The 47,862-nt window shown below is 63.2% G+C and carries 50 protein-coding genes (1 of these 50 running past the window's edge); 36 read left to right on the top strand and 14 right to left on the bottom strand.

Annotation, left to right across the window (positions count from 1 at the left end; genetic code table 11):
* Positions 1 to 87: 87 nt before the first annotated feature.
* The 5 genes from P1U55_RS03170 to P1U55_RS03150 form a co-directional block, all read right to left on the bottom strand.
* On the bottom strand, positions 88 to 918 hold the full coding sequence (locus P1U55_RS03170) for a CoA ester lyase (protein WP_301046044.1): 831 nt from the start codon (positions 916 to 918) through the stop codon (positions 88 to 90).
* A complete protein-coding gene (locus tag P1U55_RS03165; protein WP_301046043.1) occupies positions 912 to 1,751 on the bottom strand; it encodes a MaoC family dehydratase N-terminal domain-containing protein in 840 nt (279 codons plus the stop codon). The genes P1U55_RS03170 and P1U55_RS03165 overlap by 7 nt, the downstream gene beginning before the upstream one ends.
* Positions 1,748 to 2,848 (bottom strand): CaiB/BaiF CoA-transferase family protein, encoded by a 1,101-nt coding sequence (locus P1U55_RS03160; RefSeq protein WP_301046042.1) that lies wholly within the window; start codon positions 2,846 to 2,848, stop codon positions 1,748 to 1,750. The genes P1U55_RS03165 and P1U55_RS03160 overlap by 4 nt, the downstream gene beginning before the upstream one ends.
* On the bottom strand, positions 2,848 to 4,011 hold the full coding sequence (locus tag P1U55_RS03155) for an acyl-CoA dehydrogenase family protein (RefSeq protein ID WP_301046041.1): 1,164 nt from the start codon (positions 4,009 to 4,011) through the stop codon (positions 2,848 to 2,850). The genes P1U55_RS03160 and P1U55_RS03155 overlap by 1 nt, the downstream gene beginning before the upstream one ends.
* Positions 4,012 to 4,162: 151 nt before the next feature.
* Positions 4,163 to 4,939, bottom strand: coding sequence for a helix-turn-helix domain-containing protein (locus P1U55_RS03150; protein WP_301046040.1), 777 nt, complete (start codon positions 4,937 to 4,939; stop codon positions 4,163 to 4,165).
* A gap of 369 nt (positions 4,940 to 5,308) precedes the next feature.
* Between P1U55_RS03150 and P1U55_RS03145 the strand changes: the two genes are divergently transcribed.
* The 7 genes from P1U55_RS03145 to P1U55_RS03115 all read left to right on the top strand — a co-directional run bounded on the left by P1U55_RS03145 (position 5,309) and on the right by P1U55_RS03115 (position 12,493).
* Positions 5,309 to 5,749: a PaaI family thioesterase gene (locus P1U55_RS03145; protein WP_301046039.1), complete on the top strand. Its 441-nt coding sequence runs from the start codon at positions 5,309 to 5,311 to the stop codon at positions 5,747 to 5,749.
* 24 nt (positions 5,750 to 5,773) lie between these two features.
* Positions 5,774 to 6,154, top strand: a complete 381-nt coding sequence (locus P1U55_RS03140; RefSeq protein WP_301046038.1) for an OB-fold domain-containing protein — start codon at positions 5,774 to 5,776, stop codon at positions 6,152 to 6,154.
* Positions 6,151 to 7,305 (top strand): thiolase, encoded by a 1,155-nt coding sequence (locus tag P1U55_RS03135; RefSeq protein ID WP_301046037.1) that lies wholly within the window; start codon positions 6,151 to 6,153, stop codon positions 7,303 to 7,305. The genes P1U55_RS03140 and P1U55_RS03135 overlap by 4 nt, the downstream gene beginning before the upstream one ends.
* Positions 7,302 to 9,422 (top strand): acetate--CoA ligase family protein, encoded by a 2,121-nt coding sequence (locus P1U55_RS03130; protein ID WP_301046036.1) that lies wholly within the window; start codon positions 7,302 to 7,304, stop codon positions 9,420 to 9,422. Before P1U55_RS03135 ends, P1U55_RS03130 begins: the two co-directional genes overlap by 4 nt.
* Complete coding sequence (locus tag P1U55_RS03125) at positions 9,412 to 10,275, top strand: MaoC/PaaZ C-terminal domain-containing protein (protein WP_301046035.1); 864 nt, start codon at positions 9,412 to 9,414, stop codon at positions 10,273 to 10,275. The genes P1U55_RS03130 and P1U55_RS03125 overlap by 11 nt, the downstream gene beginning before the upstream one ends.
* On the top strand, positions 10,272 to 11,033 hold the full coding sequence (locus P1U55_RS03120) for an enoyl-CoA hydratase-related protein (RefSeq protein WP_301046034.1): 762 nt from the start codon (positions 10,272 to 10,274) through the stop codon (positions 11,031 to 11,033). Before P1U55_RS03125 ends, P1U55_RS03120 begins: the two co-directional genes overlap by 4 nt.
* A gap of 83 nt (positions 11,034 to 11,116) precedes the next feature.
* Positions 11,117 to 12,493: a hypothetical protein gene (locus P1U55_RS03115; protein WP_301046033.1), complete on the top strand. Its 1,377-nt coding sequence runs from the start codon at positions 11,117 to 11,119 to the stop codon at positions 12,491 to 12,493.
* Positions 12,494 to 12,683: 190 nt separating this feature from the next.
* Here P1U55_RS03115 and P1U55_RS03110 read toward each other — a convergent pair whose 3' ends face one another.
* Positions 12,684 to 13,610 (bottom strand): LysR family transcriptional regulator, encoded by a 927-nt coding sequence (locus P1U55_RS03110; protein WP_301046032.1) that lies wholly within the window; start codon positions 13,608 to 13,610, stop codon positions 12,684 to 12,686.
* Between the two features lie 185 nt (positions 13,611 to 13,795).
* Here P1U55_RS03110 and P1U55_RS03105 point away from each other — a divergent pair, with 185 nt between their 5' ends.
* From P1U55_RS03105 to P1U55_RS03080, 6 genes are all read left to right on the top strand, one after another.
* Positions 13,796 to 14,926: a TAXI family TRAP transporter solute-binding subunit gene (locus P1U55_RS03105; protein ID WP_301046031.1), complete on the top strand. Its 1,131-nt coding sequence runs from the start codon at positions 13,796 to 13,798 to the stop codon at positions 14,924 to 14,926.
* 71 nt (positions 14,927 to 14,997) lie between these two features.
* Complete coding sequence (locus tag P1U55_RS03100; RefSeq protein ID WP_301046030.1) at positions 14,998 to 16,953, top strand: TRAP transporter fused permease subunit; 1,956 nt, start codon at positions 14,998 to 15,000, stop codon at positions 16,951 to 16,953.
* Positions 16,954 to 16,964: 11 nt separating this feature from the next.
* Entirely contained in the window at positions 16,965 to 17,630 is a 666-nt protein-coding gene (locus tag P1U55_RS03095) for a 3-oxoacid CoA-transferase subunit A (RefSeq protein WP_301046029.1), read from the top strand.
* Positions 17,631 to 17,635: 5 nt separating this feature from the next.
* Positions 17,636 to 18,277 (top strand): 3-oxoacid CoA-transferase subunit B, encoded by a 642-nt coding sequence (locus P1U55_RS03090; protein ID WP_301046046.1) that lies wholly within the window; start codon positions 17,636 to 17,638, stop codon positions 18,275 to 18,277.
* Positions 18,278 to 18,482: 205 nt separating this feature from the next.
* Positions 18,483 to 19,448 (top strand): nitronate monooxygenase, encoded by a 966-nt coding sequence (locus P1U55_RS03085; RefSeq protein WP_301046028.1) that lies wholly within the window; start codon positions 18,483 to 18,485, stop codon positions 19,446 to 19,448.
* A 21-nt stretch (positions 19,449 to 19,469) separates the two neighbouring features.
* The gene (locus P1U55_RS03080) at positions 19,470 to 20,798 is read left to right on the top strand and encodes an MmgE/PrpD family protein (protein ID WP_301046027.1); all 1,329 of its coding nucleotides are present in this window, start codon (positions 19,470 to 19,472) and stop codon (positions 20,796 to 20,798) included.
* Positions 20,799 to 21,045: 247 nt separating this feature from the next.
* On the opposite strand, the gene P1U55_RS03075 is transcribed toward P1U55_RS03080, so the two are convergent.
* Together P1U55_RS03075 and P1U55_RS03070 are read right to left on the bottom strand one after the other, a co-directional pair.
* Positions 21,046 to 21,375 (bottom strand): chaperone modulator CbpM, encoded by a 330-nt coding sequence (locus P1U55_RS03075; RefSeq protein ID WP_301046026.1) that lies wholly within the window; start codon positions 21,373 to 21,375, stop codon positions 21,046 to 21,048.
* Positions 21,372 to 22,307: a DnaJ C-terminal domain-containing protein gene (locus P1U55_RS03070; protein ID WP_301046025.1), complete on the bottom strand. Its 936-nt coding sequence runs from the start codon at positions 22,305 to 22,307 to the stop codon at positions 21,372 to 21,374. Before P1U55_RS03070 ends, P1U55_RS03075 begins: the two co-directional genes overlap by 4 nt.
* Positions 22,308 to 22,516: 209 nt before the next feature.
* Between P1U55_RS03070 and atpD the strand changes: the two genes are divergently transcribed.
* The 13 genes from atpD to P1U55_RS03005 all read left to right on the top strand — a co-directional run bounded on the left by atpD (position 22,517) and on the right by P1U55_RS03005 (position 31,328).
* Positions 22,517 to 23,980, top strand: a complete 1,464-nt coding sequence (gene atpD, locus P1U55_RS03065; RefSeq protein WP_301046024.1) for a F0F1 ATP synthase subunit beta — start codon at positions 22,517 to 22,519, stop codon at positions 23,978 to 23,980.
* Positions 23,977 to 24,381 carry a F0F1 ATP synthase subunit epsilon gene (locus P1U55_RS03060; RefSeq protein ID WP_301046023.1) on the top strand — a complete coding sequence of 135 codons (405 nt, stop codon included), beginning with the start codon at positions 23,977 to 23,979 and terminating at the stop codon, positions 24,379 to 24,381. The genes atpD and P1U55_RS03060 overlap by 4 nt, the downstream gene beginning before the upstream one ends.
* Positions 24,381 to 24,665 (top strand): AtpZ/AtpI family protein, encoded by a 285-nt coding sequence (locus P1U55_RS03055; RefSeq protein ID WP_301046022.1) that lies wholly within the window; start codon positions 24,381 to 24,383, stop codon positions 24,663 to 24,665. Before P1U55_RS03060 ends, P1U55_RS03055 begins: the two co-directional genes overlap by 1 nt.
* Positions 24,662 to 24,952 (top strand): ATP synthase subunit I, encoded by a 291-nt coding sequence (locus P1U55_RS03050; protein ID WP_301046021.1) that lies wholly within the window; start codon positions 24,662 to 24,664, stop codon positions 24,950 to 24,952. Before P1U55_RS03055 ends, P1U55_RS03050 begins: the two co-directional genes overlap by 4 nt.
* On the top strand, positions 24,949 to 25,647 hold the full coding sequence (locus P1U55_RS03045) for a F0F1 ATP synthase subunit A (protein ID WP_301046020.1): 699 nt from the start codon (positions 24,949 to 24,951) through the stop codon (positions 25,645 to 25,647). The genes P1U55_RS03050 and P1U55_RS03045 overlap by 4 nt, the downstream gene beginning before the upstream one ends.
* Complete coding sequence (locus tag P1U55_RS03040; protein ID WP_301046019.1) at positions 25,647 to 25,892, top strand: F0F1 ATP synthase subunit C; 246 nt, start codon at positions 25,647 to 25,649, stop codon at positions 25,890 to 25,892. Before P1U55_RS03045 ends, P1U55_RS03040 begins: the two co-directional genes overlap by 1 nt.
* 4 nt (positions 25,893 to 25,896) lie before the next feature.
* Positions 25,897 to 26,634 (top strand): hypothetical protein, encoded by a 738-nt coding sequence (locus tag P1U55_RS03035; RefSeq protein WP_301046018.1) that lies wholly within the window; start codon positions 25,897 to 25,899, stop codon positions 26,632 to 26,634.
* A complete protein-coding gene (locus tag P1U55_RS03030; RefSeq protein WP_301046017.1) occupies positions 26,624 to 28,159 on the top strand; it encodes a F0F1 ATP synthase subunit alpha in 1,536 nt (511 codons plus the stop codon). Before P1U55_RS03035 ends, P1U55_RS03030 begins: the two co-directional genes overlap by 11 nt.
* Complete coding sequence (locus tag P1U55_RS03025) at positions 28,156 to 28,995, top strand: FoF1 ATP synthase subunit gamma (protein ID WP_301046016.1); 840 nt, start codon at positions 28,156 to 28,158, stop codon at positions 28,993 to 28,995. The genes P1U55_RS03030 and P1U55_RS03025 overlap by 4 nt, the downstream gene beginning before the upstream one ends.
* Before the next feature lie 157 nt (positions 28,996 to 29,152).
* Positions 29,153 to 29,443, top strand: a complete 291-nt coding sequence (locus P1U55_RS03020; RefSeq protein WP_301046015.1) for a metalloregulator ArsR/SmtB family transcription factor — start codon at positions 29,153 to 29,155, stop codon at positions 29,441 to 29,443.
* Positions 29,440 to 30,498 carry a permease gene (locus P1U55_RS03015; protein ID WP_301046014.1) on the top strand — a complete coding sequence of 353 codons (1,059 nt, stop codon included), beginning with the start codon at positions 29,440 to 29,442 and terminating at the stop codon, positions 30,496 to 30,498. The genes P1U55_RS03020 and P1U55_RS03015 overlap by 4 nt, the downstream gene beginning before the upstream one ends.
* Positions 30,499 to 30,509: 11 nt before the next feature.
* Complete coding sequence (locus P1U55_RS03010; protein ID WP_301046013.1) at positions 30,510 to 30,746, top strand: thioredoxin family protein; 237 nt, start codon at positions 30,510 to 30,512, stop codon at positions 30,744 to 30,746.
* Between the two features lie 177 nt (positions 30,747 to 30,923).
* A complete protein-coding gene (locus P1U55_RS03005; protein ID WP_301046012.1) occupies positions 30,924 to 31,328 on the top strand; it encodes an OsmC family protein in 405 nt (134 codons plus the stop codon).
* 491 nt (positions 31,329 to 31,819) lie between these two features.
* Here the strand turns inward: P1U55_RS03005 and betA are convergent, their stop codons facing one another.
* Genes betA through betI form a run of 4 tightly spaced genes read right to left on the bottom strand, consistent with a single transcriptional unit; the run spans position 31,820 to position 37,026 of the window.
* Complete coding sequence (gene betA / locus P1U55_RS03000; RefSeq protein ID WP_301046011.1) at positions 31,820 to 33,478, bottom strand: choline dehydrogenase; 1,659 nt, start codon at positions 33,476 to 33,478, stop codon at positions 31,820 to 31,822.
* A complete protein-coding gene (betB, locus tag P1U55_RS02995) occupies positions 33,478 to 34,935 on the bottom strand; it encodes a betaine-aldehyde dehydrogenase (RefSeq protein ID WP_301046010.1) in 1,458 nt (485 codons plus the stop codon). Before betB ends, betA begins: the two co-directional genes overlap by 1 nt.
* Before the next feature lie 16 nt (positions 34,936 to 34,951).
* A complete protein-coding gene (betC, locus tag P1U55_RS02990; RefSeq protein WP_301046009.1) occupies positions 34,952 to 36,457 on the bottom strand; it encodes a choline-sulfatase in 1,506 nt (501 codons plus the stop codon).
* On the bottom strand, positions 36,454 to 37,026 hold the full coding sequence (gene betI / locus P1U55_RS02985) for a transcriptional regulator BetI (RefSeq protein WP_301046008.1): 573 nt from the start codon (positions 37,024 to 37,026) through the stop codon (positions 36,454 to 36,456). The genes betC and betI overlap by 4 nt, the downstream gene beginning before the upstream one ends.
* A gap of 97 nt (positions 37,027 to 37,123) precedes the next feature.
* Here betI and choX point away from each other — a divergent pair, with 97 nt between their 5' ends.
* The 8 genes from choX (at position 37,124) to P1U55_RS02945 (ending at position 43,193) form a co-directional block, all read left to right on the top strand.
* Positions 37,124 to 38,044: a choline ABC transporter substrate-binding protein gene (gene choX, locus P1U55_RS02980; protein WP_301046007.1), complete on the top strand. Its 921-nt coding sequence runs from the start codon at positions 37,124 to 37,126 to the stop codon at positions 38,042 to 38,044.
* A 116-nt stretch (positions 38,045 to 38,160) separates the two neighbouring features.
* A complete protein-coding gene (gene choW / locus P1U55_RS02975) occupies positions 38,161 to 39,000 on the top strand; it encodes a choline ABC transporter permease subunit (protein ID WP_301046006.1) in 840 nt (279 codons plus the stop codon).
* Positions 38,997 to 40,019: a choline ABC transporter ATP-binding protein gene (choV, locus tag P1U55_RS02970; protein WP_301046005.1), complete on the top strand. Its 1,023-nt coding sequence runs from the start codon at positions 38,997 to 38,999 to the stop codon at positions 40,017 to 40,019. Before choW ends, choV begins: the two co-directional genes overlap by 4 nt.
* Positions 40,020 to 40,531: 512 nt before the next feature.
* Positions 40,532 to 40,735 (top strand): hypothetical protein, encoded by a 204-nt coding sequence (locus tag P1U55_RS02965; RefSeq protein WP_301046004.1) that lies wholly within the window; start codon positions 40,532 to 40,534, stop codon positions 40,733 to 40,735.
* 160 nt (positions 40,736 to 40,895) lie between these two features.
* Complete coding sequence (locus P1U55_RS02960; protein WP_301046003.1) at positions 40,896 to 41,624, top strand: MotA/TolQ/ExbB proton channel family protein; 729 nt, start codon at positions 40,896 to 40,898, stop codon at positions 41,622 to 41,624.
* The gene (locus tag P1U55_RS02955; RefSeq protein ID WP_301046002.1) at positions 41,621 to 41,998 is read left to right on the top strand and encodes a biopolymer transporter ExbD; all 378 of its coding nucleotides are present in this window, start codon (positions 41,621 to 41,623) and stop codon (positions 41,996 to 41,998) included. The genes P1U55_RS02960 and P1U55_RS02955 overlap by 4 nt, the downstream gene beginning before the upstream one ends.
* Positions 41,995 to 42,393, top strand: a complete 399-nt coding sequence (locus P1U55_RS02950; RefSeq protein WP_301046001.1) for a biopolymer transporter ExbD — start codon at positions 41,995 to 41,997, stop codon at positions 42,391 to 42,393. Before P1U55_RS02955 ends, P1U55_RS02950 begins: the two co-directional genes overlap by 4 nt.
* Positions 42,390 to 43,193 (top strand): energy transducer TonB, encoded by an 804-nt coding sequence (locus tag P1U55_RS02945; RefSeq protein WP_301046000.1) that lies wholly within the window; start codon positions 42,390 to 42,392, stop codon positions 43,191 to 43,193. The genes P1U55_RS02950 and P1U55_RS02945 overlap by 4 nt, the downstream gene beginning before the upstream one ends.
* Before the next feature lie 140 nt (positions 43,194 to 43,333).
* Here the strand turns inward: P1U55_RS02945 and P1U55_RS02940 are convergent, their stop codons facing one another.
* Together P1U55_RS02940 and P1U55_RS02935 are read right to left on the bottom strand one after the other, a co-directional pair.
* Positions 43,334 to 45,100: a PQQ-dependent methanol/ethanol family dehydrogenase gene (locus P1U55_RS02940; RefSeq protein ID WP_301045999.1), complete on the bottom strand. Its 1,767-nt coding sequence runs from the start codon at positions 45,098 to 45,100 to the stop codon at positions 43,334 to 43,336.
* A gap of 152 nt (positions 45,101 to 45,252) precedes the next feature.
* The gene (locus tag P1U55_RS02935; RefSeq protein ID WP_301045998.1) at positions 45,253 to 45,642 is read right to left on the bottom strand and encodes a c-type cytochrome; all 390 of its coding nucleotides are present in this window, start codon (positions 45,640 to 45,642) and stop codon (positions 45,253 to 45,255) included.
* A gap of 345 nt (positions 45,643 to 45,987) precedes the next feature.
* On the opposite strand from P1U55_RS02935, the gene P1U55_RS02930 reads away from it, so the two are divergent.
* Both P1U55_RS02930 and P1U55_RS02925 read left to right on the top strand, forming a co-directional pair.
* Positions 45,988 to 46,632: a hypothetical protein gene (locus P1U55_RS02930; protein ID WP_301045997.1), complete on the top strand. Its 645-nt coding sequence runs from the start codon at positions 45,988 to 45,990 to the stop codon at positions 46,630 to 46,632.
* A 55-nt stretch (positions 46,633 to 46,687) separates the two neighbouring features.
* Positions 46,688 to 47,862, top strand: the 5' portion of a protein-coding gene (locus P1U55_RS02925; protein ID WP_301045996.1) for a PQQ-binding-like beta-propeller repeat protein. Its footprint extends 151 nt past the window's final position; the window shows 1,175 of its 1,326 coding nt (coding positions 1–1,175); the start codon lies at positions 46,688 to 46,690; its stop codon lies off the right edge, out of view.

Genomic DNA, 47,862 nt, shown 5'->3' with positions numbered 1-47,862 from the left:
CCCCAGACCCATCCGCTTTCACACGCGCTTTCACGTTATAATCAATCACCCGTTTCACGGGCACGAGAACTTTCATGGATATCTCTCCTATTCGTTGGTCGGCCGAGGGGCCGTGTTTTGGGTTGGGTCGGCCTGCGCAAGAATGTGACGGGCGCGCTTGCGAACCGGCTCGTCGATCATTGCGCCATCAACCGAAACCGCGCCATCGCCAGAAGCGGCAACCCGGTGGGCCCAGTCGATCTCGGCCTGCGAGGGGTGGAACGCGCGGCGGACCTCCGCGATCTGGCGCGGATGAATGCAGAGCTTGCCGGTCATCCCCAGAGCCTTGGCGTGGGTCGCGTCTTCGAAGCTTTCGGTCGGGTCGTCGAGCCGCACGGTGACGCCGTCAATAGGTGGCGCGATAGCCGCGAGGCGAGAGGCAAGCACCAATTCGCAGCGCGCGGGAACAAGCCCTTCCCGCAGGTGTTCGCAGCCCAGATCGGCGCAGTAGTCGACTGAGCCGAAAACCAACCGGCAGACCCCCGGAATCGTGGCGATCTCGCGTGCATGGGCAAGCCCTAATCCGCTCTCGATAAGGGCCATAACTGGCGCGTGCCCCTCCAGAGTTTGGCAGACAGCGGCAACCGCGTCCGGGTGCTCGGACTTGGGCAGCATCACGGCTGCCAGGTTGAGGGTTCGCAGCGCCGCGAGATCCGCCTCATGCCACGGCGTGCCAGAGCCATTGATGCGCACCACGATCGGCAGATCGCAGAAATCGCTGCGCAGCATCGCGCGCGCCTTGTCCTTTTGGTCCAGCGCCACGGCGTCTTCGAGATCGAGGATCACCGCATCGGTGCCCGAGGCGGCGGCCTTTTCAAAACGATCGGGCCGGTTGGCGGGCACAAAAAGCGGGGTGCGGATTGTCTCGGCGCTCACCATGTTGCCTGGGCCTTCATGGCCACCGGACCGCCGGGTGCCGCGCTCCACAGGCTCATCCCGCCATCTTCTTCGGTGGCGTGCAAAACCAGCGACGGGCCGGAAAACGCAGGAGACAACCCGCGAAAGGTGAAGCGCGAGGGTGCCGCCCCAGCCAGATCGGCCGCGAATTGCCCCAGCAGCGCCGCCTGCATCGGACCATGCACCACCAGGCCCGGATAGCCCTCTTCGAGGGTGGCATAGGGCAGATCGTAGTGGATGCGGTGGCTGTTGAAGGTGATCGCAGAGTAGCGAAACAGAAGGTCGGGCGAAGGAGAAATCTGGCGCTGTTTAGCGCCCATGGGGGCCGCCGGGGGCAGCTTGGGGCTTGCGCCGGGGGTGGCCGCTTCGCGATAAACGATGTCTTGCTCTTCGCTCAGGATGGCGCGCCCTTCGGCGTCATAGTCATGCGTGACAGTCACAAAACACAGGGTGCCGCTGCGCCCTTGCTTCACGCTCACATCGGTTATCTTTGAGCGGCGGGTTACTGTTTCGCCCACGCGGGGCGGGCTGTGAAAATCAATAGCTCCACCGGCCCACATGCGGCGGGGCAGGGTAACGGGTGGGAGAAACTCACCGCGTTTTGGGTGTCCGTCAGGGCCAAGCTCGGCGGTCGCGGCGCAGGGATGACACAGGCAATGGTGCAAAAACAGCGGAGCCTGCGCCCCCATATCGCTCTCACCCTCGCGGTCAAAAGTTGCCAGGAACCGCTGTGCAAGCACAGGTGGCAAAAGCTCCGATACGGTCTCTTCACGTCCAACCCAGGTTCTCAGGTGATCCAGGTCAATTTCCATCATTCAGGTTCCTCAAGTTCGGCAAGCCCCGGCACGGGGCCGTATTCACGGCTTTCATCATCCCAGACGGCACCCGGCGCCGGATATGAAACCGGCCCGTTGGGGGTGTCAACGGTGATGCGCCGCAGGTGCGGGTGCGCGGCAAGCCCGGCCATGTCGTTGACACGGGCAACCGCCACATCAGCGCTGAGCAGGGCCTCCACCGCTTCGTCGCCGGTGAAGTCCTTGAAGCGAGCGCCAACCACGGCATCGGTCGCGGCCCGGTTGCTGACCCGCGCGACATTGCTGGTAAACCGGGGATCGGTGCCAAGGCCGGGGTCGCCGAGGAACACCTTGCAGAGCTTTATCCACTCGCGGTCGCTTTGAATCGAGATCAGGATTTGGGCGCCGTCTTTGGCGGTGAACACGCCGTAAGGCGCAATCGAGGGGTGAGACAGGCCCACGCGCTTTGGGCTTTTGCCGCCCTCATGGTTCAGCAGCGGCACGGTGAGCCAATCGGCCATGACATCAAACATCGAGACCGAGATATTGGCGCCGCGCCCCGTTACCCCGCGCCGGATCAGGGCCTCAAGGATCGCGGTTTGTGCGGTGGCTCCAGTGGCGATATCGACGATGGAAATGCCAACGCGGGCGGGTTCGGAGGGGCCGCCTGTAATCGAGCAAAGCCCGGATTCTGCCTGGATCAAAAGGTCATAGGCTTTGCGGTCGGCCATTGGGCCGTTCTCGCCATAGCCCGAGATCGAGCAGGTAATGAGGCGGGGAAACTCGCGCGCCAGCCGCTCGAAGGGAAACCCAAGCCGGGCCAGAGCGCCGCGTTTGAGGTTTTGCACCAGCACGTCGCTCTCGGCGAGAAGGTCCGAGAGCGCCTCACGCCCCTCGTCGGATGTGAGATCCAGCGTGCGCGATTGCTTGCCACGGTTGAGCCAGACAAAATAGCTGGATTGGCCCTTTGCCACATCATCGTAGCCTCGCGCGAAATCGCCTTCGGGGCGCTCGATCTTGATCACCTCTGCACCGGCATCCGCCAACCGGGACGTGCAGAAGGGGGCGGCCACCGCCTGCTCGATGGAGACGACGCGCAGGCCGTCAAGCGGGCCCATCAGAACGACCTCGGAAGACCAAGGACATGTTCGGCAACGTAAGAGAGGATCAGGTTGGTCGAGATCGGAGCAACCTGGTACAGCCGGGTTTCGCGGAACTTGCGCTCAACGGCGTATTCGCAGGCAAAGCCAAAGCCGCCGTGAAATTGCAGGCAGGAGTTTGCGGCTTCCCAGCTTGCCTTGGCGGCAAGGTATTTCGCCATATTGGCCTCGGCCCCGCAGGGCTTTCCGGCATCATACAAACGGCTGGCTTTCCGGCACATGAGATTGGCCGCCTCGACCTCGATATAGGCCTCGGCAATAGGAAACTGCACGCCTTGGTTCTTTCCGATAGGGCGGCCGAACACCTGGCGCTCGTTGACATAGTTCACCACTCGATCGGTAAACCAGTAGCCATCGCCGATGCACTCTGCGGCGATCAGCGTGCGCTCGGCGTTGAGCCCGGTGAGGATGTATTTGAAGCCCATGCCCTCTTCGCCAATCAGGTTTTCCTCGGGGATTTCCAGATTGTCAAAAAACAGCTCGTTGGTTTCATGGTTGACCATGTTGGGGATCGGGCGAACCGTCAAACCGGTTTTCATGGCTTCCTTGATGTCGACCAGAAAGATCGAAAGCCCTTCGGACTTTTTCTTGACCTCTGCAAGCGGTGTGGTCCGCGCCAGCAGGATCATCAGGTCTGAGTGCTGTACACGGCTGATCCAGACCTTCTGGCCATTGATAACGTATTTGTCGCCGTTCTTGACGGCGGTGGTTTTAAGCTGGGTGGTGTCGGTGCCGGTGGTTGGCTCGGTCACGCCCATGGCCTGCAATCGCAGCTCTCCGCTGGCCAGCCGGGGCAGGATGCGCTGGCGCTGTTCCTCCGAGCCATGCCGCATGAGGGTGTTCATGTTGTACATCTGTCCGTGGCAGGCCCCGGAGTTGCCGCCCGAACGGTTGACCTCTTCCATGATCACCGCCGCCGCCGTCAGACTAAGCCCTGATCCTCCGTATTCCTCGGGGATCAGCGCTGCCATCCAGCCAGCACGGGTGAGCGCGTCCACAAATTCTTCGGGATAGGCGCGCTGCTCGTCGACCTTGCGGTGGTATTCGTCCGGGAACTCGGCGCAAAGGGCGCGCACCGCATCTCGAATGTCCTGAAAGTCATCGCTGTCTTGATTGTGCACCTAGGTGTCCTCCGGGTCGTTTTTTGCGGCAGTGTGATGCCAGTTCCCGGTACCATCCGATGTTGCCTTCCATAATGCAAATAACATAACGGCCTTTCAGACATGCTTTTGCGGCATGGTGAGGGCGAGGGATGCGTTTTTCTTGTGTGAGTCAGGTCTCGGCTGAATGCCCGAGGACTCCGCGCTCGATCTGTTTTGCGGCTTTGGCCAAATCCTCGCCCACGCGATCAAGGGTCTCCGGCGTTTGCTGGCCGGTGATGGTAATGCTGCTCATCCCCAGGCGCGGGGTTCCGGCGGCATCGCATGATATGGATGCAACGATATCAAGGCCGCGAAACAGCTTGCCCCGGTCCTGCGCCGTTCCGGTCTCACGCGCCTTTTGAACATCGGCCCAAAACGCTTCAAACCCCGGCGCGTCTTGCCAGCGCACGCTGTTGTATCCCTTGCGGGTTTGCGCCTCGGTAAGGCCAAGGCGCGCCGCATAAACCCGCCCGATCGCCCCGGCAAAAACCGGCAGCCGGCTGTTTGGCGCGATCACCGCCTGAACGATATAGGGGGCGGTGAACCTGTCGATCAGCACGATCCGCCGGCTTTCGGTGATCTGCCAAAGGGCGATAGCGACCTGCCGGTTTTGTGCGATGGCGCTCAGGACCGGGCGGATCAAATCCGCCGGGTTGGCGCCCAGCAGAGGGGCGGCAAACTCCATCAGCCCCATGCCGATCACATAGGTCTTGGCCTCGGGATCAAAGCTCAACAACCCTTCGTGGGTGAGCGTTCGAAGGATGTTGAACGCCGACGACACGTTCAAATTTGCCTCACGGGCGATCAGGGTCGCGCCCATTGGCTGCCCGCTCGCCGCCAACAGCCGCAGGATGATGATTGCGTTCTGAACCGCGGGTACAGATTTTTGTCCGGTATCGCCCGTCATGGCATTCCCTTGAAAGAATGATATTTACCGTACAGAATATTCTTGTTAGAGCAAGCGCAGGCTGAGGATGCAAGACGGAAGGATCGGGATGGCGTTGGGTGTTGATAGCGGTGTTTTCGAACAGCTTGTGGGGATGGAGAGCAGAGGTGCCCTTGAGCGCCTGCGCCCCCTTCGAACACAGGGTAATATCCGCGAAAGGATCGTCGCCGAAATGACGCAGATCGACCCTTTTAGCCTGTCGGCTCCGCAAACCTTACGCGCCCTTACCAGACGCCCGGAAAGCCTCAACCCTGCGGCTCGCCCCGCACTGAAAGTGCGCAACCGCATCGGCGCTGGCCCCCATCCCACCCGGCAGCTTGTTCTCGCAGGTTGCCCCCTGGCACAGCGGGTGGCCTGAGCATGGTGCCCCGTAACCCCGAGGATATGCCCCCGCAGTCGCCGTTTTCGCTGATGTTGGGGATCAAGGTTGAAAGCTGCACGCCAGAAGAGGCGGTTTGCTCGATGCTCATCACCGAGGTGATGGGCAACCGCAACGGCGTGCTGCACGGCGGCGCGCTGATGGCCCTGGCCGACGCCGCCGCAGGCACCAGCGCGTTCATCAACAGCCCAGCGGAAATTACCAACACCACCGTTGAGGCCAAAACCAATTTCATCCGGCCAGTGCACGTGGGCGATACGATCACGGCCCGTAGCGTGCCGATCCACATCGGCCAAACCACGGCCGTGCTGCAAGTCACCCTGACGCGCGGTGACGGGAAGGTCGTTGGCAGCACATCACAGACACATCTTTTCATGACCTGGAAAGACTAAACAGACGAAGAGGAGGAACGGAAAATGACAACCACAGATATTTCCGCGCTCGGACCGCAGGCCGCCTACGAGGCGCATCTTGCCGCAGGGCGCTTCATGATCCAACGCGCCGCGAGCACCGGCGAATATGTATTCTGGCCAAAGGTCACGTCTCCCACCGGCGCGACAGACCTTGAGTGGGTGGAAGCAAAAGGCACGGGCACGATCTATGCGATCACCGTCAACCGGGCGCGCGCTGGCTCATGGAACGTGGCGCTCGTGGAACTGGACGAAGGCGTGCGCATGATGTCCACTCTGCCAGAGGTGGAAACCGCCGAAATCGGCGCACGGGTTCGGGCCCGCATTGAAGCGACAGAAGAAGGCCCGCGCGTGGTCTTCGATCTTACCGGGGAGGACGCAGCATGAGCATGGATAGCATGCGGGGAAAATCCGCCATCGTAGGCATGGCAACCGCAGGCGTTGGTGAGGCTCCGGGCTTCTCGGCGATGGAACTGTTGGGGCAGGCGGCGGTCAAGGCGGTGCAAGATGCCGGTGTGAAGCTGCAGGATATTGACGGCGTTTTCGCGGCCACCTCCAGCCACGCCTTTCCAACGATGAGCGTGGTGGAATACCTCGGCCTCAAACCAAGCTTCTTTGATGGCACAAATGTCGGCGGGTCCAGCTTCGAGATGCACCTGCTACAGGCCACATTGGCGCTGGAGGCCGGTCTGTGTGACGTGGCTTTGGTTTGTTACGGGTCCAATCAGCGCACCGCTGGTGGGCGGCTCGTTTCGATGAGTGAGCCGCAGTGGCACGAAACTCCCTACAAACCGCGCCACCCGATCACCGCCTACGCGCTGGCCACCAGCCGCCACATGGCCAAGTTCGGCACGCAGCGCGAGGATCTGGCCGATGTGGCGCTCGCCGCGCGCGGTTGGGCCAACCTCAACCCCGAGGCCTTCGCCCGTGGCCCGCTCACCAAGGATGAGGTGATGTCGGCGCGGATGATCTCGGACCCGCTGAGCAAATCCGATTGCTGCCTTGTCACCGATGGTGCCGCTGCCTGCATTCTGGTGCGGGCCGATCGGGCGAAAGACCTGCCAGGAAAGCCGGTTTACTTCATGGGGGCTGGCGGAGCGAACTATCACCGCTCGATCGTGGCGATGCCCGATCTGACCACAACCGCCGCCGCAGAAAGCGGCCCGCGCGCCATGGAAATGGCCGGTATCAGCCAGAAAGACGTTGATGTGGCGATGGTCTACGACGCCTTCACGATCAACACGATCCTCTTTCTGGAAGATCTCGGCTTTTGCCCCAAGGGCGAGGGCGGGCGCTTCGTGCAGGATGGCCGCATTGCGCCGGGCGGCGAACTTGCCGTCAACACCAATGGCGGCGGCCTCTCTTGCGTGCATCCGGGGATGTATGGCCTCTTCCTCATCGCCGAAGCGGTGGCGCAGATCCGGGGCGAGGCGGGCGAACGCCAGATCGCGGATTGCAACATCGCGCTCTGTCACGGCAATGGCGGCACGCTGTCGAGCCAGTGCACGGCGATCCTCGGTTCTGAGGAGGCGCTTTGAGTGAACCGTCCCTGATTGACCGGCTCATTGCGCCACAGTCCGTTGCGGTGATCGGGGCCTCTGAGGACCCGACCCGCATCGGCGGCCGCCCGATCGCGGCCATGCTCAAAGCCGGCTACAAGGGACGTATCCTGCCGGTGAACCCCAAGCGGGACACCGTGCAGGGGTTGCCATGCTACGGCACCGTCGAGGATCTGCCAGAAGCCCCGGATGCAGCCCTCATCGCGGTGCCCGCCAAGCTGGTGGCACAAACCATCGAAGCGCTGGGCCGCAGGGGCTGCAAGGCCGCCACGCTGTTCTCGGCGGGCTTTGCCGAAACCGGCGCGGATGGCGAGGCGGCGCAGCGTGATCTGGTTGCGCTGGCGGGCAAACACGGAATGCGCCTGCTCGGGCCAAACACGCTTGGCGTTTACAACGTTGATATCGGCTATTACGGCACCTTCTCGTCGTCGCTCGATACCGGCTTCCCGCTGCCGGGCAATATCGGGATCGCCAGCCAGTCCGGCGCTTTTGGCGCGCATCTCGGCGCGCTGGCACGGGATCAGGGGCTAGGGTGCTCGGTTTTGATCACAACCGGCAACGAAGCTGACATAACCGTCGCCGACGCCATCCGCTGGATGGCCGGGAGTGACAGCGTTGATGTGATCTGCACCTATATGGAGGCCGTGAATGACGCGCCGGCGCTGCTAAAGGCGCTCGACGAAGCTCGCGCTGCCGGTAAGCCGGTGCTGGCGTTGAAATCGGGCCGCTCAGCGGTGGGCGCGCGGGCCGCGGCCTCGCACACGGCCTCGCTCACCGGCGATGCGGTGGTGGCCGATGCGGTGCTCAGCGATCACGGGGCCATCATTTTGCGCGACCCGGAATCGATGATGGATATCGCCTATGCCGCCTCGAAGAAGGTTTTTCCCAGGCGGCACACGCTGGGCGTGGTCACTGTCAGCGGCGGCGCCGGGATTGTGGCCAGCGACGAAGCCGAACGTATCGGGCTGCCGATGCCCGCTATGCCTGAGGCCGCGCAGGCCAGGCTGCTGGAGGTGCTGCCCTACGCATCGGCGCTCAACCCGCTTGATTGCACGGCGCAAGCGCTGAACGAGCCTGCGCTCCTTGAGCAGTTCACCCGTGCGGGCCTCGAAGAGGGCGGCTACGGCGCGGTGCTGTGTTTCCTGACCTATGTGGCGGGCAGCGAAAAGCTCTCAAAGGTGATCCTGGAGGCCATTGAGCCGCTGCGCGCGACCTATCCCGATCGTATCATTGCGTTCTGCGCACTGGGCGATCCGCAAGTCCTGCGGCGCTACGATGAGGCGGGCATTCTGGTTTTCAGCGATCCCTGTCGCGCGGTGCGCGCGCTTGATGCGGTGCTGCGGCTCGGATCGGCACACGCCAGCGCCCCGAAAAACCGCACGCCAGCGCCGATTGCGGTGCAGCTTCCGGCCACCAGCCCGGATGAGACCGAGGCAAAGGCGCTGCTGGCAAAAGCCGGGATTGTCGCGGCCCCCGAACGCGCCGTGCAAAGCGCACACGAGGCGGTCAACGCCGCAGTCGAAATCGGATTTCCGGTTGTCATGAAAATCCTGTCGCCCGACATTTTGCACAAATCGGATATCGGCGCGGTCAAGCTCGACATAAAGGATGAAAACGGCGTTCGCGCGGCCCATGCCGCGATCCTCGCCGCCGCCCAAACCCATGCCCCCGACGCCCGCATCACCGGCGTGTTGGTGGCCAGGCAACTCTCGGGCGGGGTTGAATGCCTGATGGGCATCAACCGCGATGCGACCTTCGGGCCTGTGGCGGTGTTTGGCCTTGGCGGCATCTTCGTGGAGCTGCTGAATGATGTTGCCCTGCGGGCCTGCCCGTTTGGCCCTGAAACCGCGCGGGAGATGATCCTGTCTATCCGGTCCGCCGCTATCCTTCAGGGCGCGCGCGGGGCCGCCCCGGCGGATATCGACGCGCTCGCAAACATGCTCTCCCGTCTTTCTGTTTTTGCTGCGGGGGCGGGCGATCGGCTCGCGTCGATTGATCTCAACCCGGTGCTCGCAATGCCCGAAGGGCAGGGGGCCTACGCCCTTGATGCGGTGATCGAACTTGATGCAAAGAAGGAGGCTTCCGATGCCCATTAACCATGACCACTTGATGAATTTCGACATCCCTGAAGTGCGCCAGAGCTACGGCGCCGAAGAGGTAGCGCGCTTCGGGCTGACAGTCGGCATTGGGCAGGACCCGCTGGATATGCGCCAGCTGCCCTATGTTGGCGCATTGGCCGATGATTCCCGCGCCATGCCCGCCATCGTGAGCGTTCTGGGCCATCCGGGGTTTTGGCTCAAAGATCCTGAAACAGGTGTCGATGCGCTCAAGCTGGTGCATGGCGAACAGGGCATCACGATCCATCAAACAATCCCGCCCGAAGCCACCATCGTTGGCAAAACCCGTGTGACCGGCCTTGTTGACAAGGGCGAGGGGCGGGGCGCTCTGCTCTACTCCGAGAAGACGATCCGCGACGCAGACAGCGGCGAGCTTCTGGCAACCTGCCATGGTACAACCTTTTTGCGCGGCGATGGGGGTTTTGGCGGGCCTGATGGCCCGGTAAAACCGGCGCATAAGCTGCCCGAAACCGACCCGGACCATGTGTTTGATTCGCCAACCCGGCCAGAGCAGGCGCTTTACTACCGCTGGAACGCCGACCCAAACCCATTGCATATTGATCCCCGTGTGGCTGCGAAAGCAGGCTATGAGCGGCCCATCCTGCACGGTCTTTGTTCCTTTGGCTTTGCAGCCCACGCATTGCTCGCCGTGATGTGCGAGTATGATGCCGATCGATTCGGTTCGATGGAGGCGCGTTTCACCGCAGTTGTCTTCCCCGGCGAAACCCTGCGCACCGAAATCTGGAACGACGGGAGCTTCCGCACGCGGGTGCTGGAACGCGACAAGATCGCGATTGGAAACGGGCGTTTCACGGTGAGAGATGGGTCATGAGCGTTGATGTAAATACCAACAGCGACGGGCTATGCACGTTCACCCTTAACGAACCGGCCCGCCGCAACCCGGTTGGTCACCCGGAGCGCCAGGCGCTCTGCGAGGCGCTGGCGACCGCGGCAGAGGATGACGCGGTGCGCGCCGTGGTGATGACCGGCGCGGGCGGGCACTTTTCGGCCGGTGGCGACATCCGTGATCAAAAACAGCGCAGCCCTGGGGCGCATCGCACCCGGCTTGCCGTGGTCGCCGATATGGTCACGCGGATGGCGCACTTCCCCAAACCGCTGGTCGCGGCGGTCGAGGGCTGGGCGGCAGGGGGCGGCTTTGCTCTTGCGCTGGCGTGCCCGATGGTCGTTGCCTCGCGCGAGGCACGCTTTACCGCCGCTTTCACCAAGATCGGCCTGATACCAGACATGGGCCTGTTGGCCACGCTTCCGGCACGGGTCGGCCCGGCGCGGGCCCGGCGCATTCTGCTGGACAACCGTGTCATCGAAGCGAAGGAAGCCTTTGATCTCGGCCTTGCCGATGAACTGGCCGATGCCGGGGAGGCCGCGCAACTGGCCGGGGAGCTGGCTTTGAAAGAAGCAGAGGTCGCGCCGCTGCCGCGGCAGTTCATCCTTGATTGGTTCGCGCGCGATCTTGCTGCGGCGCTCGACCATGAGGCAACCTTGCAGCCGGTGTTGATGAACAGTGCTGACGCCGCAGAAGGGCGCGCTGCCTTTGCCGAGAAAAGGCGGCCTCATTTCAGCGGATGCTGACCGGCGAAAGCCCTCCTCCCCCTATCTCCTCTGTTGACGCAGAAGAGGGACCAGTCTGGGCGATCACGCTGCGCCGCTGGTTGATGACAGTCATCATACTGTCGGCGCTCGCCTCGGTTTTCAGCGATGCACGGGTCATCACAGCTTGCGGGGCGGCCGCAATGGCCACCTATCTCTGGCTGGCGCGCAAGCAATTTGGCTTTGGCACCTGGGTTCCGGTCTCAATGGTTATCGTCGGGCTTGCTGCCGCGCTCTGGCAAGGTGTTGCGCCCGAGGTGCTCTGGCTCGGAGCGGAACGTATGCTGTTTCTGGGGGCCTTGGTCGCCATGCTGGGAACCCTGCGCTCCGCCGCCGCCATCGCGCCCGAGGTCCACCGGGCGGGGCTTTATATAACCGGCCAGCCCGCCTCACGGCGCTATCTAGCAATGACCTTTGGCGGGCACCTCTTTGGTATCCTTATCAATTTCGGCGGACTGGCGCTGCTTCTGGATCTTGCGAAGCGGTCCATGTCCACTCCGGCTGCGGCAGAGCTGCCTGCGGAAGTTCAGGAGGTGCGCTTGCGGCGGATGACGGTTGCGGTCATCCGGGGCTTTTCGATGATCTCACTCTGGTCCCCCTTCGGCTTTGCCACCAATGCCATCCTGATCTCTGTGCCGGGGTTGAGTTACATGAGCTTTGGCCCCATCGGCTTTGCCATGTCTTTCGTCTTCGTCGCGATCGGCTTGTTCCTTGATTACCTTGACGGGCGACGTTTCCGCCGCCTCGGCTTGCCGCGCCCCAAACCGCCGTTGCGCAGTTGGACAGGGGCAGCGGCGCTGGTTGGCCATGTGATCGCCCTCGGACTCGCCGTTTTTGCCGTGCATGAGGTAACGCCCCTGAGTTTTCAGGAAGGGCTGATCTGCGTGGTGCCCTGCTACGCCCTGCTCTGGGCGGCGGCAGCGGGGCGGGCGGCACCGGGCGGCCCACTCTCGGGGGTGGCAAGTGCTGCCGGGGCAACGTGGCAACGGCTCTCGGTGCTGGGCCCGGAGGTGGGGGTATTTGCTTCGGCGGGCTTCCTTCCGGTGGTGCTTTTGGCGCTGATCCCGGTGGATCAGTTGCAAGGCACGGTCTCGGGATGGGCGCTTGGCCCGGTGCCACTCGCCTTGGGAATTTCCTCCCTGATCGCCGCATCGGCCATGATCGGAATCAACCCGATCGTCATGGCTTCGGTTCTGGGCGCAACGGCGGCACAACTGGCGGTGCCGGGGTTGAGCGATACCGCGATTGCGCTGGCAATCACCGGTGGCTGGACTGCGGTAATCGGGTTCTCTCCCTTCATCACGACGTTGGGCATCAGCTCGGCCATCGTCAAACGCAGCACCGTCACCATCGGCATCAAGTGGAATGGCGTCTTTTGCCTCACACTCCTTGCCGTCTGGTCGCTGATGCTCGCCGGTCTGATAACGTTTGGCGTGATCTAAAGCGCTTCGCCTTTAACCTGAGACATCAGGTAAAGGCGAGGCGCGCGCAACAGTCCTGCCTCGCACTGCGCTCCGCCAAAAGCTGTGAGTCAGGTTTTTGGCGGAACGCTTTAGGGGGGCGCCCTCAGAGGGGGCATACCGGCAGGGCATCCGTTCAGGTTGAGTATGACCGATCGTTACAGGCTTGCACTCAGAGCTTTGTCCCTGGCCACTGGCCCGAGGTGACCATGCCATGAACCTCGTCGGTCACGAACTTGCCAAAGCTGGTGATCAGCCTCGAACCGGGGCGGTTCAGCGGTGTCATCAAAATGAGCGTCCGGTCGATGGTCCGCCTCACGATGGGCCGCGCGATCAGGCGGCCGTCGCGAATGTGGTTGAGCACGCTGACCAGCGGCAAAATGGTTGCGCCAAGCCCGCGCTCGACGAAAGCGAGCATGGTGGGCAAAATGTCGATCTCCAGCACAACATTCAGCTCGCTATGCGCTTCCTGTGCGATGGCCTCAATGCGCCCGCGCAACCCATGCTCGGGATTGGGCAGGATCAACGGCCGCTCCAGCGCGTCGCGCGCGTCGATCGGCAGGCCGTCCTGCGCCCCATTTTCCTTCGCCGCTTCGACAAGGAAAAGCTGTTCTATGAGAATGGGTTGCGCCTTGATAGAGGCAGATTTCTGGCCTTCGTAAGCCACCCCCAGATCGATCTTGCCGCGCAATAGCCAATCCTGCACATGGCCACTGAAGCCCGAGATGATCCTCAGCTTCACATCCGGGTATTCCACCATCGACCGCTCGATCAGATGGGTGGCCAGAATCTCTGAAACCGTGGGGGGCAACCCCAGGGTGACAATGCCGGAAAGCGGGGTTTTGTGCCCCGAAATATCGGCGGCAAGATCCTGCACGTCCTCCAGAATAATCTTGGCCCTCATCGCCAAGCGGATACCCTCTTCGGTGGGCATGACCCCGCGCCCGTGGCGGCGCAACAGATCTGCGCTCAGCTCCTCTTCAAGGGATTTTATCTGCCGGCTCAAGGCAGGTTGCGCGATGTTCAGGCGCTCGGCGGCGGCGGTGATGCTGCCAAGTTCGACCACTTGAACGAAGTTGCGAAGTTGGCGGAAGTTCATTCATGCCTCTATGGTATCTCTGATATATTAATAATGTACTTGAAACATGGCAGCCAGTCGAACAGTCTGATCCTGAGAAAGGGATCACCTGGCCGGTGAGCGCCTGTAGCGCCAAGGCTCCGGGGCATGGCCACAGGCCCAGAGGCAATTGCCCGGGGCAACTTTCGACATTCAGGGAGGAATACATGAAGACCAGATTCAGGCTTGGTGCCGCCGCAGGCGCCCTCATGACACTCGGCGCGGCAACCGCCTCCGCACAGGAGCTTCCGGGCACGATGGTGTGGACATCCTATGATGTTGGTTCTGCCGGATATGCCGAGGCCTCGGCAATCGCCGATGCGTTCGGCAAGGAGTTCGGCACCCGTGTGCGTATCCAGCCCTCGGGCAGCAGCATTGGCCGCTTGCAGCCCTTGCTCCAGGGGCGCGCTGATTATGCCTTCCTCGCAACCGAGGCGTTCTTTCTGTCAGAAGGGGCGTTTGATTTCGCAGCGCCGGCGTGGGGCCCTCAACCCCTGCTTGCCATTGCTGGCCGCCCCGCAGGCGTTACCCTTATTGCAGCCGGTGATGCCGGTATCGAAACCGTGGCCGATGCCCGCGGCAAGCGGATCGCCTTCGTCGCCGGGAACCCTTCGGTCAACGTCAAATGCGAGGCTATTCTTGCCTTCGGCGGCCTCACCCTTGACGATGTCGAAGTGATCACCTTTCCAACCTATTCATCCGCGATGTCCTCGATGACACGCAATGAATCCGATGCAACCTGCACAACACCCACCACCAGCCAGCTCTACGAACTGGCAGAAAGCCCGCGTGGCATTCACTACGCGCCGCTGGACCCGGATAATGCCGCTGGTTGGGAGGCGCTGCTCAAGGTTCTTCCGATCATGGGCGCCTCTGAAGAGGACGTTGCCGCTGGCCTGCCGGAGGGTGAGGTCGCGCAGATGGCCGCTTACCGTTACCCGATCATCGCCACAACCGTGGATAAATCCGCCGACGATGTCTATGCCTTCATCAAGGCGCTGGATGAAACCTATGACCTTTACAAGAACGGGACAGCCGCCATGGCGCGCTGGACGCTCGAAAAATCGGGTCGCCCGGCGGTTGACGTTCCTTTCCATGAAGGGGCCATCCGCTACCTGAAGGAAAAGGGTATCTGGACCGCCGAAGACGATGCCTGGAACGAGGAGCGCACACAGCGCATGAATGCCCTCATCGAGGCGTGGAAGGTCTTCAAACCCGAGAATGAAAGCCTGCCGGAGGACGAGTTCGCCGCAGCCTGGATGGAGCGCCGGGCCGAAGTCGTTTCCTCGCTGGACTAAGCCGCCCCCGCACGAGTTGCCCCCCGTAGGTTTGGCCTCCGGGGGGTCCACCTTCGAGTGAAGGCGAATTTATGGTTTCTGACAACAGTTCATCCTCCGGGTCTGGGCAACAGGCTGCCGAGACACCCACCCATGCCGTCCCGGTGATGCGAACCATCATCCGCCGGGTGATCATGGTGTTGGGCGCATTGGGGGTGTTGCTTGCGATCAACCAGCAGTTTCTCCTTAATTTCCTGGGCTTCCAGCCGCTGGGAAACGCCTATCTCTACTACCTGATCGGGATTTTCCTGGCGCTGGCTTTCCTGACCATTCCAACCTCCACCATGACCCCCCTGCGGTATTGGTGGTTTGACGGTGCCCTTGCCATTTGCGCCCTCGTCAGCACCGGGTGGCTGGGGTTTCACGGCTTGGACATTCTCCAGAAAGGGTGGGAATACGACGCCCCGCCAATGGCGGATTTCATGGCCTCCGTGCTGCTGTTGCTGGTGCTTGAGGGCGTGCGCCGTGCGGGCGGGCCGATCTTGCTGTTTACGGCGCTGTTGTTCGGAGCCTACCCGCTTTACGCCGATTTCATGCCCGGCTTCCTTTGGGGCACCGAGTTTTCGTTGCTCGGCACCGTGCGCGCCCATGTGCTTGGCGTGGAGTCGATCATCGGCATCCCCATGCAGGTGGTTGCCGAACTGGTCGTCGGGTTCGTGATTTTCGGCTCGGTGCTGGTGGCCACCAAGGGCAGCGACTTTTTCATGGAGCTGGCCTCTGCCTTGCTTGGGCACAGCCGGGGCGGCCCCGCGAAGGTGGCCGTTGTTGGCTCCGGTATCCTCGGCTCGCTCTCGGGCAGCGTGATATCGAACATCCTCACCTCGGGGCCGTTCTCGATCCCGACGATGCGGCGTGTGGGGTATCCCGCGCATTATGCCGCCGCAGTCGAGGCCTGCGCCTCGACCGGGGCAACCCTGATGCCGCCGGTCATGGGAACGGTGGCCTTCGTCATGGCGTCCTTCATCGGCGTGCAATATTCGGCCATCGTGATCGCTGCGGTGATCCCGGCAATCCTGTTTTACGTCGCCCTGCTGTTTCAGGTTGATATGTATGCCGCGCGCCGTGGCCTCAAGGGCATGCCGCGCAGCGAGATTCCCGCGATCTGGCCGGTCCTGAAATCCGGTTGGCCCTACCTGCTCAGCCTCGCGGTTTTGATCTTTGTGCTTATGGGGCTGCGGATGGAAGCGCGCTCCCCCTATTACGCATCGCTTGTGATGTTGCTCGCCACCGCCTTTCGCAAGGAAACCCGCGTGAACCTTGGCCGCGCCAAGGAGCTGTTGATCGACGTTTCGCGCAATATTGCCGGGCTGGTGGCGATTTTGGCGGGCATCGGGCTGGTGGTTGGCGGGCTGTCCTATACCGGCGTTGCCGGGGCATTCTCGCGCGAACTGCTGCTCTATGCGGGCGGCAACACCGCCTTGATGCTGATCGCCGGCGCGATCACCAGCTTCGTGCTCGGCATGGGGATGACGGTCACGGCGTGTTACATCTTCCTGTCGATCCTGCTGGCACCGGCGCTGGTGCAGGCGGGGCTCAACCCGATCGCCAGCCACCTGTTCATCCTCTATTGGGGGATGCTCTCCTACATTACCCCTCCGGTGGCGCTGGCGGCGATCACCGCGGCCAATGTTGCCGGGTCCAAACCAATGAAAACCGGCTTTCACGCGATGCGCCTCGGGATGCCGCTGTTCTTGCTGCCGTTCATCTTTGTCTACGATCCGGCGCTGATCATGGAGGGCGAGGCGTTTCAGATCATCAAGCGCATCACGCTGACCCTGGTGGCGATCTGGGCGATCACCTCTGCCTTCGAAAGCTGGATTTACAAGGTTGGCCGTATCGGAGTGGTGAGCCGGATCGCCACGGCGGCCGGTGGCTTGCTGGTCCTGTTGCCAGAACTCGCAACCAGCCTCCTCGGTGGCGCAATTCTTGTGGGCGTGATTGCAATCAACCTCGCCCTTCAAAGGCGGCGTGATGCCACAAGGGTGTAAGGAGCTGAACGATGGATAAAAGCGTAGAAAACCTCGCCACAGCGGTCGCGCCAATCACCGATGGCGCAACTGTGATGATCGGCGGCTTTGGCTCCTCGGGGGTTCCTCTTGGCTTGATCGACGCGCTGTTTGAGCAGGGCGCCAACGGGCTGACCGTGATTTCCAACAACGCCGGTGCCGCAGAAGTTGGCATCGCCAGGCTGATCAAGGCGGGCCGGGTGGCAAAGGTGATCTGTTCATACCCGCGCACGCCCGGCTCGATCTGGTTTGAAAAGCGTTTCGAGGCAGGCGAGATCGCGCTTGAGATCGTGCCACAAGGCACGCTGGCCGAGCGCATCCGTGCCGCCGGGGCCGGGCTGGGAGGGTTTTTGACCCCCACCGCCTACGGCACCAAACTCGCCGAAGGCAAGGAAACCCGCGTGATTGATGGGCGCGGTTACGTTCTCGAAGCACCGCTGCCCGCCGATTTCGCAATCATTCGCGCCGAATGCGGCGACCGCTGGGGCAACCTGCGCTTTCACGCCACGGCGCGCAATTTCAACCCGGTGATGGCAATGGCCGCAAAAAACACAATCGCCGAAGTGCGGGTGCTGTCAGAGGCGGCGCTCCCCCCCGAAACGGTGGTGACACCGGGGATATTTGTGCAAAGCGTCGTGGAATATGGAGAAAGACCATGAAGGCGATGGGTTTAAACGCACTTGATGATGCGCAGCTTGCCGCCCGGGTCGCGCAAGACATCCCCGATGGCGCTTATGTCAACCTCGGCATCGGAAAGCCGACCCATGTGTCGGGCTATGTGCCCGAGGGCCGCGAGGTGATCTACCATTCCGAAAACGGCATTCTCGGCCTTGGTCCCACGCCCCCGCTTGGCGAGGAAGACCCTGAGCTTATTGATGCCAGCAAGCGCTTCGTTACCGCCGCGCCCGGCGCAGCCTATTTCGAGCATTCCGACAGTTTCGCGATGATGCGCGGCGGGCATATCGACATTGCCGTGCTCGGGGCCTACCAGGTTGCGGAAAACGGCGATCTGGCCAATTGGGCCACATTGGACGAAACCTTTCCTCCGGCGGTCGGCGGTGCCATGGATCTCGTCGTCGGGGTGCCGTCGATATTTGTGATGATGCGCCACGTGAACCGCGATGGCAGCCCCAAGATCCTGAAAGAATGCACCTATCCGCTCACCGGGCTTGGCGTCGTCAACCGTGTCTATACCGATCTTGCCGTGCTTGACGTAACCGGCGACGGCTTCCGCCTCGTTGAACTCACAGATGGCAATAGCCTGGAAGCGGTTCAGGCCGTGACCGAGGCGCGCATCTTGACGTGATGGATGGGGTTGAGACCGTGGCGAAAGGGCAGCAAACCCGCGTGGCGCTATCCGCTGTGGCCTCTGCGCGGCCCGTGGTCGCCCGGTCCTTTGCGCCCCTCGTTTCTGCCAACATACCCGGTCTTTTTGCCAAACCCTTTCGTTCAAATGCCGATGCGGCTCAGATCATTCCTGCCGCCCGCCTGTCCTGCAACCGGAGAACCCCATGACAAAACATTCCCCTGTGACCACCCTCGCATCAGGCCTGACCCTGCCGTTGATCGGAGCGCCGATGTTTCTTGCATCCGGAGTCGATCTCGTGGTGGCGCAGTGCTGCGCAGGAATTATTGGCACCTTTCCCGCGCTGAATGCCCGCACCTCGGCGCAACTCGATGATTGGTTGACCGATATTGAAACCCGCCTTGATGCCCATCGCCTTGAAACCGGCGCGGCGGCTGCACCCTATGGCATCAACCTGATCGTTAACGATAACAACGCTCGGCTGGAGGAAGACCTTGCCGTCGTCGTTCGCCACAAGGTGCCCCTTGTCATCACCTCGCTCTCGGCACCCGACAAGGTTGTCGAAGCCGTGCATGGCTATGGCGGGTTGGTCTTTCACGATGTGATCAATGCCCGCCACGCGCGCCGCGCCGCAAAAGCGGGCGTTGATGGGTTGATCCTGGTGTGCGCCGGTGCGGGCGGCCATGGCGGCACCCTCAGCCCCTTTGCGCTTGTTGAGGAGGTGCGGCAGTTTTGGGAAGGCACGCTGGTGCTTTCGGGCGCCATCGCCAACGGGCGCTCAATTCTCGCAGCGCAGGTGCTGGGGTTCGATTTTGCCTATGCAGGCACCGTTTTCATCCCCACCGAAGAAGCGATCGCCCCGGAAGCTCACAAGAAAATGGTGGTCGAGGCCAGTTCTGATCAAATCATATACACCCCGCTTTTCTCGGGCACCCACGGAAACTATCTCGTGCCCAGTATCGAGGCGGCCGGCCTTGATCTTGAAGACGCCCGGCTGGCGCAGCCGCGCCGCATGGAAGCCAAGACAGACCCGAGCAGGCCAAAGGCATGGTCACAGGTCTGGGGGGCAGGCCAGGGCGCGGGCCAATCGCGGGCGCTGGAGCCGACCGCCGCAATCGTGGAGCGGCTGCGCCGGGAATACAGCGCCGCACGCGCCGCAGTTTGCACCTAAACCCCAGTTGAGGAACATCCGATGACTTTGGCAAAAGCCCTTGGCCACTTCGCCGCAACCAACCCCGCAGAAGACCCTGAAACCCGCCGCTTCCTGGGCTTCTCGCTGTTTGATTGGGCAACTGTCGGCCTCGCCGGTGTTGACGAACCGGTCGCACAGGCGGCGCGCGCCGTGGCCCTCGGGAGCGCATCGCCACAGGGCAGTGCCAGCCTCTTTGGCGGTGGTCAAGCGGCCCCGGCGGCGGCGGCGCTGGCCAATGGGGCCACCAGCCACGCGCTGGATTACGATGACACCCATTTTGGCTATGTCGGCCACCCAAGCGTTGCGGTCATTCCGGCGGCGCTGGCGCTGGCTGAGGCGCGCGGTGCCAGCGGGGCTACGTTGATACAGGCGCTGACCGTTGGCCTTGAAACGGCGTGCCGCGTGGGCGCGTGGCTCGGTCGGCCGCATTACGAAGCAGGCTTTCATCAAACCGGCACCTCCGGCGCGTTCGGTGCAACGGCGGCGGCGGGGCGGGTTCTGGGCCTTGATGGCGAACAGATGATGCAGGCGCTCAGCCTGGTGGCAACCCGTGCCGCTGGCCTCAAAAGCCAGTTCGGGACAATGGGCAAGCCCCTGAACGCGGGCTTTGCCGCTGAGGTCGGCGTCACCTGCGCCTTGCTTGCCGAGGCTGGCGCAACCTCCACGCCAGAGGCGCTTGAAGGCCCGCAGAGCTTTGGCCCCACCCATGGCGGCAGTGCCGACTCTAAGGCGCTCGCCGGGCTGGGCGAAACCTGGCTGTTTCCGAATGTTTCCTATAAATTCCACGCCTGTTGCCACGGGCTGCACGCCATGCTCGAAGCGCTGCGCGGGGTAAAGGCCCAGGGTGCCAATGCCTCAAACACAGACACCGTCGAGATCCGCACCCATCCGCGCTGGCTTGCGGTGTGCAACCAGCCCGCGCCCACCACCGGCCTTCAGGCCAAGTTCAGCTACCGGCTCACGGCTGCGATGAGCCTCTCCGGCCTCGATACCGCCGCCCTTGCCGTCTATTCTGAAGAAACCTGTACACGCCCCGATCTGGTATCGCTGCGCGACCGGGTGACTGTGATTGCTGATGAGGCTGTGCCGGATACGGCATCGAAAGTGGCGGTAAAAACACCTGACGGGGTGCTTCAATCCACCCATGATGTGCTGGCAGACAGTGACCCGGAGCAGATCGAAGCACGGCTGAAGGAAAAATCAAGCACGCTTCTCGGTGCCAACGCCAGCACTGGGCTTTGGGAGGATGTCAGCGCGATAGAACGCCAAAACGGGATCACCGCCCTGATTTCGCGGATCGCTGCCACCCCGGCCCCAGATCGGGCTTAGGCACAGGCCGAGAGGCGGCGGAAAGCAACTTTTGAGGCGGTGGTGAGATCAATGGGGCTTCCCCGCTTCCCTGCCGCCCCAAGGGCTCGTTCAACCACCCCGCGCCCAAAGCGACGGGGTGTTTTTTTGGCCCAGTGCCGGGTGGCGGCCTCTTTGAGTATAGGCATCGTGTATAAGAGCCCGAGTGCCCCGGCGGCCACGCGCCCAGACTGGCACACATGCTGCGCCTCTGGCCATGCACCCCGGCTCACCCGTTCTTCATTTCCTCGCCAATCCGGCTGCGAAGTTCTGCCGGGAGCTTGTCCAAAGCGCGGGCCATCCTTGCCAGATCCTGCCGCACGGTGTGCAATTGGTCGAGCAGCGGGATGACAACCTGCAAGGCGTTTTCATCAAGCTCCAGATCCTGGGACAGATCGCAAAGCAGCTCCAGCCGCGCAATATCCACCGCGCTGAAAACATAGCCTTCTTCCGCCGGTTGCGGGCGCACAAACTCCACCTCGACATAGCGAACAAGCTCACGGCGGGTCAGCCGCGTGACCATGGTGATGACATCGCTCTCACTATAACGCTCGGTCATTGTCCGGCTCCCTTCATCAGGTCTGCGCGCGGGTCAAACGATTGGGTCTTGCGCCATTCGGTCAGGAAGTCGCTCAGGGCCTTGTCCTCTTTCGGGGCCACAACGATCTTCAACTCCACAAGCTGGTCGCCCTTGGGCTTGCCCGGCCTTGCCACCCCACGCCCGCGCAGCCGCAGCACCCGGCCAGAGCTGGCATTCTTCGGGATCGTCAGGCCAACCGGACCGTCAATCGTGGGGGTGCTGACCTTTCCGCCCAGCACCGCCTCGTCAATGGTGATGGGCAGGGTGATCAAAACGTCATCGCCCTCGCGGCGAAACACCGGATGCGGGGCCACACGCACCGTGATCAGCGCATCCCCCGGCTTTCCTTTGCCAAATCCGGGCTGCCCCTTGCCGCGCAACCGCAGCGTCTGGCCATCTTCGGTGCCCTTAGGGATTTTCACCGAAAGGCCCTGGCCGTCGGGCAGGGTGATCTTGGTTTCTGCCCCTTGCACCCCATCCATGAACCGCACTTCAAGGCTGTAATGGGCGTCAGGGCCGGGCGCGTTGAAGCTGGTGCCCTCAAAGCCGCTCGCCCCGCCTCGGTTGCGCAGGATTTCGGCAAAAATATCCGCCGGATCAACCTCTGGCCCATGGCTGCGCCGCTGCTGATACATGGTGTCGCCCGCATCCGCGAAATCTCGGTAGTATTGGCGCTGCGGGCGCTCGGCGCCGGTGCTGTCAATCTCGCCTGCGTCAAAGCGGGCGCGGGTTTCCGGGTCTTTCAGCAAATCATAGGCCGCACCAATCGCCTTGAAACGCGCCGCCGCGCCCTCGTCATCCGGGTGCAAATCGGGGTGGCTGGTGCGCACAAGTTTGCGATAGGCCTTCTTGATCTCATCGGCCGTCGCGGACTTGGTCAGTCCTAGTGCTTTATAGGGATCGTCGGGCATTCATGGTCCTTTCAGGGATCAACCATCATTCGCAGGCAACGGTTCCCACTGGCCTAAAAGGCTGCACGCGTGCCTGTCACTGATCCATATCAACATGGCGCGCCTCAAAGCATTTCTGGCTGACATATGTCAATGTGGTGCCCCCATTCGGCCCTATGCTGCAAGTGAAAAATAACCGCTCACCTTGCGCCTCAAAATTGCAGACCACCATGCATGAGCCTCTGGATCAAAGCCCCCAATCCTACACGTTGAACGGCACCGTCCATGCCGTTCGCGGCGCTGTGGTTGATGTTGTCTTCCCGTCTGAAGACCTGCCCCCCGTCACCTCCGCGCTGATCATAGAGTGGGATGGGCCAACCCCGCTTTTGCTTGAAATCCACAGCCACCTTGATCTGAGAACCGTGCGCGCCGTGGCCTTTCAATCCACCGCGGGCCTGTCGCGCGGTGTGCCCGTGCGCGCCACCGGAGAGGCCGTGACTGTCCCGGTTGGCGAGGCCGTGCTGGGCCGCCTGCTTGATGCCATCGGCACCCCGCAAGACAACGGCCCCGCCTTGCCGCCAAGCACCCCGCGCCGCCCGATCCACGCCAACCCGCCCCGCCTCAAGGATCAGGCCCGCACCACCGATGTGTTTGAAACCGGGATCAAGGTGATCGACCTGCTGACACCCATGGCACAGGGCGGCAAAGCGGCCATGTTCGGCGGGGCAGGGGTGGGCAAAACGGTGCTGGTGATGGAGTTGATCCGCGCCATGGTCGAAAAATACGAGGGCATCTCGGTGTTTGCCGGGGTGGGCGAGCGCTCCCGCGAGGGCCATGAACTGCTGACAGAAATGCAAGGCTCCGGCGTGCTGGAGCGCACCAGCCTCGTTTATGGCCAGATGAACGAGCCGCCCGGTGCCCGCTGGCGAGCGCCGCATACCGCGCTCACGATCTCTGAATACTTCCGCGACCAAAAGCACAAGAACGTGCTGTTGTTGATGGATAATATCTTCCGCTTCGTGCAGGCCGGGGCCGAGGTCTCCAGCCTTCTGGGGCGGTTGCCGTCGCGGGTGGGCTACCAGCCCACGCTGGCCAGCGAGGTGGCAGAGCTGCAAGAGCGGATCGCCTCTGTGGCAGGCTCTGCGGTAACGGCCATTCAGGCGGTTTACGTGCCCGCCGATGATTTCACCGATCCCGCCGTCACCACGATTTCCAGCCATATGGACTGTGTGATCATGCTGTCGCGCGCGCAGGCCGCCGAGGGGTTTTACCCGGCGATTGATCCGCTCGCCTCCTCCTCCATGCTGCTCGATCCGCTGGTGGTGGGGGAGGAGCATTACCAGATCGCCGAGGCGGTGCGCCAATCGCTGGCACGGTTCCGCGAATTGGCCGATATCATCTCGCTGCTCGGCGTCGAGGAACTGGGCGCGGCAGATCGCCTTATCGTCAAGCGGGCCCGCCGCTTGCAGCGTTTCCTGACCCAACCCTTCATGGTGACAGAAGCCTTCACCGGCACCCCCGGCGCCACCGTTCCTCTCACCGAAACCCTCGCCGGATGCCGGGCCATTCTGGACGGCGAGGCCGATGATTGGGCCGAAGGCTCGCTCTATATGGTTGGCCCCCTGGCCGACGCTCGCGCCAACGAAACCCGCGCCAATGAAGCCCCCGCCACACAGGCTGAGGCCAGCGCATGAGGCTCACCATCATCACCCCGCTTTCTGTCGTCATCGACGAGGAAATCGAAAGCCTGCGCGCCGAGGATGACAGCGGCAGCTTTGGTATCCTGCCCGGCCACGCGCCTTTCCTCACGGCGCTTGCTATCTCTATCGTGAGTTGGCGGCAGGGCGCGCGGGAGCGGTATTGCGCGCTGCGCGGCGGCGCGTTGACGGTGAGCGCTGATGCGGTTGCCATCACCACCCGCGAGGCGGTTGTGGGCGATGACCTGTCGCATCTCGATCGGGATGTGCTGGCCCGTTTCGTGGCTGACGCCGATGCCGAGCGGGTCGAGCATGTGGAAACGCTCCAGCTGCAACTCAACGCCATCCGCCGCATGGTCAGCCGCCTGCACCATGGCGGAAGTCCCGGAGCGCTGTGATGAGCAAGGACGCCCCTGATGACGATCCGCTGATCCGCGAAACCCGCCTGCGCCAGAAACGGCACAGGCGCTGGCTGCGCGAAGGCGACCTGTCTGTCGGTCGCCGCCTGGCGCAGATCGGCGTGCTCGGCTGGATCCTCGTTTTGCCCACGCTGGCGGGCCTGTTCTTTGGGCGCTGGCTGGATGCACAGCTTGAGACCGGCATCTTCTGGAGCGCGCCCTTCCTGCTGATCGGCCTTTGCATCGGCGGCTGGACCGCCTGGAAATGGATGAACGCACGATGACTGACCTCACCAACTTGCCCCTCTTCCTCACCCTGCCGCTCTGCTTTGGCGGTGGCCTCCTGCTTGGCTTTATCTACTTTCGCGCCCTGCGGATGACGGCGGATCTGGTGGTGGGGCAGGGCAATGCCCTGCTGGCGCTTGGCCCCACCTTCGGGCGGCTGGCGCTCCTTGGCGGGGGCTTCTACCTCGCCGTGCTGGCAGGGGCGTTGCCGCTGCTTTTTGCGCTGGCGGGCGTGCTCTTAGCCAAGACGATCATGATGCGCCTCTTTCGCGGAGCGCAGCCATGAACTCCCCGCTCGAATCCTCGGCCCTGTTCTACCTCGGGCCGGTGCCGATCACCCAGGCGGTGCTCACAACCTGGGTCATCATGGCGGTGCTGGTGATCGGGGGCTACCTGCTCACCCGCCGCCTCACCCTGATCCCTGACACGCGCCAGGCCGCGCTGGAGCTGATCGTCGAGACCATCGACATCCAGATCAGCGAAACCACCGGCGCCTCGCCCACGCCCTACCGCAGCTTCATCGGCACGCTCTTCGTGTTCATCCTCGTGGCCAACTGGTCGTCCCTCATTCCCGGAGTCGAGCCGCCCACCGCCCAGCTTGAAACCGATGCCGCCCTCGCGTCACTGGTGTTCTTTTCGGTGATCTGGTTCGGGCTGCGCGGGGCCGGGGTGGGCGGCTACCTCAAATCCTTCGCCGCGCCCAACCCGGTGATGATCCCGCTCAACATGCTGGCCAGCATCACCCGCGTCTTCTCGATGTTCGTACGCCTCTTCGGCAACATGATGAGCGGCGTGTTCGTCATCGGCATCGTCGCCTCGCTCGCCGGGCTGTTCGTGCCCATCCCGCTGATGGCGCTCGATATGCTGACCGGGCTGGTGCAGGCCTATATCTTCGCGGTTCTGGCCATGGTCTTCATCTCGGCCACGGTGAATGACGCCCGATCCGCCAAACCCCCTTCTGAACCTGAAAAGGATACCTGATGGACTATCTCTCCCTTGCCAGCATCGTCTGCGCGGCCTTCGCTGTTTCCTTCGGGGCGATTGGCCCGGCGCTCGCCGAGGGCCGGGCCGTGGCCTCTGCAATGGACGCCATGGCGCGCCAGCCCGAAGCCGCCAACACCATCTCCCGAACCCTCTTCGTGGGCCTCGCGATGATCGAAACAACGGCGATCTACTGCCTCGTCGTGGCCCTGCTGCTGCTCTTCGCCAACCCGCTGCTGGGATGATCCGATGACCATCGACTTCTGGGGCCTTGGATTGCAGGCGATCAACGTCCTGATCCTGGTCTGGTTGCTGTCTCGGGTGTTCTGGCGGCCTGTCGCTGCGGCCATCGTGGCGCGGCGCGATGCGGCGCAGGCGATCCTGACAGATGCGAAAGCCACCCGCGCCAAGGCCGATGCGGCTCTGGCCGAGCTTACCTCCGCGCGCGACGGCATCGCCGAGGAGCGCGAAGCCCTGCTCGCCAAGGCCGCCAAAGAGGCCCGCGCCGCCAGTGCCGCCACACTGGCCGAGGCCCGCGCCAAGGCCGAAAGCCTCCTCACCCGCGCCGCCGAAACCCGTGACCGTGAAGCCGCCGCCGCCCGCGCGAAGGCGGAAAAAGAGGCAACAGAGCTGGCGGTCGATATCGCGCGTAAACTGCTCACACGGGTCACCACCGCCGAGATTCAGGAAACCTTCCTCACCCTGCTGCTCGCTGAGGTTGATAGGCTCTCCACCCAGGACAAGGCCACCCTTGCCGCCACGCCGGGCGGCATTACGCTGGTCAGCCCCACCGCGCTGGATGGCGCGGCGCAGGCCACCGTCACCCAAGCGCTCCGCCAGAAGCTCGCCACCCTGCCAAAGCTGCACTTTGTCACCGATCCCGCCCTCATCGCGGGCTTTGAAATCCGCACCCCGCATTTCGTGCTGCACAACAGCTGGCAGGCCGATCTTGACGGCATTCTGAAGGCGCTGAACCATGCCGCCTGACAGGAATAGCTGGCTCGGCACCGCCCGCCACGCTCTTGCAACCGTGCCCCTTGGCCCCCGCGCCGAAAGCCGTGGCAGGGTTGAGGAAGTGGCCGATGGTGTTGCCATGATCTCGGGCCTGCACGATGTGCGCCTTGATGAGGTGCTGCGCTTTTCCGGCGGGCAGGTGGGCTTTGCCCGCGTGCTGGACCCTGATCTTGTTGGCTGTGTCCTACTCGATGCGGCCAGCGATGTTGAGGCCAATGATGCGGTTTTTGGCACCGGCGAGGTGATCAACGTGCCCGTGGGCGAGGCGCTGCTGGGCCGCGTGGTTGATCCGCTTGGCCGCCCGCTTGATGGCAAAGACCCGATCAGCGCCGAGGCAAACCTGCCCATCGAGCGCCCCGCGCCTTCGATCATCGAGCGCGATCTCGTCACCGAGCCGGTGCAAACCGGGGTTGTTGTGCTCGATACGCTTTTCGCCCTTGGCCGGGGCCAGCGCGAGCTGATCGTGGGAGATCATTCCACCGGCAAAACCACGCTCGCCATCGACGCGCTGATCGCTCAGGCCGAAACCGATGTGATCTGCATTTACGTTGCCATCGGGCAAAAGTCATCCAGCGTGCGCCGCGCCATCGACACGCTGCAAACCCATGGCAACTTCTCGCGCTGCATCGCCGTTGTTGCCGGGGCGTCCTCGGCCTCGGGTCTGCAATGGATCGCGCCCTACGCCGGGATGACCATGGCGGAGTATTTTCGCGACAAGGGCCAGCACGCGCTGATCGTGATTGATGACCTCTCCAAACACGCCGCCACCCACCGTGAAATCGCCCTGCTGACCCGCCAGTCACCGGGCCGCGAGGCCTATCCGGGCGATGTGTTCTATATCCACGCCCGCCTGCTGGAACGCGCGGCCAAGCTTTCGCCCGCGCGCGGCGGCGGCTCGCTTACAGCCCTCCCCATTGCCGAAACCGACTCCGGCAACCTTTCCGCCTATATCCCGACCAACCTGATCTCTATCACCGATGGCCAGATCGTGCTGGATGCCGCGCTGTTCCATCAGGGCCAGAAACCGGCCGTTGATGTGGGCCTCAGCGTCAGCCGGGTCGGGGGCAAAACTCAGGCCCCGATCCTGCGCGATGCGGCTGGCGCCTTGCGGCTCGATTATGCGCAGTTTCTTGAGTTGGAGGTTTTCACCCGCTTTGGCGGCGTGCCGGATGACAGGGTGCGCCAGCAGCTCACCCGCGGCGCGCGCATCCGCGAGGCGTTGCGCCAGCCCCAGCACATGCCGTTCCGGCTGCAAGATGAGGCCGCGCTGATGCTGGCCGTGCAATCGGGTGTGCTCGATAGCCTGCCTCCCGAGGCCGTCACCGCCTTCCGCGCCGCCCTTCCCGCCACCCTTGATGCCAATGCGGGCGGGGCGCTCGCAGCCTTGGCCGAACCCAAACCGCTCCCCCCAAAGGCGCGCGACGCCCTGCTCGCGGTGCTGCGCCGCCTCGCCGCCTCCCTCGCCCCCGAAACACCGCCTGAAGCGCGCGCCACATGACAGAGCGTCTCGCCGATATCAGCGCCCGCATCGACGGAATCGAGCAGCTTGGTGCCGTGGTGAACGCGATGAAAGGCATCGCCGCCGCCCGCTCCAGCATGGCCCGCACGCAGGTCCACGCGGTGGATAGCTACGCCGCCACCATTGCCGAAGCGATGGCGCGCGCAATTGGCAATGAGCACACTCCCGAAGGCCCGGATGCGCCATCCGGCCCCCAGGCGATGCTGGTGTTTTGCGCCGAACAGGGCTTTGCCGGGGCCTTCAGTGAGCGCGTGCTCGACAGCTTGGCGATCAAGGCGAGTGACAGGATTTTCCTGATCGGCACGCGCGGGCTTTCCATCGCCGCCACACGCGATATTTCACCGCTCTGGCACGCCGCCATGCCCTCCTACAGCCTCGGCATCCCCAAATTGGCGGATAGGATCACCCAAGCCATTTTCCACGACGTGGGCGAGGGGCATATCACCCGGCTTGATGTGGTGTTCACCCGGTGGAAACAGGGCCGCGCCCACGTCACCCGCCAAACCCTGTTCCCGCTGGATCTCTCGGGTTTTGCGCAGGCCAGCGGCGAGCCGCCGCTCACCCAACTCCCCCGTGCCACCCTGCTCGAGTCCCTCGGGCAGGACTATTTTCATGCGCTCGTCAGCCGCGCCGCGCTCCATGCCTTCGCCGCTGAAAACGAAGCCCGCCTGCAAGCGATGACCTCCGCCGGAAGCCAGATCGCCCACGAGCTTGAAACCTTCCGCGCCACCCTGCGCCGGGTGCGCCAAGAGGCGATCACCGCCGAGATCATCGAGCTTGGCACCGGCGCAGCCTCTGCCCAGCCGACCCGCTAAACCGCCGCCATCACCACCCTCAACCCGGCAAAGCGGCGGGCCGATGCGTTTTCCGGCCCTGATGTCACCCGCAACCTGCGCTAACCCACCCCCGATTGACCCAAATCAAGGCCCAAAGCCCCGCTTATGCGCATAAGCGCATCAAGGAGGCTGCCCTATGATTCTCACCATCCTATCCGCTCTGGCCGAACCCTCCCGCCTTGCCGCCATTCGCCTGCTGGCAGATGGGGATGAGCATTGCGTTTGCGAGCTGATGCGCGCGCTCAATGTCACCCAAAGCCGCATGTCGCGCCACATGGGCGTGCTCAAACAGGCCGGACTGGTGGTGGACCGGCGCGATGCGCAATGGGTCCGCTACCGCATCAACCCCGAGCTTCCGCCCAAAACCGCCGCCGTTGTCACCGCGATCCTCGCCGCTGACACCCTTTCCGAAAGGGCCGCCGCATGACCGCTCAAACCAATGATATCCCTCCCCATGGCACCCATCCAAACTGGCAGTGGTACGCAGGCACCGCCGTGGCTGCGGTGCTCTGGCTGCTGCTCTACCGCCAGCTGATCCCGTTCTCCGAATGGGCCACCGCGCTCTTCCCCGTCGCGCGCAACAGCCACACTGGCGAGGCGATTGCCTTCTTCCTTTATGATGTGCCCAAGGTGCTGCTCCTCCTCACCCTCATCGTGTTTGTCACCGGGGTGCTGCGCAGTTGGTTCAGCCCCGAGAAAACCCGCGCCATCCTCTCGGGCAAGCGCGAAATTCTCGGCTACCCGCTGGCCGCCGCACTGGGCGTACTCACCCCGTTCTGCTCCTGCTCCTCGGTGCCGCTGTTCATCGGCTTTGTCTCGGCGGGCATCCCGCTTGGCGTCACCTTTTCCTTCCTCATTGCCGGGCCAATGGTGGGGCCGGTGGGCCTTGGCCTGCTCTTTGGCCTCGTTGGCTGGAAGATCGCCACGGTCTACCTCGTCTTCGGCTTTTCCATCGCCACCCTCGCAGGCTGGGTGATGGGCCGCATGGGGCTGGAGCGCTACCTGCAAGACTGGGTGCGCGAGTTGAACGCCAACGTTGGCAATGATCTGCCCGAAGAACGCCTCACCATGGTTGACCGGATCAAGATCGGCCTCGACCAACTGCTGGAGATCCTTGGCAAAGTCTGGATCTGGGTGGTGATCGGCATCGCCATCGGCGCGTTGATCCACGGCTATGTGCCCGAGGCGATGATGCTGCGGATCATGGGCGGTGAGGCCTGGTGGTCGGTGCCCGCTGCCGTCGCGGTTGGGGTGCCAATGTATACCAACGCCGCCGGGGTCATCCCCATCGTCGAGGCGCTGCTTGGCAAGGGCGCCGCTCTTGGCACCACGCTGGCGTTCATGATGTCGGTGATCGCCCTCAGCCTGCCAGAGATGATCATCCTCAAACAGGTGCTCACCCTGCGTCTCATCGCCATCTTCATCGCCGTTGTGGCCAGCGGCATCCTCGCCACCGGCTTCCTGTTCAACGCCTTGCTCTAAAGGAGAAATCCATGAAAACCGTCAAAATCTACGGCCCCGGCTGCAAACGCTGTGAAACCACCGAAGCCATGGTGAAAGACGCCGCCGCCCGCCTTGGTATCGAGACCACCGTCGAAAAGGTGACAGTCCAGCGCGAGATCGCCATGGCCGGCGTCATGTCCACCCCCGGCATCACGGTGGATGGCAAGCTCGTCCACGCAGGCGGCGTGCCCGATGCCACCAAGCTCGATAGCTGGCTTACCGCATGAGGCGCGGTTCGGCGAGGGGGGGCTTTGCTTTGCCACCCTCTCGCCGCTGATCGAGGAGGGCTGCGATATCCTGCAAGCCCCAAAGGGTGATCAATCGGCCTATCGCGACCTTGAGCAACCTCAAAGCCTCGCCGGGCGCAACGCGCAAACCGCCTTTCAACAAATGGAATGGGACCAATGCTTGAATATCACGTCGCCGCCCGCCGCCTCGACAGCCACGCCAGTGAAGCCACCACCAAAGATGCCCGCCTGCTGATTGATACCGACATGGCCGGCCGCCCGGATGCCTTCAACCCGGCTGAATTGCTGCTCGCCAGCCTCGCGGCCTGCATCCTCAAGGGCACAGAACGCGTCATCCCGCTACTGGACTTCGATCTGCGGGGCATTTCCGTGGCCCTCACCGGCCAGCGCCAGGATAGCCCGCCAAAGATGCTGGCAATCACCTATGAAATCACCGTCGACACCACGGAAATGGACGCCCGCCTCGACCTGCTGCACCGCAACCTGCAAAAATACGGCACCATCTACAACACGCTCGCAGGCGCAGTTGATCTTTCCGGCACAATCACCCGGCAGAGGTAAGCGGGCAGGGCGATGCGCACAAATCCGCCATCCAGCCCCCCCAAGACGGTCGTGCTCCTGCCCGTGGGGTGGCGCGCCAACGGTCATGCGGAAGCCCTTTATGGTTGCAAGGTCATCCTCCGCTCCTTCGGCGTGCTATCGCCAAGGAAGCGCCAGCCCGCCGGAACGGGCAGGTGCTCGACTGGCGCCTGCGCCTTGCCTCCGGTCGGGCTTCCCAAACCAAACCTTGCAACCTGCCACACGACGCCCGGGCAGCGAGGCGCACACTATATATGAGGATACGAGGAACACCGCAAAGAGTGCCTCCAATGGGGCAAAACTGCGTAGATCGTGGGGATAGCGCAAGCCTGTTCTGCGGTCGCAAGTGCTGTGCCTTTGGGCTCCACCCCGCTCGTCCTCCGGGCCACCATTGAACGCCACACCACCACACGGCAAATCCCCCGACAAAACCGCGCCATCCATATCATCGGTCAACGCAAACCGCCGCCTCCCTACCGCTGAACCCTCTGCCAATCCGGATGCACCCACGGCGCGTCATTCCTAGGCAGCAGCGCAGGGCGGCCAAGGATATGATCGGCGGCCTTCTCGCCCACCATGATCGACGGCGCGTTGAGGTTGCCGTTGGTGATGCGCGGGAAAATCGAGCTATCGGCCAGCCGCAGCCCCTCCACCCCGATCACCCGGCACTCCGGGTCCACCACCGCGCCCGGATCGTCCACCCGCCCCATCCTTGCGGTGCCGCAGGGGTGATAGGCGCTCTCGGCGTGCTCGCGGATGAAGCCATCAATCTCCTCATCGCTTTCCAGCGCCGCACCCGGTTGAATTTCCTGCCGCCGCAGCCCGTCAAACGCTTCCTGCCCAATGATCTCGCGGGTCAGCCTTATGCAGCGGCGGAAATCGACCCAATCCTGCGCCTCGCTCATGTAGTTGAAAAAGATGCGCGGCGCCTCTGCCGGATCGGCTGATTTCAGCGTCACCTCCCCGCGCGAGGGCGAGCGCATCGGCCCGACATGCGCCTGAAAGCCATGCCCCTCTGCCGCCACCTTGCCATCATACCGCACCGCGATCGGCAAAAAGTGGAACTGCACATCAGGATAGTCCACCCCCGCCGCCGAGCGGATGAACCCGGCGCTTTCAAACTGGTTCGAAGCCCCGGGCCCGCTGCGTGTGAGCAGCCAGCGCGCGCCCACATAGGCTTTGCCCAAAAGGCTCCAATAGCGATAAAGGCTCACCGGCTGCGCGGCGGCGTATTGCACATAAACCTCCAAGTGGTCTTGCAGGTTTTGCCCCACGCCGGGCCGGTCTGCCACCAGCTCGATCCCGTGCTCGGCCAGATGCGCCGCCGGTCCGATGCCCGAGAGCATGAGCAGCTTGGGCGAGTTGATCGACGACGCCGCAAGGATCACCTCCGCCTCGGCGCGGATCACCTTCACCTTGCCGCCGCGCTCCACTTCCACCCCCACAGCGCGGCCATCCTCCAGGACCACGCGCCGCGCAAACGCCCGTACCAGCGTGCAATTTTCGCGCTTGAGGGCAGGGCGCAGATAGGCCTTCGCGGCCGACCACCGCTCACCGCGCCAAACCGTCATGTCATAGGGGCCAAAGCCCTCTTGCTGCTTGCCGTTGTAATCGGGCGTTGCCGGGTAGCCTGCCTGCACCCCGGCCTCCACAAAGGCCCGCGTCAGCGGGTTGCCGCGCCCGCCTCGGGTTACGTGCAAGGGGCCGTCATTGCCGCGCCACGCCGGATCGCCGCCATGGCCGCCGTCATGCCAGTGCTCCATGCGCTGGAAGTAGGGCAGCACATCGGCGTAGCCCCAGCCGATGGCCCCGCTGTCGCGCCAATGGTCAAAATCCCGCGCATGGCCGCGCACATAGATCATCCCGTTGATCGAGGAGGACCCGCCCACAACCTTGCCCCGTGGCGTGGCCATGCGCCGCCCGCCTAAATGCGGCTCCGGCTCCGATTGAAAGCCCCAATCATAGCGCGCCATGTTCATCGGGTAGGAGAGCGCACCGGGCATGTTGATGAACGGCCCCCAATCGCTGCCGCCATGCTCCACCACGATCACCCGTTTGCCCGCTTCGGTGAGCCGCCCGGCAATGGCGCAGCCCGCGCTGCCTGCGCCCACCACCACATACTCCGCCTGCATCAAAAGGGCGCCTCCACATCGCCCATCCGCACATAAACCGACTTCAGTTGCGAATAGTGCTCTATGGCCGCCTTCGAATTTTCGCGCCCCACGCCCGAAGCCTTCACCCCGCCAAAGGGCGCTTCCACCGGCGCGTCATTGTAGGAGTTGACAAAGCAGCTTCCCGCCTGCAACCGGCCAATCACCCTATGCGCGCGTGAGATATCGCGGGTGAACACCCCGGCAGAAAGGCCATAGACGGTGTCATTGGCCCGCGCGATCACCTCGTCCTCATCCTCAAAATCCAGCACCGCCATGACGGGGCCAAAGATTTCCTCGCGGGCAATCACCATGCCATCGGTGACATCGGCAAACACCGTCGGCTCTAGGTAAAAACCGGGCCGCTCCAGCCGCTTGCCGCCGTAAACCAGCCGCGCGCCTTCCGCCTCGCCCTGCGCGATGAACCCCTGCACGATCTCCATCTGCCGCGCGCTCACCATCGGGCCAAAGCTGGTGGCCTCATCCATCGGGTCGCCAATCACCGCACCCTTCAACCGTTCGGTGAGCCGCTCAAGGAACGCCTCCTTGATCGCGCGATGCACAAACACCCGCGTCCCGTTGGAGCACACCTGCCCCGAGGAATAGAAGTTGCCGTTGATCGCGCCGCTCACCGCATTTTCCAGCTCGGCATCCTCAAACACCACCAAGGGGGATTTGCCGCCAAGCTCCATGGTCACATGCTTCATTTCGCCCGCCGCGGCGGCATACACCTTGCGCCCCGTCGCCGCCGACCCGGTGAGCGAAACCTTGGCCACCCGTGGATCGCCCACAAGCTGGCCGCCCACCGCGCCCATGCCCTGCACCACGTTGAACAACCCCGCCGGTGCGCCCGCTTCGATGAGGATTTCGGCCACCTTCAAAGCACTCAGCGGCGTGGTTTCCGAGGGTTTGAACACCATCGCATTGCCGCAGGCGAGGGCAGGGGCCGCCTTCCAGCAGGCGATCTGGGTGGGGTAGTTCCACGCGCCAATCCCCACGCACACGCCCAAAGCCTCGCGCACCGTATAAACCCAATCCTCGCCAAGTTGGATGTGCTCGCCGGTGAGGCTCCCCGCCAACCCGCCGAAATATTCCAGCGCATCGGCCCCGCTTGTGGCATCGGCCACCAGCGTTTCTTGCAACGGCTTGCCGGTATCCAGCGTTTCCAGCTCTGATAGCTCTCGGTTGCGCTCCCGCATCAGCCGCGCCGCATCCACCAGCACGCGGCCACGCTCCCGCCCTGTCATCGCGGCCCAGATCACCTGCGCCCGGGCAGCGGCGGCCAAGGCCCGGTCCACCACCGCCGGAGTGGCCGCATGAACCTTCGCAATCACCTCGCCGGTTGCGGGGTAGATCACCTCGATCACCTCGCCTGCGCTGTCGTCCACATAAGCGCCGTCAATGTAGTGGCTGCCCTCTGGCTGCGGATCATAACCCATGTCGCGTCCTTCCAGTTCATTCGCCACGCGGAAACCGCGCGCGCTCTTCCACCTCGTTGAGGTCCATATGGTTGCGCATGAAGCGGTCACTTGCGCGCTGCAAAGGCTGGTAATCCCAAGGGAAATAAGCGCCATTCCTGAGCGCCTCATAAACCACCCAGCGCCGCGCCTGGCTCTTGCGCACATCGCCGTCAAACCGCTCCAAATCCCAGCGGGCATCGGCCTTGGCGCGCAGGCTTTCCAGCGCCTCCCCATGGGCCGGATCGCCCACAAGGTTCACCAGCTCATGCGGATCATCATCAAGGTCAAAAAGCTGCTCCGGGTCCAGCGTGCAGCGAGTGTATTTATACCGCCCCTCGCGCAGCGCCACCAGCGGCGCGTATGAGGCTTCGGCGGCATATTCCATTGCCACCGCCCCGCGCTCGGCCCCGTTTGCCACCGGCAACAGGCTCTCTCCGGCGGTCCATGGGGCCACCTCCGCCATGCTCACCCCGGCCAGATCACACAGCGTTGGGCACACATCAATCGTGCTCACCGGCTGCGCCACCCGCCTCGGTTCCAGCCCTGGCGCACACAGCATCATCGGCACCCGCGCCGAGCCTTCATAAAAGGTCATCTTGAACCACAAGCCCCGCTCGCCCAGCATATCCCCGTGGTCCGAAACAAACAGGATCGCCGCCTCTTGCCGGGTTTCCTCCAAGATATCGAGGAACTGGCCAATCTTCTCATCAAGGTAGGAGAGGTTGGCAAAATAGGCCCGGCGCGAGCGGCGAATATCCTCGCGGGTAATGTCAAAGCTGCGCCAGTCATTCGCATCGAAAATCCGCTTTGAGTGGGCATCCTGCGCCTCATAGGGGATCGCCCCCACCTCCGGCTCCAGATGCTCACAATCCTCGTACATGTCCCAGAATTTGCGCCTTGCAACGTAAGGATCATGCGGATGGGTAAAGCTCACCGTCAGGCACCACGGGCGCTCATCCTTGCCCCGTGCCAGATCGTAGAGCTTGGCGCTGGCGCAATGGGCCACCTCGTCGTCATATTCCATCTGGTTGGTGATCTCGGCCACGCCCGACCCGGTGACAGAGCCCATATTGTGATACCACCAGTCAATCCGCTCACCGGGCTTGCGGTAATCCGGGGTCCAGCCAAAATCGGCGGGGTAAATGTCGGTGGTCAGCCGCTCTTCAAAGCCGTGCATCTGATCGGGGCCAACAAAATGCATCTTGCCCGAAAGGCAGGTGTGATAGCCCGCGCGGCGCAGATGGTGGGCATAGGTCGGCAGGTCTGAGGGGAACTCGGCGGCATTGTCATAAACCCCCGTCACCGAGGGCAACTCGCCTGACATAAAGCTCGCCCGCCCCGGCGCACAAAGCGGCGAGGCGGTGTAACTGTTGGTGAACCGCACGGAGCGGGCGGCAAGGCGCTTCAGGTTCGGCAAATGCAGCCAATCGGCCGGCCCATCGGGAAAAAGCGTTCCGTTCAGCTGGTCAACCATCAGGATCAGGATGTTGGGCTGGCTCATGCTCTGGCGTCCAACTCGTTTTGCAGCGCCGTCAGCGCGTGGTCGGTGGCGGTTTGCCCGGTCATGTCATCGGGGTTGGAGGCATAGCGCAGGTAAAGCCCGTCAATCATCGCCCCCAGCCGGGCGGCCACGGCGGGGGCGCGATCCCCCACCAGCGGGCGCAGATCATGGGTGAGGTTCGAGGCAAGGCGGCGATGATAGATCGAAAGCAAGCGCCGCGCCTCCTGCGAGCGCCGCGCCAGAACGTAAAAGTTGAGCCATGCCGAAATCACATCGGCCCGGAAGTTGCAGCTAGAGAAACTCGCCCGCAAAATGCCGCTGAGCCGCTCCTGTGGTGTGCTGCACACCAGCAGCGCCCCGCGCACCTCGGCCCCGTAAACCGCCATCACATGGCGCATCGCCGCCAGAAAAAGCCGGTCCTTGTCGCCGAAGTAGTGAAAGGCCAGCGCCGCCGAAACCCCGGCCCGCCGGGCGATCTTGCCCACCGTCACATCGAGCGAGCCACTCTGCCCGATCTCGTGTATGGTCGCCTCGACTAGCTGGGCTCTGCGCTTGGGTTCTACACTCATGACGGCTCCAAAAGGTCTTGCAATGCTGGGATAAACCCGCATTGTTTGACTGGTCAATCAATAAAAACACTCGCAAGCAACGAACAGGGAGATTCCCATGAAAATTCACGCCGCTGTATCCGCCATTGCGCTCTGTGCCGCAGGGGCCGCCTGGGCTGAATGTGATACCGTCGTCATGTCTGATGTGGGCTGGACCGACATCACCACCACCACCGCCACCGCCAAGCATGTGCTCGAAGGGCTGGGGTATGATGTGGACGTGAAGGTGCTCTCGGTGCCCGTCACCTTCGCCTCGCTTGAGGGCGACGATGTGGATGTGTTCCTTGGCAACTGGATGCCCTCGCAAACCGCCGCCATCACCCCCTACCTTGAAAGCGGTGAGATCGAGTCGATCAACATCAACCTTGAAGGCACCAAATACACCCTCGCCGTGCCGGACTATACCTATGAGGCGGGCCTGCAAAGCTATGCCGACATCGCCAAATTCGCCGAGGAGCTGGATGGCAAGATCTACGGGATCGAGCCGGGCAACGAGGCCAACACCTATCTCGCCAAGCTGATCGAAGATAACAAGCTGGGGCTTGGCGATGCCGACATCGAGCTTGTCGAAAGCTCCGAGCAGGGGATGCTGGCGCAGGTCGCGCGGGTCTATAAGGATCAGGAGCATATCGTGTTTCTGGGCTGGGAGCCGCACCCGATGAACGCCAACTTCTCGCTGAAATATCTCCCCGGCGGGGAAGAGTTCTTTGGCGGCGAGGGCGTTGTCCACACCGTCACCCGCAAAGGCTACGCGGCCGAGTGCCCCAACCTTGGCAAACTGTTCTCGCAAATGGATTTCACCCTCGAGATGGAAAACGCCATCATGGGCGAAATCCTTGATGAGGGGACCGACCCGGAGGATGCCACCGAAGATTGGCTCAAAGCCAACGCGGGCGTGCTTGACACATGGCTCGATGGTGTCACCGCCATGGACGGCTCCGATGGCAAGGCCGCCGTTTCGGCCGCTCTCGGCCTCTGATCCCTGCCCATACCCCCAGCCGCCCGCCCCGTTGCGGGCGGCTGCGTTTTGGCTAACATGGCCAAAACCGCCGAGCCCGGGCGCGCGCAACCAGCCAACAAAGGGAAGCCTCGCCAATGGAAGACTGGCTCGAAGATTACAAGATACCCGTCGGTAAAGGCGCCAAGATGGTCTTTGACTGGCTGCGCGACCACGGCGAAACCGTGCTCGACGGCTTTACCAATGTCATGGAGGCGATGATTGATGCGATCCTCTGGGCGCTCCAATCCCCCCCCGCACTCCTTGTCATCCTCACCTTCGTCGCCGCCACATGGTTCATCCAGAAAAGCCGGGGCATCTGCGTCTTTGTGTTCCTCGGCTTTCTCTTCATCCTCAACCAGGGTTACTGGGAAGAAACCACCGAAAGCCTCACCCTGGTGCTCTCGGCCTGCCTTGTCTGCATGGCAATCGGGGTGCCCATCGGCATCGCCGCCGCCCACCGCCCGCGGCTTTATACCTACATGCGCCCGGTGCTGGACCTCATGCAAACCCTGCCCACCTTCGTTTACCTGATCCCGGCCATCGTGTTCTTTGGCATCGGCATGGTGCCCGGCCTCATCGCCACGGTGATCTTTGTGTTGCCCGCGCCGATCCGGCTCACCCACCTTGGCGTTTCCTCCACCCCGCAAACCCTGCTCGAAGCGGCCCGCGCCTTTGGCGCAACCCCGCGCCAAACGCTCTACAAGGTCGAACTGCCCTACGCCTTCCCGCAAATCATGGCCGGGCTGAACCAAACCATCATGCTCTCGCTCTCCATGGTCGTCATCGCCGCGCTGGTCGGGGCCAACGGCCTCGGCGTTCCGGTGGTGCGCGCGCTGGGCACCGTCAACACGGCGCTCGGGTTTGAAAGCGGCTTTGTCATCGTCGTCGTCGCCATCATGCTCGACCGGATCCTCAATGTCGGAGCGAGCAAATGACCACCGCCGTGCGCATCGACAACGTTTCGATCGTCTTCGGCAAACGCCCGAAGCAGGCCCTGCCGCTGATGGACGCAGGCCAGGACCGCGCCGAAATTCAGGAGGCCACCGGGCAGGTGCTGGGCGTCCATGATTGCTCGCTTGATGTGCAGCAGGGCGAAATCCTTGTGCTGATGGGCCTCTCCGGCTCTGGCAAATCCACCCTCCTGCGGGCGGTCAACGGGCTCAACCCGGTGGTGCGCGGCACGGTCGAGGTGAACGATGGCACCCAAATGGTGGATGTCACCAATGCCACGCCCGCCACCCTGCGCCGCATCCGCATGCGCCACGTCGCCATGGTGTTCCAGCAGTTCGGCCTCTTGCCATGGCGCACCGTGCGCCAAAACGTCGGCCTTGGCCTTGAGCTTGCCGAAATGCCCAAAGCCGAGGCCCGTGAAAAGATCGACGAACAGTTGGCGCTGGTCGGCCTCACCGATTGGGCCGACCACAAGGTTGCCGAGCTTTCAGGCGGCATGCAGCAGCGCGTTGGCCTGGCCCGCGCCTTTGCCACCGACGCGCCTATCCTGTTGATGGACGAGCCTTTTTCAGCGCTTGATCCGTTGATCCGCACCAAGCTGCAAGATGAGCTGCTGGAGCTTCAGCAACGCCTCAAGCGCACCATCCTTTTCGTCAGCCATGATCTTGATGAAGCCTTCAAGCTGGGCAATCACATCTCCATCATGGAGGGCGGGCGCATCGTGCAAACCGGCGCGCCGCAAGACATTTTTAACGACCCGCGCAATGAATACGTGGCCGAGTTCGTTCAGCACATGAACCCGCTTGGCGTGCTGCGCGCCCGCGATCTGATGCAGCCCGTAGCGGGCACCCCCAGCGCCTCGATCAACGCCGATGCCCTGATACGCGACGAGCTTGAAACCCTGATCGCCAGCGCCACCCCCATCGGGGTCACAGTGGGCGGAAAGATGGTTGGCCAGCTCAGCAAGGATGACATCCTGCGCGGTCTGCAAAAGGGAGAATAACCCCGTTCGATGGCATAACTTAACGCCCCGTATGTCGTTTGACATGCGTATGGGTTGTGCATCGGTCGTGCATCGCTTGTGCCCCACCCAAATTCGCCGTTAACGGCCCCAAATGAACGCACCGAACGCGGCGCGGAAGGCTCTTCACTCTTCCGAATAAACACACTGTCCCAATACCTTACACCACAAACCTCATCTCCTTCATCCCCCCTTTACCAAATCCTCACCCATCCCGGCTATACTCGCCCCCAAGAAACGCACCCCCAAACCGCACATCCAGCATCGCGCCATGTTCGGGTGCGTCGTCAGGTCATTGCGGGGCTTTTGCCTGATCCGGATCAGGCTGTTTTCGGCGGTTCACGGCACGGTAAGACTTGTCCTTGAAGATCGTCGCGTGGCTCTTTTGTCAGAGGAATTGGAACGTGAATTCAGCGGATTTCGGGCAGGCCAAAGGGCGCGTCACATCCGCCCGGCAATTGACGCATCAGCGCAAAACGGGCAGGGGTGAAGGCATGTTCAATCTGCAAGACCCGTTTTTCCGCCCGCTCTGGCTTCGCACGTTGATCTTTGCCGTGTGCATCGTGTGGGCAGGGTTTGAGTATCTCAGCGAATCACTGGGCTGGGCACTGCTTTTTGCAGGGATTGGCGGCTGGTGCGCCTATCAGTTCTTCATCGTCTGGACCGACCCGGACGATGACAAAACCAACAAAAACTGACCGCACTGAGGCCGGTTTTTGCAAAACATTGTGGGCCGTTTCCCAGTGACCATAAGATTGCCGATTACCCGGCCCGGCATTCTGGCCCCGCGCCACGATTGTTCCTAAAAAGGAAGAGGCCAGATCCTTTTGATTCGGCATGGGGGACGGAATGAGACACATGCGCATATCCTTGGCTTTCCTGCTGATAGCAGCGCCCGGCGCGGCGGTTGCGCAGGCAGAGGCCAATGCGGCGGCCCCGCTGCGGTCCTTCTTGCAAAGCGGTGGCCCGGCGATCTGGGCGATTGCCGCGCTGGCGGTGATCACCCTCGCGTTAATCCTTTGGAAAATATGGAGATTTCTATTGCTTGGCGTCTGGTCACGCCGCGCCTCGGCCCGCGCCGTTGCGCTTTTGGAAGCCGGAGACAGGCCGGGGGCCTTGGCCGTGGTGGCCCCACGCCGGGGCCTTCGCAGCCGCTTCGCCGCAGCCACCCTGACTGCCGCGCGTGACCTGCCGGAAACAGCCGCCCGTGAAGAGGCGACCCGGCACGCCCGTGAGGGTCTGGGGCAGGCGGGCACCGGGCTGCGTGCGCTGGAGTTGATCTCGACCATTGCGCCGCTCCTGGGCCTTTTGGGCACGGTTTTGGGCATGATCGCCGCCTTCCAAACCCTGCAAGAGGCCGGAAGCCGCGCCGATCCGGCCCTGCTGGCGGGCGGCATCTGGGAGGCGCTGCTAACGACGGCGGCGGGCATGGCCGTGGCCATCCCGGCCTCGGTCGCGCTCACATGGTTTGAAGCGGTGATCGACCGGGTGCGCCAGGATATGGAAAGCCTCGCCGCGCGCATTTTCGTGGCTGAAGCCGCCCAACGACAGGCCAGCCAAACCGCGCAGGCGATGGCGGCGCAATGAACCTCACGCTGCCTCGCCGCAAGCCGCGCAGGCCAAGCCTCACGCCGATGATCGACGTGGTTTTCCTGCTACTGGTGTTCTTCATGCTGGCCTCGCGCTTTGGCGTGGATCGCGTGCTTGAACTGCCGCTTTCAAGCGCTGGTGCGGATTGGGCCGGGCCGCCAAGGCTGGTGGATATCAGCCCGGCGGGTTTGCGGCTGAACGGCGCTGAGATTACGGGTGAAAACCTGCCGAGAGCGCTGATGCAACTTGTAGAAAACCCAAGTGATCCCATTGTCTTGCGCGGTAAAGGTGATGCAACGCTTGAAGCTGTGGTGCGCGTTGCCGAGCAGTTGCGGGCTGCAGGTTTCACGGCTTTGGTGCTGGTCGAATGAGCCTTAATTTCAGCCCCAAACCCCGCCGTGCGAGGAGCGAAAGCATCGTGCCGATGATCAACGTCGTTTTCCTGCTGTTGATCTTTTTCTTGATGACCTCACAACTGGTGCCGCCTGAACCCTTTGAGGTGACCCCACCCGCTGCCGCCCTGGAGGTTGAGGCCACGCCCGCCCCGGTGCTTTACCTCTCTGGCGGGGGGCAATTGGGCTTTGGTGATGCACGCGGCGAAGCGGCCTTGGCGGCGTTCGTGAGCGCGGTGAAGCAGGCAGGTGAAGGGCAGGTGGCGCAGCTTCGCGCAGACAAGGCCGTGCCGGCCGCTCGCGTGGCGACCTTGATGCGCGATCTGGCGGCGGCGGGGCTTTCGCGGGCGCAACTGGTGGTGGAAGGGCGATGATCCGGCTGATTGAGGGTGTTGTTTTTACTGCCCTGTCTGGGGTGGTGCTGGCCTTCGGTGTGGCTCGGTTTACGCCAGCCGAGCTTGCTGGCTCGGGCGGTTTGGGCGGGGCAGAAGACATCTCGATCAAGGCGGCCTCGGCGCAACTTGCCGCCATGGTGGCAGATTGGGATCGCCCGCCGGATGTGTCTTTGCCCGACGGCTCGGCCCCATCGCCGCCCACCAGCGCCGCTATGGCTATGCCACCCCGCACCGATACTCTGCCAAACCGCCCGGACCTCACCGCGCTGCCACAAGTGGCCGCGCCTGAGGCTCCCCCGAGGCCCAGCACCGCGCCGCCGCCCAAACCGGTGCGCCCAGCGGCCCCTGCCAAAGCTCCGCCCGCCCCCGCGAAAAAAGCCAAAGCCGCCAAGAAGCCGCAACCGCCCGCCGCGCCAAGCGCCAAACGGCGGGCGGCGGGGCAAGGCGGGTCTACCGCTGCGGGCCAAGGAAAAAGCCAGGCGGCGGCGGGGCTTAGCGCGGCGCAGGAGGCGAAGCTGGCTGGCCAATGGGGGAGCAAACTGCGCCGCAAGATCGCCGGGAGCAAGCGCAGCCCCGGTGGAAGCGGGCGGGTGGTGCTGCAAATTTACGTTGCACCTGATGGAAAGGTCCGTGGTGTGGGCGTGGCGCGCAGCTCCGGCTCGCCTGCGCTGGATCGTGCGGCGATAGACGCCGTGCGCCGGGCGGGGCGGATGCCGCGTGCCCCCAAGGGGCTGGCGAAAGCCTCCTATACCTTTTCGCTGCCGATCGACTTCAACTGACTGTCCCATTCAACGCCCAAACCGCATGAGGCGCGCTTGGGTGAGCCTGAAATCGCCCTTTTTTTCACCGCCAACCCAAAAGCAAATGGCGCGTCCCCGGGAAGGGACGCGCCACCGTGGCCAACCGGCCGGAAGGATTGTCAGTTGGCAGAGGCGAGCTCTTTAGGCAGGCGGAAGGTCCACATCATGCCGCCCTGGTTGAGGTAGCTGACCTTCTTGGCCACTTCGCCACCCCAGAGCGGCACCGCGCCACCCCAGCCAGACATGATCGCGACATACTGCTCACCGTCCTGCTCCCAGGTGATCGGCTGGCCAACGATGCCCGAGCCGGTTTGGAAGGACCAAAGCTTTTCGCCGGTTTCGTCGTCCAGAGCGATGAATTCGCCTTCAGGCGTGCCAAAGAAAACGAGGCCGCCGGCGGTGGTCATCACGCCGCTCCACAGGGGGGCGTCGTTCTTATATTCCCACTTCCACTCGCCGGTCATCGGGTCGACAGCCTTGAGCGAGCCGATGTGGTCGTCATAGAGCGGCTTGATGGTGAAGCCAGAGCCAAGGTAGGCCGCGCCCTTCTTGTAGGTGATCGGCTCGTTCCAGATATCCATGCCCCACTCGTTGGATGGCACGTAGAACAGGCCGGTTTTCTGGCTGAAGGCCATGGGCATCCAGTTTTTGCCCCCAAGGAAGGAGGGCGCGGAAAACACAACCTCACCCTTGTTGCCATCGGCGGCTTTCGAGGGATCTCCGGGGCGCCCTTCTTCGTTAAAGACCGGGCGGCCATCGTCACCGATTTCCTTGGCCCAGGTGATGTCTTTCACGAAGGGCCAGGCATCGACAAAGCCGCCATCGGCGCGGTTCAACACATAGAAAAATCCGTTGCGGTCTGCGGTGGCGTATTTGCTGTTGCCGTCGGCGTCCTTGAAGGCGACGACTTCGTTCACGCCGTCATAATCCCAGCCTTCGCGCGGGGTTGTCTGGTAGTGCCACTTGATCTCACCGGTGGCGGGATCGAGGCCAAGGCGGGTGGAGGCATAGAGGTTGTCGCCGGAGCCGTCGTTCTTCTGGCCTGCGTCGCGCAGCCAGGAGTTCCACGGTGCAGGGTTGCCCGCACCAAACACCAGCGTATCGGTTTCGGCGTCATAAGAGCCGCCAAGCCATGTGGCCCCGCCGCCGGTTTTCCACATATCGCCGGGCCATGAGGCATTGAGCGTGCCGGTCATGGTGCTTTCTTCGCCGTTGAGCGTGCCCATGTGGCCTTCGATCACCGGGCGGGTCCAGACCATCTCGCCGGTTTCGGCGTTGCGGGCCTGCACTTCCCCCACGATCCCGAACTCGCCGCCGGAGTTGCCGGTGATGACCAGACCGTCCACGATGATCGGGGCGGCGGTGTAGGAGTAGCCGGCCTTGTAATCGGCGATCTTCTTGTTCCAGACGACATCGCCACTCTTGCGGTCCAGGGCCACCAGACGGGCATCAAGCGTACCAAAGATCACGACGTCGCCGTAGATCGCCGCGCCGCGGTTCACCACGTCACAGCAGGGCAGGATGCCTTCGGGCAGGCGGGCATCATACTGCCAGAGTTCTTTGCCGGTCTTCACATCAATCGCGTACATCCGCGAGTAGGAGCCGGTGATATACATCACGTCATCATAGATGAGCGGCTGGGTTTCCTGACCGCGCTGCTTTTCGCCACCGATCGAGAAGGCCCAGACGGGCATCAGGTTTTTGACGTTGTCCTTGTTGAGTGTGCTGAGCGGTGAAAAGCGTTGCAGGTGCCGCCCCATGCCGTTGGTCAAGACCTGACTGGTATCGGCCTGGTCATTGGCCAGCATCTCTTCGGTGACCTGCGCTTGGGCGCTGGCACCGGCCCACAGGCCAAGCACGGCAACGGTTGCAATTAGCCGTTTCATGAAATCATTCCTCCCTTGGGAAACGCCACAGCCCGAGGCGGTGCGCCTCGTTGTTCGTTTCGAGCGCCTCACGCTGCGTGCGGCGATGGGGGGAGTTTGCCCCGAAGTAAAGGCGCTGAGAATTGCACCTTGGTCTTACGACCCTCGTTTGCCTAGAGCGTGCGCAGATAGGCGATGATGAAATCCTGCACCGCTGTGTCGGTGATGCCGACATGGCGCATTTTTGTGCCGGGCAGGAAGTGCTGGTTGTCTTCCATCCATGCCTTCAGCGCGGCGGGAGTCCACACGAAGGGCGCACCGCCAAGAGCTTCGGAATACTCATAGCCCTCAAAGCTGCCCGCTTGCCGCCCCACGATCCCGGTGAGGGCGGGGCCGTAAGAGGGGTCTTTGGCGTTGGGGGCGTGGCAACGGTGGCAGCCGGACTCAAACATTGCCTTCCCGGCGGCGATCTTGGCCTCGGCAAAAGCCGCAGGTTCCTGTGCCCAGGCGGGCAGGGCGGCGGCACAGAGGGCGAGGGCGATGAGGGGGGCTTTCAGGCGCATGGGGGCCTCCTTGGGGGTGGTCTGCGGATTGCGGGCTGCCCCCTGCCATAAGCCTTGCGCGCCTCCCTCGTTTTGACCTGCATCAAGCGCGCCCTGCTGCTTTGGTCGTAGGCTACGGTGCTTATTGCGGCGATCACAGCCCCTTGCCGGGCGAGCGGCCTCAACGGTCGTGCGCAAATGACCGGCGGCTCAACCCGTAATGGCACCAGCCATGGGGCGGGGCCTTGGTGGCTTAGGTCTTGGCATTGGGCGTGATTTCCGGGTAAGAAGCGGCGATTGATCGCTGCGAGGCAGTGGCGGCAATGGCCGCGTAACGGGCGGCGGGTGCGAGGAACAGGCGGGCAGATGAGCGAATCCGAGAGCTTTATCGACGAGGTCACCGAAGAACTGCGGCGGGACCGCCTTTTTGCGTTGATGCGCAAATGGGGGTGGATTCCCGTGCTGGTGATCATCGCGATCGTGGGCGGCACGGCCTATGTCGAGTGGCAAAAGGCCACCGAAACCTCTGCCGCGCAGGCCGAAGGGGATGCGCTGCTGGCCGCCTTGGAAAGCAGTGATCGCTCTGCGGCGCTTGATGGCCTGAACACCACGGGCGATCTGGCGGCGGTGATCGAACTGCTCAAAGCGGCTGAAGCCGTGAGTGCGGATGACCCAAAGGCCGCGGCTGAAATCCTGTCTCCCGTGGCCGATGACGCCAGCTTGCCGCGTGAATGGCGCGAGTTGGCAGGGCTGAAGTTGGTGATGCTCGGCAATGACGCCGTTGAGCCCGAACGCCGTGCGGCGCTGCTTGATGAACTGGCCACTCCCGGTGCCCCGTTTGCGCCGCTGGCCCGCGAACAGCAGGTTTACAGCATGATCGAAGCAGGCGAGACGGAGGCCGCGCTTGAAGCGGCGCGCAGCCTGCTGGAAGAGGCCGGTCTGACGCAGGGCTTGCAACAGCGGCTGAGCCAAGTGATTGTAGCACTGGGCGGTGAGCTTCAGAAGGGCTAAACGCCCCGCGTCAAAGATATAAACGGGCGCATATGGCAGGGAAGGCAAGAGCGGCGTGAACTCGGCAAAGCACTGGATTACATCGGCGGCCATTCTGGCGCTGCTCGCGGGCTGCTCCGTCAAGGAGCCTCGCCTGCAAGGCAAGCGCGTGGACGTGCGCGAGGTGATTGGCACCAGCGAGGACGGCAAGCCGGAAAGCGCCGCGCGCGCCAATACCGCCTTCAACATGCCCGCCACCACCAACCCTTCAAGCTGGACCCACCGCAATGGTGGCCCAACCCATAAGGTGCAGCACCCGGCGCTGAACAAGGCGCTCACTCTCGTGTGGAGCGCCCCGGTTGGGCAGGGCGACGCCAAGAAGGCGCGGATCACCGCTGACCCGGTTGTGGCCGGGGGGCTGATCTACACGCTCGACAGCCGTGCGCAGGTGACAGCGACCACCACCGCAGGCCAGACGGCCTGGACAAAAGATGTGACCCCACCGCGTGACAAAACCTCGGATGCCTCCGGCGGTGGCCTCGCCGTGGCCGGAAAAACGCTATATGTGACAACGGGTTACGGTGAGCTTCTGGCGCTCGACGCAAGCTCCGGCCAAACCCGCTGGCGGCAGGAATTTGATGGCCCCGTTCAAGGCAGCCCAACGGTGAAGGACGGGCTGGTTTACGTGGTCAGCCGCGACAACCGCGCTTTTGCCGTGGAGGCGGACACGGGCCGCCTCAAGTGGGAAGTGCCGGGAACGCCGACGCCTTCGGTGATGGTTGGCGGTGCCGGGCCGGCTGTGGCGGGGGATCGGGTGATCTTTCCGTTCGGCTCCTCGGAGGTGACGGCAACGCTGCGCCGCTCTGGCATTCGCACCTGGAACGCGGTGATCGCGGGCGAGCGGCGGGGGCGGGCTTACACCGGCTTTACCGACATCACCGGCGATCCCGTGGTGGTGGGCAACACCGCTTACGTTGGCACCCAATCCGGGCGCACGGTGGCGCTGGACGTGACCTCGGGCGAGCGCAACTGGACCGCGACCGAGGGGGCCTACTCCCCGGTCTGGCCTGCCGGAAACGCTGTTTTCCTTGTGTCTGACGCGAGTGAGCTGGTGCGGCTGGATGCGGCGACCGGTGAGGTTGTTTGGGCGCGCGACCTGCCGCTTTTCAAGAATGAGCGACCACGCCGCCGCAAAGCGGTTTTCGCCCATTACGGCCCGGTTCTTGCGGGTGGGTTGCTGCGGGTGGCTTC

This window comes from Vannielia sp. (assembly GCF_029212645.1).
Lineage (GTDB): Bacteria > Pseudomonadota > Alphaproteobacteria > Rhodobacterales > Rhodobacteraceae > Vannielia.
Note: the sequence above shows the minus strand (reverse complement) of the source record. Positions and strands in the feature narration are given on the sequence as shown.

Excerpts from the sequence above, each read along its gene's own strand:
- betB (WP_301046010.1), bottom strand. The coding sequence starts at position 34,935 with ATGGGTTATGATCCGCAGCCAGAGGGCAGCCACTACATTGACGGCGCT.
- P1U55_RS03140 (WP_301046038.1), top strand. The coding sequence starts at position 5,774 with ATGACAACCACAGATATTTCCGCGCTCGGACCGCAGGCCGCCTACGAG.
- P1U55_RS03170 (WP_301046044.1), bottom strand. The coding sequence starts at position 918 with ATGGTGAGCGCCGAGACAATCCGCACCCCGCTTTTTGTGCCCGCCAAC.
- P1U55_RS03060 (WP_301046023.1), top strand. The coding sequence starts at position 23,977 with ATGAGGCTCACCATCATCACCCCGCTTTCTGTCGTCATCGACGAGGAA.
- P1U55_RS02935 (WP_301045998.1), bottom strand. The coding sequence starts at position 45,642 with ATGCGCCTGAAAGCCCCCCTCATCGCCCTCGCCCTCTGTGCCGCCGCC.
- choV (WP_301046005.1), top strand. The coding sequence starts at position 38,997 with ATGACCACCGCCGTGCGCATCGACAACGTTTCGATCGTCTTCGGCAAA.
- P1U55_RS03040 (WP_301046019.1), top strand. The coding sequence starts at position 25,647 with ATGGACTATCTCTCCCTTGCCAGCATCGTCTGCGCGGCCTTCGCTGTT.
- P1U55_RS03025 (WP_301046016.1), top strand. The coding sequence starts at position 28,156 with ATGACAGAGCGTCTCGCCGATATCAGCGCCCGCATCGACGGAATCGAG.
- P1U55_RS03020 (WP_301046015.1), top strand. The coding sequence starts at position 29,153 with ATGATTCTCACCATCCTATCCGCTCTGGCCGAACCCTCCCGCCTTGCC.
- P1U55_RS03160 (WP_301046042.1), bottom strand. The coding sequence starts at position 2,848 with ATGGGCCCGCTTGACGGCCTGCGCGTCGTCTCCATCGAGCAGGCGGTG.
- choW (WP_301046006.1), top strand. The coding sequence starts at position 38,161 with ATGGAAGACTGGCTCGAAGATTACAAGATACCCGTCGGTAAAGGCGCC.
- P1U55_RS02965 (WP_301046004.1), top strand. The coding sequence starts at position 40,532 with ATGTTCAATCTGCAAGACCCGTTTTTCCGCCCGCTCTGGCTTCGCACG.
- atpD (WP_301046024.1), top strand. The coding sequence starts at position 22,517 with ATGCATGAGCCTCTGGATCAAAGCCCCCAATCCTACACGTTGAACGGC.
- P1U55_RS03135 (WP_301046037.1), top strand. The coding sequence starts at position 6,151 with ATGAGCATGGATAGCATGCGGGGAAAATCCGCCATCGTAGGCATGGCA.
- betI (WP_301046008.1), bottom strand. The coding sequence starts at position 37,026 with ATGAGTGTAGAACCCAAGCGCAGAGCCCAGCTAGTCGAGGCGACCATA.
- P1U55_RS03165 (WP_301046043.1), bottom strand. The coding sequence starts at position 1,751 with ATGATGGAAATTGACCTGGATCACCTGAGAACCTGGGTTGGACGTGAA.
- P1U55_RS03085 (WP_301046028.1), top strand. The coding sequence starts at position 18,483 with ATGACAAAACATTCCCCTGTGACCACCCTCGCATCAGGCCTGACCCTG.
- P1U55_RS03115 (WP_301046033.1), top strand. The coding sequence starts at position 11,117 with ATGACAGTCATCATACTGTCGGCGCTCGCCTCGGTTTTCAGCGATGCA.
- P1U55_RS03015 (WP_301046014.1), top strand. The coding sequence starts at position 29,440 with ATGACCGCTCAAACCAATGATATCCCTCCCCATGGCACCCATCCAAAC.
- P1U55_RS03030 (WP_301046017.1), top strand. The coding sequence starts at position 26,624 with ATGCCGCCTGACAGGAATAGCTGGCTCGGCACCGCCCGCCACGCTCTT.
- P1U55_RS03150 (WP_301046040.1), bottom strand. The coding sequence starts at position 4,939 with ATGACGGGCGATACCGGACAAAAATCTGTACCCGCGGTTCAGAACGCA.
- P1U55_RS02940 (WP_301045999.1), bottom strand. The coding sequence starts at position 45,100 with ATGAAACGGCTAATTGCAACCGTTGCCGTGCTTGGCCTGTGGGCCGGT.
- P1U55_RS03035 (WP_301046018.1), top strand. The coding sequence starts at position 25,897 with ATGACCATCGACTTCTGGGGCCTTGGATTGCAGGCGATCAACGTCCTG.
- P1U55_RS03055 (WP_301046022.1), top strand. The coding sequence starts at position 24,381 with ATGAGCAAGGACGCCCCTGATGACGATCCGCTGATCCGCGAAACCCGC.
- P1U55_RS03095 (WP_301046029.1), top strand. The coding sequence starts at position 16,965 with ATGGATAAAAGCGTAGAAAACCTCGCCACAGCGGTCGCGCCAATCACC.
- P1U55_RS03080 (WP_301046027.1), top strand. The coding sequence starts at position 19,470 with ATGACTTTGGCAAAAGCCCTTGGCCACTTCGCCGCAACCAACCCCGCA.
- P1U55_RS03045 (WP_301046020.1), top strand. The coding sequence starts at position 24,949 with ATGAACTCCCCGCTCGAATCCTCGGCCCTGTTCTACCTCGGGCCGGTG.
- P1U55_RS02950 (WP_301046001.1), top strand. The coding sequence starts at position 41,995 with ATGAGCCTTAATTTCAGCCCCAAACCCCGCCGTGCGAGGAGCGAAAGC.
- P1U55_RS03010 (WP_301046013.1), top strand. The coding sequence starts at position 30,510 with ATGAAAACCGTCAAAATCTACGGCCCCGGCTGCAAACGCTGTGAAACC.
- P1U55_RS03075 (WP_301046026.1), bottom strand. The coding sequence starts at position 21,375 with ATGACCGAGCGTTATAGTGAGAGCGATGTCATCACCATGGTCACGCGG.
- P1U55_RS03120 (WP_301046034.1), top strand. The coding sequence starts at position 10,272 with ATGAGCGTTGATGTAAATACCAACAGCGACGGGCTATGCACGTTCACC.
- P1U55_RS02945 (WP_301046000.1), top strand. The coding sequence starts at position 42,390 with ATGATCCGGCTGATTGAGGGTGTTGTTTTTACTGCCCTGTCTGGGGTG.
- betA (WP_301046011.1), bottom strand. The coding sequence starts at position 33,478 with ATGCAGGCGGAGTATGTGGTGGTGGGCGCAGGCAGCGCGGGCTGCGCC.
- P1U55_RS03125 (WP_301046035.1), top strand. The coding sequence starts at position 9,412 with ATGCCCATTAACCATGACCACTTGATGAATTTCGACATCCCTGAAGTG.
- P1U55_RS03105 (WP_301046031.1), top strand. The coding sequence starts at position 13,796 with ATGAAGACCAGATTCAGGCTTGGTGCCGCCGCAGGCGCCCTCATGACA.
- P1U55_RS03005 (WP_301046012.1), top strand. The coding sequence starts at position 30,924 with ATGCTTGAATATCACGTCGCCGCCCGCCGCCTCGACAGCCACGCCAGT.
- betC (WP_301046009.1), bottom strand. The coding sequence starts at position 36,457 with ATGAGCCAGCCCAACATCCTGATCCTGATGGTTGACCAGCTGAACGGA.
- P1U55_RS03110 (WP_301046032.1), bottom strand. The coding sequence starts at position 13,610 with ATGAACTTCCGCCAACTTCGCAACTTCGTTCAAGTGGTCGAACTTGGC.
- P1U55_RS03090 (WP_301046046.1), top strand. The coding sequence starts at position 17,636 with ATGGGTTTAAACGCACTTGATGATGCGCAGCTTGCCGCCCGGGTCGCG.
- P1U55_RS02955 (WP_301046002.1), top strand. The coding sequence starts at position 41,621 with ATGAACCTCACGCTGCCTCGCCGCAAGCCGCGCAGGCCAAGCCTCACG.
- P1U55_RS03050 (WP_301046021.1), top strand. The coding sequence starts at position 24,662 with ATGACTGACCTCACCAACTTGCCCCTCTTCCTCACCCTGCCGCTCTGC.
- P1U55_RS03100 (WP_301046030.1), top strand. The coding sequence starts at position 14,998 with ATGGTTTCTGACAACAGTTCATCCTCCGGGTCTGGGCAACAGGCTGCC.
- P1U55_RS02960 (WP_301046003.1), top strand. The coding sequence starts at position 40,896 with ATGCGCATATCCTTGGCTTTCCTGCTGATAGCAGCGCCCGGCGCGGCG.
- P1U55_RS03070 (WP_301046025.1), bottom strand. The coding sequence starts at position 22,307 with ATGCCCGACGATCCCTATAAAGCACTAGGACTGACCAAGTCCGCGACG.
- choX (WP_301046007.1), top strand. The coding sequence starts at position 37,124 with ATGAAAATTCACGCCGCTGTATCCGCCATTGCGCTCTGTGCCGCAGGG.
- P1U55_RS02930 (WP_301045997.1), top strand. The coding sequence starts at position 45,988 with ATGAGCGAATCCGAGAGCTTTATCGACGAGGTCACCGAAGAACTGCGG.